59 protein-coding genes and 1 riboswitch (2 of these 60 running past the window's edge) are annotated in these 57,671 nt (G+C 38.0%); of the genes, 53 read left to right on the top strand and 6 right to left on the bottom strand.

What is annotated here, in order from left to right:
* The 3 genes in view from AC3B6Y_RS00875 to AC3B6Y_RS00865 are tightly spaced (at most 17 nt apart) and all read right to left on the bottom strand, a layout consistent with a single transcriptional unit that may run on beyond the window.
* Window positions 1-1,618, bottom strand: partial view of a PTS fructose transporter subunit IIABC gene (locus AC3B6Y_RS00875; RefSeq protein ID WP_489769734.1) — the 5' portion only. 320 nt of this gene lie to the left of the window's left edge; only the first 1,618 of its 1,938 coding nucleotides appear in the window; it begins with the start codon at window positions 1,616-1,618; the stop codon falls past the left edge of the window.
* A 17-nt stretch (window positions 1,619-1,635) separates the two neighbouring features.
* On the bottom strand, window positions 1,636-2,553 hold the full coding sequence (gene pfkB / locus AC3B6Y_RS00870; RefSeq protein ID WP_489775432.1) for a 1-phosphofructokinase: 918 nt from the start codon (window positions 2,551-2,553) through the stop codon (window positions 1,636-1,638).
* A complete protein-coding gene (locus AC3B6Y_RS00865) occupies window positions 2,550-3,308 on the bottom strand; it encodes a DeoR/GlpR family DNA-binding transcription regulator (RefSeq protein WP_489757893.1) in 759 nt (252 codons plus the stop codon). The genes pfkB and AC3B6Y_RS00865 overlap by 4 nt, the downstream gene beginning before the upstream one ends.
* Before the next feature lie 175 nt (window positions 3,309-3,483).
* On the opposite strand from AC3B6Y_RS00865, the gene obgE reads away from it, so the two are divergent.
* From obgE to AC3B6Y_RS00835, 6 genes are all read left to right on the top strand, one after another.
* Window positions 3,484-4,767 (top strand): GTPase ObgE, encoded by a 1,284-nt coding sequence (gene obgE / locus AC3B6Y_RS00860; protein ID WP_489791157.1) that lies wholly within the window; start codon window positions 3,484-3,486, stop codon window positions 4,765-4,767.
* Window positions 4,768-4,819: 52 nt separating this feature from the next.
* Entirely contained in the window at window positions 4,820-6,700 is a 1,881-nt protein-coding gene (locus AC3B6Y_RS00855; protein ID WP_489775430.1) for an acyltransferase family protein, read from the top strand.
* 17 nt (window positions 6,701-6,717) lie between these two features.
* Window positions 6,718-7,665, top strand: a complete 948-nt coding sequence (gene rnz / locus AC3B6Y_RS00850) for a ribonuclease Z (protein ID WP_489769738.1) — start codon at window positions 6,718-6,720, stop codon at window positions 7,663-7,665.
* A complete protein-coding gene (locus AC3B6Y_RS00845; RefSeq protein WP_489769739.1) occupies window positions 7,662-8,468 on the top strand; it encodes an SDR family NAD(P)-dependent oxidoreductase in 807 nt (268 codons plus the stop codon). The genes rnz and AC3B6Y_RS00845 overlap by 4 nt, the downstream gene beginning before the upstream one ends.
* Window positions 8,469-8,611: 143 nt before the next feature.
* Entirely contained in the window at window positions 8,612-8,794 is a 183-nt protein-coding gene (gene rpmF / locus AC3B6Y_RS00840; RefSeq protein ID WP_489757898.1) for a 50S ribosomal protein L32, read from the top strand.
* Between the two features lie 65 nt (window positions 8,795-8,859).
* The gene (locus AC3B6Y_RS00835) at window positions 8,860-9,573 is read left to right on the top strand and encodes a hypothetical protein (RefSeq protein ID WP_489791156.1); all 714 of its coding nucleotides are present in this window, start codon (window positions 8,860-8,862) and stop codon (window positions 9,571-9,573) included.
* A gap of 72 nt (window positions 9,574-9,645) precedes the next feature.
* Here AC3B6Y_RS00835 and AC3B6Y_RS00830 read toward each other — a convergent pair whose 3' ends face one another.
* On the bottom strand, window positions 9,646-9,831 hold the full coding sequence (locus AC3B6Y_RS00830) for a YjzD family protein (RefSeq protein ID WP_489791155.1): 186 nt from the start codon (window positions 9,829-9,831) through the stop codon (window positions 9,646-9,648).
* 106 nt (window positions 9,832-9,937) lie between these two features.
* On the opposite strand from AC3B6Y_RS00830, the gene dnaE reads away from it, so the two are divergent.
* From dnaE to AC3B6Y_RS00730, 20 genes are all read left to right on the top strand, one after another.
* The gene (dnaE, locus tag AC3B6Y_RS00825) at window positions 9,938-13,240 is read left to right on the top strand and encodes a DNA polymerase III subunit alpha (protein ID WP_489791154.1); all 3,303 of its coding nucleotides are present in this window, start codon (window positions 9,938-9,940) and stop codon (window positions 13,238-13,240) included.
* An 86-nt stretch (window positions 13,241-13,326) separates the two neighbouring features.
* Complete coding sequence (gene pfkA, locus AC3B6Y_RS00820) at window positions 13,327-14,286, top strand: 6-phosphofructokinase (RefSeq protein ID WP_489757902.1); 960 nt, start codon at window positions 13,327-13,329, stop codon at window positions 14,284-14,286.
* Between the two features lie 55 nt (window positions 14,287-14,341).
* Window positions 14,342-16,111, top strand: a complete 1,770-nt coding sequence (gene pyk, locus AC3B6Y_RS00815) for a pyruvate kinase (protein WP_489757903.1) — start codon at window positions 14,342-14,344, stop codon at window positions 16,109-16,111.
* A gap of 131 nt (window positions 16,112-16,242) precedes the next feature.
* Window positions 16,243-16,704 (top strand): DUF441 domain-containing protein, encoded by a 462-nt coding sequence (locus AC3B6Y_RS00810; RefSeq protein WP_489757904.1) that lies wholly within the window; start codon window positions 16,243-16,245, stop codon window positions 16,702-16,704.
* 14 nt (window positions 16,705-16,718) lie between these two features.
* Window positions 16,719-17,579 carry a CvfB family protein gene (locus AC3B6Y_RS00805; protein WP_489757905.1) on the top strand — a complete coding sequence of 287 codons (861 nt, stop codon included), beginning with the start codon at window positions 16,719-16,721 and terminating at the stop codon, window positions 17,577-17,579.
* A gap of 6 nt (window positions 17,580-17,585) precedes the next feature.
* Window positions 17,586-17,942 carry an N-acetyltransferase gene (locus AC3B6Y_RS00800; protein ID WP_489791153.1) on the top strand — a complete coding sequence of 119 codons (357 nt, stop codon included), beginning with the start codon at window positions 17,586-17,588 and terminating at the stop codon, window positions 17,940-17,942.
* 105 nt (window positions 17,943-18,047) lie between these two features.
* Entirely contained in the window at window positions 18,048-18,773 is a 726-nt protein-coding gene (locus tag AC3B6Y_RS00795) for a segregation and condensation protein A (RefSeq protein WP_489757907.1), read from the top strand.
* A gap of 6 nt (window positions 18,774-18,779) precedes the next feature.
* Entirely contained in the window at window positions 18,780-19,349 is a 570-nt protein-coding gene (scpB, locus tag AC3B6Y_RS00790) for an SMC-Scp complex subunit ScpB (protein ID WP_489775428.1), read from the top strand.
* Window positions 19,346-20,068, top strand: coding sequence for a pseudouridine synthase (locus AC3B6Y_RS00785; protein WP_489757909.1), 723 nt, complete (start codon window positions 19,346-19,348; stop codon window positions 20,066-20,068). The genes scpB and AC3B6Y_RS00785 overlap by 4 nt, the downstream gene beginning before the upstream one ends.
* 4 nt (window positions 20,069-20,072) lie before the next feature.
* Window positions 20,073-20,190: riboswitch (FMN riboswitch) on the top strand.
* Between the two features lie 56 nt (window positions 20,191-20,246).
* A complete protein-coding gene (locus AC3B6Y_RS00780; RefSeq protein WP_489757910.1) occupies window positions 20,247-20,786 on the top strand; it encodes an ECF transporter S component in 540 nt (179 codons plus the stop codon).
* 82 nt (window positions 20,787-20,868) lie between these two features.
* Window positions 20,869-21,549: a LysM peptidoglycan-binding domain-containing protein gene (locus AC3B6Y_RS00775; protein WP_489791152.1), complete on the top strand. Its 681-nt coding sequence runs from the start codon at window positions 20,869-20,871 to the stop codon at window positions 21,547-21,549.
* 195 nt (window positions 21,550-21,744) lie between these two features.
* The gene (gene cmk / locus AC3B6Y_RS00770) at window positions 21,745-22,410 is read left to right on the top strand and encodes a (d)CMP kinase (RefSeq protein ID WP_489757912.1); all 666 of its coding nucleotides are present in this window, start codon (window positions 21,745-21,747) and stop codon (window positions 22,408-22,410) included.
* 71 nt (window positions 22,411-22,481) lie between these two features.
* Window positions 22,482-23,681 carry a 30S ribosomal protein S1 gene (rpsA, locus tag AC3B6Y_RS00765; RefSeq protein ID WP_489791151.1) on the top strand — a complete coding sequence of 400 codons (1,200 nt, stop codon included), beginning with the start codon at window positions 22,482-22,484 and terminating at the stop codon, window positions 23,679-23,681.
* A 73-nt stretch (window positions 23,682-23,754) separates the two neighbouring features.
* Complete coding sequence (der, locus tag AC3B6Y_RS00760) at window positions 23,755-25,068, top strand: ribosome biogenesis GTPase Der (RefSeq protein WP_489775426.1); 1,314 nt, start codon at window positions 23,755-23,757, stop codon at window positions 25,066-25,068.
* Between the two features lie 179 nt (window positions 25,069-25,247).
* Entirely contained in the window at window positions 25,248-25,523 is a 276-nt protein-coding gene (locus tag AC3B6Y_RS00755; RefSeq protein ID WP_489757915.1) for an HU family DNA-binding protein, read from the top strand.
* Between the two features lie 626 nt (window positions 25,524-26,149).
* Entirely contained in the window at window positions 26,150-27,421 is a 1,272-nt protein-coding gene (locus tag AC3B6Y_RS00750) for a tetratricopeptide repeat protein (protein WP_489790323.1), read from the top strand.
* On the top strand, window positions 27,411-28,622 hold the full coding sequence (locus tag AC3B6Y_RS00745) for a CCA tRNA nucleotidyltransferase (protein ID WP_489790324.1): 1,212 nt from the start codon (window positions 27,411-27,413) through the stop codon (window positions 28,620-28,622). The genes AC3B6Y_RS00750 and AC3B6Y_RS00745 overlap by 11 nt, the downstream gene beginning before the upstream one ends.
* Before the next feature lie 3 nt (window positions 28,623-28,625).
* Window positions 28,626-30,506 carry an ABC-F family ATP-binding cassette domain-containing protein gene (locus AC3B6Y_RS00740; protein ID WP_489757918.1) on the top strand — a complete coding sequence of 627 codons (1,881 nt, stop codon included), beginning with the start codon at window positions 28,626-28,628 and terminating at the stop codon, window positions 30,504-30,506.
* The gene (locus AC3B6Y_RS00735; RefSeq protein ID WP_489757919.1) at window positions 30,506-31,465 is read left to right on the top strand and encodes a thymidylate synthase; all 960 of its coding nucleotides are present in this window, start codon (window positions 30,506-30,508) and stop codon (window positions 31,463-31,465) included. The genes AC3B6Y_RS00740 and AC3B6Y_RS00735 overlap by 1 nt, the downstream gene beginning before the upstream one ends.
* Before the next feature lie 10 nt (window positions 31,466-31,475).
* Window positions 31,476-31,988: a dihydrofolate reductase gene (locus tag AC3B6Y_RS00730; RefSeq protein WP_489757920.1), complete on the top strand. Its 513-nt coding sequence runs from the start codon at window positions 31,476-31,478 to the stop codon at window positions 31,986-31,988.
* Here the strand turns inward: AC3B6Y_RS00730 and trhA are convergent.
* Complete coding sequence (trhA, locus tag AC3B6Y_RS00725) at window positions 31,973-32,635, bottom strand: PAQR family membrane homeostasis protein TrhA (protein WP_489757921.1); 663 nt, start codon at window positions 32,633-32,635, stop codon at window positions 31,973-31,975. The two genes, AC3B6Y_RS00730 and trhA, sit on opposite strands and share 16 nt — an antisense overlap.
* Before the next feature lie 126 nt (window positions 32,636-32,761).
* Here trhA and AC3B6Y_RS00720 point away from each other — a divergent pair, with 126 nt between their 5' ends.
* The 26 genes from AC3B6Y_RS00720 to AC3B6Y_RS00595 all read left to right on the top strand — a co-directional run bounded on the left by AC3B6Y_RS00720 (window position 32,762) and on the right by AC3B6Y_RS00595 (window position 56,441).
* Window positions 32,762-33,607 carry a DegV family protein gene (locus AC3B6Y_RS00720; protein ID WP_489757922.1) on the top strand — a complete coding sequence of 282 codons (846 nt, stop codon included), beginning with the start codon at window positions 32,762-32,764 and terminating at the stop codon, window positions 33,605-33,607.
* 38 nt (window positions 33,608-33,645) lie between these two features.
* Window positions 33,646-34,431 (top strand): GDSL-type esterase/lipase family protein, encoded by a 786-nt coding sequence (locus AC3B6Y_RS00715; protein WP_489775420.1) that lies wholly within the window; start codon window positions 33,646-33,648, stop codon window positions 34,429-34,431.
* Window positions 34,428-35,030, top strand: a complete 603-nt coding sequence (locus AC3B6Y_RS00710; protein ID WP_489757924.1) for a YpmS family protein — start codon at window positions 34,428-34,430, stop codon at window positions 35,028-35,030. The genes AC3B6Y_RS00715 and AC3B6Y_RS00710 overlap by 4 nt, the downstream gene beginning before the upstream one ends.
* A 12-nt stretch (window positions 35,031-35,042) precedes the next feature.
* Window positions 35,043-35,276: a YozE family protein gene (locus AC3B6Y_RS00705; protein WP_489757925.1), complete on the top strand. Its 234-nt coding sequence runs from the start codon at window positions 35,043-35,045 to the stop codon at window positions 35,274-35,276.
* Between the two features lie 18 nt (window positions 35,277-35,294).
* Window positions 35,295-36,704 (top strand): S41 family peptidase, encoded by a 1,410-nt coding sequence (locus AC3B6Y_RS00700; RefSeq protein ID WP_489769745.1) that lies wholly within the window; start codon window positions 35,295-35,297, stop codon window positions 36,702-36,704.
* A gap of 4 nt (window positions 36,705-36,708) precedes the next feature.
* Window positions 36,709-37,557, top strand: coding sequence for a ribosome biogenesis GTPase YlqF (ylqF, locus tag AC3B6Y_RS00695; RefSeq protein WP_489757927.1), 849 nt, complete (start codon window positions 36,709-36,711; stop codon window positions 37,555-37,557).
* Window positions 37,550-38,332, top strand: a complete 783-nt coding sequence (gene rnhB, locus AC3B6Y_RS00690; protein WP_489791150.1) for a ribonuclease HII — start codon at window positions 37,550-37,552, stop codon at window positions 38,330-38,332. The genes ylqF and rnhB overlap by 8 nt, the downstream gene beginning before the upstream one ends.
* A gap of 31 nt (window positions 38,333-38,363) precedes the next feature.
* Window positions 38,364-39,224 (top strand): DNA-processing protein DprA, encoded by an 861-nt coding sequence (gene dprA, locus AC3B6Y_RS00685; protein ID WP_489791149.1) that lies wholly within the window; start codon window positions 38,364-38,366, stop codon window positions 39,222-39,224.
* A gap of 43 nt (window positions 39,225-39,267) precedes the next feature.
* The gene (topA, locus tag AC3B6Y_RS00680) at window positions 39,268-41,382 is read left to right on the top strand and encodes a type I DNA topoisomerase (protein WP_489769748.1); all 2,115 of its coding nucleotides are present in this window, start codon (window positions 39,268-39,270) and stop codon (window positions 41,380-41,382) included.
* A gap of 270 nt (window positions 41,383-41,652) precedes the next feature.
* Entirely contained in the window at window positions 41,653-42,177 is a 525-nt protein-coding gene (gene hslV / locus AC3B6Y_RS00675) for an ATP-dependent protease subunit HslV (RefSeq protein WP_489791148.1), read from the top strand.
* A gap of 9 nt (window positions 42,178-42,186) precedes the next feature.
* Entirely contained in the window at window positions 42,187-43,599 is a 1,413-nt protein-coding gene (gene hslU / locus AC3B6Y_RS00670) for an ATP-dependent protease ATPase subunit HslU (protein WP_489757932.1), read from the top strand.
* An 8-nt stretch (window positions 43,600-43,607) separates the two neighbouring features.
* Window positions 43,608-44,468 (top strand): aldose 1-epimerase family protein, encoded by an 861-nt coding sequence (locus AC3B6Y_RS00665; protein WP_489791147.1) that lies wholly within the window; start codon window positions 43,608-43,610, stop codon window positions 44,466-44,468.
* A 163-nt stretch (window positions 44,469-44,631) separates the two neighbouring features.
* Window positions 44,632-45,123, top strand: a complete 492-nt coding sequence (locus AC3B6Y_RS00660; RefSeq protein ID WP_489791146.1) for a hypothetical protein — start codon at window positions 44,632-44,634, stop codon at window positions 45,121-45,123.
* Window positions 45,124-45,144: 21 nt separating this feature from the next.
* On the top strand, window positions 45,145-45,588 hold the full coding sequence (locus AC3B6Y_RS00655; protein ID WP_489757935.1) for a RusA family crossover junction endodeoxyribonuclease: 444 nt from the start codon (window positions 45,145-45,147) through the stop codon (window positions 45,586-45,588).
* Complete coding sequence (locus tag AC3B6Y_RS00650; protein ID WP_489791145.1) at window positions 45,581-46,252, top strand: hypothetical protein; 672 nt, start codon at window positions 45,581-45,583, stop codon at window positions 46,250-46,252. Before AC3B6Y_RS00655 ends, AC3B6Y_RS00650 begins: the two co-directional genes overlap by 8 nt.
* A gap of 66 nt (window positions 46,253-46,318) precedes the next feature.
* Window positions 46,319-46,996, top strand: a complete 678-nt coding sequence (locus AC3B6Y_RS00645) for a type 1 glutamine amidotransferase (protein ID WP_489791144.1) — start codon at window positions 46,319-46,321, stop codon at window positions 46,994-46,996.
* 189 nt (window positions 46,997-47,185) lie between these two features.
* Window positions 47,186-47,551, top strand: coding sequence for a hypothetical protein (locus AC3B6Y_RS00640; RefSeq protein ID WP_489769755.1), 366 nt, complete (start codon window positions 47,186-47,188; stop codon window positions 47,549-47,551).
* A 138-nt stretch (window positions 47,552-47,689) separates the two neighbouring features.
* Window positions 47,690-48,520 (top strand): exodeoxyribonuclease III, encoded by an 831-nt coding sequence (locus AC3B6Y_RS00635; protein ID WP_489757939.1) that lies wholly within the window; start codon window positions 47,690-47,692, stop codon window positions 48,518-48,520.
* A gap of 190 nt (window positions 48,521-48,710) precedes the next feature.
* Complete coding sequence (locus AC3B6Y_RS00630; protein ID WP_489791143.1) at window positions 48,711-49,730, top strand: choloylglycine hydrolase family protein; 1,020 nt, start codon at window positions 48,711-48,713, stop codon at window positions 49,728-49,730.
* Between the two features lie 239 nt (window positions 49,731-49,969).
* Window positions 49,970-50,539 carry a TetR/AcrR family transcriptional regulator gene (locus AC3B6Y_RS00625; RefSeq protein ID WP_489791142.1) on the top strand — a complete coding sequence of 190 codons (570 nt, stop codon included), beginning with the start codon at window positions 49,970-49,972 and terminating at the stop codon, window positions 50,537-50,539.
* Window positions 50,540-50,637: 98 nt separating this feature from the next.
* Window positions 50,638-51,546, top strand: coding sequence for an alpha/beta hydrolase (locus AC3B6Y_RS00620; protein ID WP_489791141.1), 909 nt, complete (start codon window positions 50,638-50,640; stop codon window positions 51,544-51,546).
* A gap of 29 nt (window positions 51,547-51,575) precedes the next feature.
* Window positions 51,576-52,031, top strand: a complete 456-nt coding sequence (locus AC3B6Y_RS00615; RefSeq protein WP_489791140.1) for a flavodoxin family protein — start codon at window positions 51,576-51,578, stop codon at window positions 52,029-52,031.
* Between the two features lie 467 nt (window positions 52,032-52,498).
* Window positions 52,499-53,326, top strand: coding sequence for a MetQ/NlpA family ABC transporter substrate-binding protein (locus tag AC3B6Y_RS00610; RefSeq protein WP_489757944.1), 828 nt, complete (start codon window positions 52,499-52,501; stop codon window positions 53,324-53,326).
* Between the two features lie 28 nt (window positions 53,327-53,354).
* Entirely contained in the window at window positions 53,355-54,683 is a 1,329-nt protein-coding gene (locus tag AC3B6Y_RS00605) for a M20/M25/M40 family metallo-hydrolase (protein ID WP_489757945.1), read from the top strand.
* Between the two features lie 7 nt (window positions 54,684-54,690).
* Complete coding sequence (locus AC3B6Y_RS00600) at window positions 54,691-55,752, top strand: methionine ABC transporter ATP-binding protein (protein ID WP_489791139.1); 1,062 nt, start codon at window positions 54,691-54,693, stop codon at window positions 55,750-55,752.
* The gene (locus AC3B6Y_RS00595; RefSeq protein ID WP_489757947.1) at window positions 55,752-56,441 is read left to right on the top strand and encodes a methionine ABC transporter permease; all 690 of its coding nucleotides are present in this window, start codon (window positions 55,752-55,754) and stop codon (window positions 56,439-56,441) included. The genes AC3B6Y_RS00600 and AC3B6Y_RS00595 overlap by 1 nt, the downstream gene beginning before the upstream one ends.
* A 208-nt stretch (window positions 56,442-56,649) precedes the next feature.
* On the opposite strand, the gene plsY is transcribed toward AC3B6Y_RS00595, so the two are convergent.
* Window positions 56,650-57,285: a glycerol-3-phosphate 1-O-acyltransferase PlsY gene (plsY, locus tag AC3B6Y_RS00590; RefSeq protein ID WP_489775409.1), complete on the bottom strand. Its 636-nt coding sequence runs from the start codon at window positions 57,283-57,285 to the stop codon at window positions 56,650-56,652.
* A gap of 263 nt (window positions 57,286-57,548) precedes the next feature.
* Here plsY and parE point away from each other — a divergent pair, with 263 nt between their 5' ends.
* On the top strand, window positions 57,549-57,671 hold the 5' end (the start) of the coding sequence (parE, locus tag AC3B6Y_RS00585; RefSeq protein ID WP_489791138.1) for a DNA topoisomerase IV subunit B. Its footprint extends 1,875 nt past the window's final position; 123 of the gene's 1,998 nt are visible here — the first part of the coding sequence; its start codon is at window positions 57,549-57,551; its stop codon lies off the right edge, out of view.

Below are 57,671 nucleotides of genomic sequence, written 5' to 3'. Positions count from 1 at the left end.
TTTTCCAAATGGTTGCAGCTAAGGCAATTGCCAATGGCGGAATCATTCCACCAGCCATTACGGCAGCCATTAAAGCACCATCTTTAGTATTAGTAAAAATACCAATTGCAAAGGCATAAGCAGCTTTGTTGAAAGGACCACCCATATCTAAAGACATCATTCCAGCAAGTAAGGCTCCTAATAAGACAGCATTACCAGTACCCATGTGAGTTAAGAAATCAGTAATGGCTTGGTTAACCACGGCAAAGACTGGGTCAACAGCAAAGTACATAATGGCGCCGACAATTAGTAAACCAAAGACCGGATATAACAGCATTGGTTTCATACCTTCAAGTGACTTAGGCACAAATTTGAAGACTTTCTTCATGCCAACAACTACCCAACCAGCTAAGAAACCACCGATTAAACCACCAATGAAGCCGGCAGGGCTAGATGAATGAACAAAACTAGCACTAGCTTGTGAAGCCATAAAACCAGCTACAAAACCAGGCATTAAAGCAGGTAAGTCAGCCATTGAAACGGCAATATAAGCTGCTAAAACTGGAATTAAAAAGTTAAAGGCGTAATTACCGATACTATTAAAGAATAGGAAACTTGTTGATTTGGGACCAGCCATGTTTTCCAATAGGAAAGAAATGGCCATTAAGATTCCGCCACCAACCACGAATGGTAACATGTGAGAGATACCATTCATTAAGTCAGCGTAAATGCGCGACCACATGGACTTACCTTCAACTTCGCCGTCGCTACTATCAGCTTCATCCGGATTAGCATGGTAAGTGGGAGCATTACCGGCTTCGATTTTTTGGATCAATTCTTCCGGTTTATTAATACCGTCAATGACAGGCCGGTTGATTAATTTCTTACCGTCAAACCGTGCCATCTCAACTTTTTTATCGGCAGTAATCACGACGCCATCCGCGCGTTTGATTTCAGCCGGCGTTAATTTATTCTTGACACCTTCGGAACCATTAGTTTCGACTTTAATGTCGACCCCTAATTTTTCGGCGGCTTCTTTTAAACCAGCTTCTGCCATGTAGGTGTGGGCAATTCCGTTAGGGCAAGCAGAAACTGCCACGATATAGCCCCGGTCAGTATTAGTTGTCTGATTAGCAGCTTGCTGGGCCTTTTTTTCTTGTTGCGCTTTTTCTTTTGCTTCTTTTTGTGCTTGCGCTTGGTCAAATAATTCTTGAACTTGTTCTGGAGTTGTTGCTTCTTTTAGAGCAGCGACTAACTTAGGATCAATCAATAAGGCTGACAAAGCGGCCAAAGCTTGTAAATGCAGGCTATCAGCACCATCGGGAGCAGCAATCATAAAGAACAAGTATACTGGTTGACCATCTAAAGCATCGTAATCAACACCATGAGCACTTTTGGCAAACATAACTGTGGCCCGTTTGACAGCTTTATCGCGCGCATGTGGCATGGCAATGCCATCACCGATACCAGTACTGGTTTCGGCTTCACGCTTTAAAATATCCGCCTTAAATAATTTTTCATCATCAACGACGCCTTTTTGGACGTAGTTGGCGACCATTTCATCAATAGCGGCTTCTTTGGTAGTCGCCTTTAAATCCATGATCATGACGTCTTTACGTAATAATTCTTTTAAATCCATTTTAAACGCCTCACTTATTATTGAATTTGAGTAACCTGAATTTGTTGATAGACGGCTTTGATTTTAGTAATTTGCGCTAAATCTTCACTAAATGCAGTAGCAGAACCACAAGCAGCACCGACATGAAAACTTTCCAAAACATCGTGGGTCTTCATATAAGTACCAACAAAACCAGCAATCATTGAATCACCTGCACCAACCGAATTTTTCACGATGTCCTTAGGTGCGTTACATTGATAGGCAGCATCTGGTGTCACTAATAAAGCTCCATCACCAGCCATCGAAACCAAGGCATGTTGAGCACCTTGAGTTAACAGCTTACGAGCTGCCTGAATGATATCGTTTAAATCATGGAAACTAGTTTGAAACAATTCAGCCAATTCGTGATGATTTGGTTTAATCACTAACGGATGAAAAGCTAAGGTATCCAGTAAGGCTTGACCAGTAGTGTCGATGACAAATTCTGCACCATTAGCAGTAACTTGCTGAGCAATGTCTAAATAAAATTGCTGGTCTAAACCTGGTGGGGTGCTACCGGCCATAATAACCACATCGCCTTGTTTTATTTGGGCGATTTTTTGTAATAAACTAGCTTTTTCTCCAGGGGTGATTTGTGGACCGCGGCCATTGATTTCGGTTTCTTCTTGATCGGCCTTGATCTTGACATTAATGCGGGTATCGCCATGAACTGGGGTAAAATCAGTCACGACAGCAGCTTTTTTGAGCAGTTGCGTAAGCAAATCTCCCGTTGCGCCACCAATAAAGCCTAAAGCCGTTGATGACAGTTGTAACTCTTGCAAAATCCGTGAAACGTTGATCCCCTTGCCGCCAGGCAATTTAACGTCATTTTCTACTCGATTGACTTCACCTAAAGTCATTTTTGATAACTGCAAAACATAATCAATCGATGGATTTGCAGTAAGGGTATAGATCATTGCAGGACCTCCATTATTTTAGTATATGAGGTAAGGTGCTGACTAATATCAGCAGCTAGATGATCAGTAATTAAAATAGCGTCATCTAATTTAGCAAATTTACTAAAACGCGTTTGCTGATATTTGGAATTATCTGCTAAGACGTAAGTCTGATCAGATTGTCGAACAGCTGCCTGCTTGACTAATGATTCTTCAGGATCAGGCGTCGTAAAACCATGTTGGACATCAAAGCCATTAGTGCCTAAAAAAGCTTGATCTAAATGGCAATCACTCAAATATTGTGTTACATGTTGACCGACAGTGGCTTTAGTAGAGCTTCTTAAAAAGCCCCCCAGCATGATAGTGTGCAATTGTTGATCCGCTAATAAAGCAGCGTTGTCGACACTATTAGTTAAGACCAATAAATCTTTTTTATGTGCTAAAAAAGGGATCATGGCATTAGTTGTAGTTCCAGAATCTAAAAAAATAACTTCATGATCGTGAACTAAATTAGCAGCAGCTTTTGCAATTGCTCGTTTTTCAGGCAAAGCCATGGTAGCTCTTAAAGCTACTTTGGGTTCTGCGAGCAATGAGGAATTGATTTTTTTGGCACCACCATGAATCCGTGATAATAGTTTCTGATCTTCTAGCTCATACAAATCACGACGAATGGTTGATTCTGAGGCGCCAGTTAGGTTAACTAGGTCATGCACTGTGACAATATTTTTTTGTTGTAATTGGTTTAAAATAATTTGCCGTCGACGTTCTGTAATCACTTACATCTTACCTCCATACAAATATCATACTCTGTTTTTTGTCAAAATCAATCATAACCATTCAAAAACAATCAAAATCGTCAAAAAAACGTCATTATTATTCTCAAGGAACAACCACTTTTTCCAGTAAACTATGTTAAAATTAGTGTTTGATAAGAGTTTTGCGGAGGTTTTCATGTTTATAGATAATGTCAAAATAACAGTTAAAGCAGGAGCCGGTGGCGACGGTGCTGTTGCTTTTCGACACGAAAAATACGTCGCTAAAGGTGGCCCTTACGGCGGTGACGGTGGTGAGGGCGGCAATATTATTTTAAAAGTAGATACCGGTTTAAGAACCTTGATGGATTTTCGTTATCAACACCAATTTAAAGCCCCAGCTGGCGGAAACGGCATGACTAAGGCAATGCATGGAGCTAACGCACAGGACGTTTATGTTAGTGTTCCTCCTGGGACGACAGTTAGTGATGTTGAAACGGGAGAAATTTTGGGTGATTTGGTATCCGATCAGCAGGAATTAATTGTTGCTCACGGTGGTCACGGAGGACGAGGTAATATTCATTTTGCTACGTCTCGCTATACCGCTCCGGAAATTGCGGAAAATGGAACTCCTGGCGAACAACGCGTGATTCAATTAGAATTAAAATTATTAGCAGATGTTGGATTGGTTGGTTTTCCGTCAGTTGGTAAATCAACGCTATTATCAGTAGCGACAAAAGCTAAACCGAAAATTGCAGCCTATCAATTTACAACGCTCAAGCCCAATCTAGGAATGGTGCGTTTAGCAGATGGTCAGGATTTTGTTTTGGCAGATTTACCCGGACTGATTACTGGCGCAGCTCAGGGTGTGGGGCTGGGTTTTCAATTTTTGCGGCACATTGAACGAACGCGAGTCATTTTACACTTAATTGATATGGATCCGAATAATGGTCGTGATCCCGTATCAGATTATCAACAAATTAATGAAGAATTAAAACAATATGATCCTAAATTATTGCAGCGTCCGCAGATAATTGTGGCAACTAAGATGGATTTACCGGGAGCAAATGATCGGTTACAGAAATTTAAACAAACATTGCAAATTGAACAAGTTTTTGAAATTTCTAGTGTAACGCACACAGGAGTGCAACAATTATTGCAAAAAACTGCTCAAGTTTTAGCTACTGCGCCTGATTTTACTGCTGCAATACCAGAAAAATCGACACCGGAAAAGAAGACCTATAAGTATCAAGCTGCACCGGCCGATGACATTCAGATTGAGCAAGTTGACGAACATACTTTTGTGGTCACTAGTGCAGCGGTAAGTTCTTTATTACAACGTAGTAACTTGAACTATCAAGATGGCATAATGCGTTTTGCACGCAAACTCAAACGGATGGGTGTTGACGAGGCATTAACTAATGCAGGAACGCAAGTGGGCGATACTGTAGTAATTGATGACTTTGAATTTGAGTTTATGTAATCAACAGACTATCGCAATATAATAAGTTGGAGTGTTAGACGTAGTGGAGCAAATGGAGAAAAGCCGACGTTACATTACCGGATTTGACGGTTTGAGAACGCTAGGTGTTGTTGGAGTTATTTTGTATCATTTAAATCCTGAAGTGTTTTCAGGAGGTTACTTAGGAGTTCCGATTTTTTTAGTTTTATCAGGTTATTTAATTACAGATCAAATTTTACGTTCTTTGAGAGACCAAGGTCATTTTAACTTGGGAAAATACTACTTTAAAAGAATAAGACGATTATATCCCGGATTATTGATGATGCTATTTAGTGCAAGTGCCTATATTGCATTTTTTCAAAAAAATCTCTTAAAAAATTTACGAGCTATTTTTACCACTAATGTGTTGAATGTTTATAACTTTTGGCAAATCGCACACGGTCAATCTTATTTTGAACGTTTTGCGAATAATGAATCACCATTCACACATATGTGGACTTTATCAATTCAAGGGCAATTCTATTTGTTATGGCCGTTGATTATCTTAATTTTATTACGTTTTTTATCGGCTAAAAAAGTTTTATTGGTGACTTTGGTGTTAACACTAGTGTCTGCGGGATTAATGGCCTTGTTATATAATCCCCATGCTGATCCAAGTCGGATTTATTATGGCACTGATACTCGCTTGTTCTCGATTTTATTAGGCTGTGCGTTAGCATTTATTTGGCCCAGCAATCGACTGCGTCAAGATGTGCGGCAATTTGATCGTCAGCTGTTAAATGTTGGTGGTGCGATTTGTTTAGCATTGATGCTCTTTTTTATTTTTAAAATGAAAGCTACCGATGCTTTTACTTATCGTGGTGGCATGTTTCTCTTTTCGATCTTGACTACGATTTTAGTCGCAATTGTGGCGCATCCGGCAGCTATTTGGAATAAATTATTAACTAATCCGCTGTTTGCTTGGATTGGGAAACTCAGCTTTGGTTTGTATCTATACCAATTTCCGGTGATGATTTTTTTTGAATCTAAGTTTACTAACGTGGCAGATCATCGCTTTTTATACCCAGTTATCGAAATTGTATTAATCTTTTTAGTTAGTTTGATTTCTTATTATTTTGTTGAGCGCCCATTAAGTACCTATGGCCGCAAGTCACAGCACAAAAAGCAACGTTCTGTCAAAGTGGTCGGCACCGTATTAGTGCTAGCGGCAGTTGTGACTGGTAGTTGGGGACTGTTCCAAGATAATGGACAAGCTAGTGATGCTAATCATAGTCAGTTAGCACAAAAAATTAAGCATAATCATCAAATTAATAAGAAACACAATCAGCAAGTTTTGCATGACTTGAAGAAGAAACCAACCGTGAAACATAATCAACAACAGGTTCAAAAATGGCAAAGTTTGGCAAAGAGTCATCCAGTTAATTCTAAATACCAAAAACTGGGGATTACGCAGTTTGATTTACAAAGAGCGCAAGACCTATCAGCGTTAGCAATTGGCGATTCAGTGATGGTAGATGGTTCGGATGGACTACGAGCAATTTTTCCCAAAATGTTAATTAATGCTGACGTGAGCCGCGGCATTGATGTGGCAATTGATTTATTACAAAAATATAAAGCAGAGGCGGCTTTGCCACAAACGATCTTAATTGGAATGGGGACTAACGGGGCTATTAGCTCTCAACAAGTTCAGCAAGTGATGCAGTTAGCTGGTAAGCAGCGCCAAGTTTTTTGGATTAATGTTCATGTCCCCACTCGCTCATGGGAAAAACCAGTTAATCAAGTCCTTAAAAAGGCAGCTCACGACTATTCTAATTTGACAGTTATTAATTGGTATGCAACTAGTCAACATCATCCTAATTGGTTTTATGATGATCAGGTGCATACTAATGACCAAGGATCGGTTTATTATAGTCTGCTGATTGCGCAAGAAATTTTGAAGCATACGAAATATTAAAATATGGAAGAGTAAATATGGAATTAGAATTTTTAGGAACAGGTGCGGGAGTTCCTTCTAAGGGAAGAAACTTGTCTAGCTTGGCGTTGAAATTATTAAATGAACGCAATGAAGTATGGTTATTTGACGCTGGTGAAGGAACACAACAGCAAATTTTGGCTACAACCATTCGACCACGTAAAATTAATAAAATTTTTATTACGCATTTGCACGGCGACCATATTTTTGGTTTGCCAGGGCTATTGTCTTCACGTTCTTTTCAAGGTGGTGACCAACCATTAGATCTTTATGGTCCTGTCGGCTTGAAAGAATATGTGCAAACTAGTTTGCGCTTATCAGATAGCCACTTAGGCTATACCATTAATTATCATGAAATTAAAGATGCGGGGGTCGTTTTTGAAGATAGTACTTTTAAAGTTACCTGTCAGAAACTAGATCACCGAATTTTGTGCTATGGTTATCGCGTCGAAGAAAAGCCGCATGTTGGTGAATTATTGGTTGATCGTTTGGCGGAATATCACTTGCCTAATGGGCCTATTTGGGGGCAACTAAAGCGCGGGGAACAAGTGGAACTTGCTGATGGTACCATTTTAAATGGGGCAGATTTTATTGGTCCAAGTCAACCAGGCAGAGTAGTTGCGATTATTGGTGATACGCGTTATTGTCAAGCAAGCATTAAATTGGCCAAAAATGCTGATGTATTAGTACATGAGAGTACTTTAGCTGGCCATGAAAAAAAATTGGCACGCCAGCATTTTCATTCAACTAGTGCTCAGGCAGCACAAATTGCCCGGGCGGCTCATGTTAATCAATTGTTGTTGAATCATATTTCAGCACGTTACGTTGGTAATAAGTTTTATGAACTTTTACATGATGCTCGGCAAATTTTTCCTAATTCTTATGTAGTTAAAGATTTTGATCGCTTTGAAATTAAATTACATCACCCAGAGGAGACGTCAGCATGAACATAGCGGCCTTACAACATTTGCAAAGTCAAACAGTCATTATTACTGGAGCATCATCAGGGATTGGTCAACAGTTGGCTTGGCAATTAGCACATAAAAACGCTAATTTAATCTTAATCGCGCGCAATGAAGAAAAATTAGCGCGCATTACCCGGCAATGTCAAGCACTAACTAGTGGCTTTGTCGAAAGCTACAGCTTAGACGTGAGCATTGCCAAGCATGTGGAACGTACTTTAGAGCAGATTTTTGCGCACCATCAACAAATTGAGATTCTGATTAATGCGGCAGGGTTTGGCGATTTTTCTCAATTTAATACTACAGAATACCCACTCTGGAACAAAATGTTAAAGGTCAATGTTTTAGGCACAATGCTTTTGACCCGTTACGTAGCAGAACACATGATGCAGCAACGTCTAGGACAGATTATTAATTTGGGGTCGATGGGGGGTAAAATTCCCACACCCAAATCAGCTGTCTATGCAGCAACTAAAGCAGCGGTCATTGCTTTTTCTGACAGTTTACGCTTGGAACTTCGTCCTTTTAATATTCAGGTGACAACGGTTAATCCAGGGCCAGTGGCCACGAATTTTTTTAAGATTGCTGATCACACAGGTAATTACTTAAAGTCGGTAGGTGCTATTAAATTAGATCCACAAAAGTTGGCACAAGCTATTATTCATTGTATCGGCCGACCGGTGCGAGAATTGAATCGGCCACGCATTATGCAATTAGGTTATGTAGCTTATCAATTGGTGCCACATCTGGGTGATATGTTGACGCAAAAATTAGGCAATAAAAAGTAACTTGTGACTAAAACTCGGGAAAAATAAGTAAAAGGACTTGCCCTCTATCTGAAATGATAGTAACATGAATAAGTAATTACGAATGTTATTTGATTTTAAATATATTTGTAGAAGCAAGTTTAATCAAAGGAGAGTTATTAAATATGGCAGTTCCAGCAAGAAAAACTTCTAAACAAAAGAAGCGCCAACGTCGGGGTCATATCAAGTTGAGTCAACCTAATATTCAATTTGATCCAACGACTGGTGAATATCGTATGAACCATCATGTTTCACCAAAAGGTTATTACAAAGGCAAACAAGTAGTAACAAGTAATCAAGCAAATTAATTATAATTATTTCAAGGCAGATTAATTCGGTTAGTCTGTCTTAAATTTTATTCAGGTGATAATTCATGAAAAGATGGTTATGGCTCATTATTCTTCCCTTGTTATTAGGCTTAACTGCCTGTTCTAATCATAATTATCTCAAAACTAGTCGGGAAAGTTACTCGGTAAATGTGATGCAAGCCACGATTAAAGGTCACGTTCCTCGACAAGCTAAGATTAGTTACCGTGTAGGGACTCAAAGTTCTTGGCATGCGGTAACTAATCAACAAGGTAATTTTGTGATTAACGTCTGGGGCACTAAACACCAACAAAAAGTAACATTGCGGAGTCGCTTACAGGGACAAACAGTGACTAAACAAGTACCTGTTCAAGCAATGAAATCTTTGGGGAATTATGCGCAATTTGCTCAAAAATATAATATGATGATGCGTCAAAGAGTGTTACCACTAACAATGACCAATTCGATTACTGATCTGCTCCATACGTCACAGCAAACATTGCGGGCTAGTGTCCAAGATCAACAATTAATGGGGTTGACCTTAATTGCACCCCTGCAAAACTTGAAAAAGCCCAAAGATTTGCAATCATTGGTACAATCGTTAATGATTATCTGTACGTTATCAGGGGCTAATGGCCGTCAAGTGTTGAAACAAATGCAACATGAATTAACAAAAACGCGTAGTCAACAAACTACTTTTAAGGCCATTCATTCGCAACATCGGGTATTAAAAATGGCATTGTCTCAAAAGCAAGTCTATTTTTACCTAACGGCTGAATAGTTAACTAGCTGGCAATTTACTGGAATTAAGTTAGATAGTTAATCCATAAAAAAAGAGTAACTTAATCAAAAGTTACTCTTTTTTAGCTTTCGAAGGTGAATCTAACTCAGCCGTTAAAATCCAGAAAAGAATCGTAAATACAATAGAAATAATTAAGGCGGTCATCGGTTGGTATTGGGTGCTAGTTAAAGCTGCTCCCATATAACCTAAGATTTGTCCGTAGATTAAAATCCAAAATAAACTAGTGAAATATCTCATCTTATTCATCTCACTTTCATAATTGGATTTTACCACAAAATTCACTTTATTTGCGTGAAAACTCATGGAAATTTAAGATAAAATAGTTAAAGAGGTGAACTGGCTAATGACAACGCAGTTGCAAGTTTTAAGTAGCTATTCTTTATTACAAAGTACCATTCGCTTGCCACAATTAATTCAGCAAGCAAAACAATTGGGATATCAATCAATTGCTCTAACAGATGTTAACGTGACCTATGGTTTGGTAGACTTTTATCGGTTAGCTGAGCAAAATCATTTACGCCCGCTATTAGGGATGACGTTGTTAATTCCCGGGTTATTAGATCAAGAAAATGATTATCCACTAATTGTGCTTGCCAAAAATGTTCGTGGATATCATAATTTATTAAAATTATCTACGCAAATTCAGACACAAACGACGGCGCTAGATTTGACACAATTTTTCTCATTATTAACGGATTTAGTCTTAATTGTTCCTCAGGGGCGCAGTGAATTAGAAGTTTTATTAACGCGCCATCAACAACAAGCACCCGAATATTTACAACGGTTACAGCAAATCAAACCCCATGATTTGTATGTTGGTTTAGATTTACGTAATTTTACAACAGAGCAAATTAATTTACGGCAGCGGTTAAGTCAACTACAAAATTTGGCTTGTGTGATTTTAGATGATGTTCAATACTTGCAACCCCAAGATGCTTTTAGTCAAGAGGTATTGCAGCATGTAGCAACAGGAGATAAGTTGACGACGACAACTAATACGCAAGATCATTCGTTACGTTCAGTCCAAGCTTGTCAAAAGCAATGCCTTAATTTGAATTTACAAACAGCTTGGCAGCAAACTCTAGCATTAGCACAAGAATGTCAAGTCGAATTACAGTTTCAACGCACCCAGTTACCTCATTTTGCCACACCAAAACATTTAACTGCTGCTCAATATTTAACTGAGCTGGCGCAAGCAGGATTAAAACAGTATTTTGCGCCCCAATCCATTCCAACAAATTATCAGCAGCGGTTAGCATATGAATTACGAGTTATTAACCAAATGGGTTACGCGGATTATTTTTTGATTGTTCGAGATGTTGTGCAAAAAGCACATCAATTGCAGATTCTAACCGGACCAGGGCGGGGCTCAGCAGCTAGTTCGTTAGTCAGTTTTGCTTTACAAATTACCCAAATTGATCCTTTAAAATATGATTTATTATTTGAACGCTTTTTAAACCCAGAACGCGTTGATATGCCAGATATTGATTTGGATATTCCTGATAATCGCCGGGAAGAACTAGTGCAATATATGCAGCAAAAATATGGTCAAGAACACATGGCGCAAATCATCACGTTTGGTACTTTTGCAGCTAAACAGGCCTTAAGAGATGTAGGACATGTAATGGGATTGAGTCAGGTTGAATTAAAGCGCTGGTCTCAAGCAATTCCGCAGCAATTGGGGATTAAATTGGCTACAGCTTATCAACAATCTTCAGCGTTACGGACTTTGGTGGGACAATCTAGTCAAAATCAAACTCTATTCCAGGTAGCACAGCAAATTGAAGGCTTACCACGACATTTTTCGACCCATGCTGCAGGGATTGTCTTGAGTCAACAACCATTAACGGACACCGTCGCTTTACAAGCGGGGGGAAGTGAAGGTACTTGGTTAACTCAGCAAACGAAGGGTAATGTGGAAGCTTTAGGACTTTTAAAAATTGATTTTTTAGGTTTACGTAATCTGACAATTTTGGCGCAAGCTTTAGAATTAGTTCAGCAATCTCAACAAGTCACAATTGCCCCCATGCAAATTCCATTGAATGATCCAGACACTTTGCAACTTTTTAAAACGGCCCAAACAGACGGTATCTTTCAATTTGAATCGCGCGGCATTCGTTCGGTTTTACGCCAATTAAAACCTGATGATTTTGCTGATATTGTGGCAGTTAATGCTTTGTATCGTCCTGGTCCCATGCAAAATATTGCCCATTTTATAGCGCGCAAACATCATCAAGAACCTATTACTTATCCTGATGATTCCTTGAAAGAAATTTTACGACCCACTTATGGTATTTTGATTTATCAAGAACAGGTTATGCAAGTGGTAGCGCAAATGGCCGGTTTTAGCTTGGCCCAAGCGGATTTATTACGCCGTGCTATTGCCAAAAAAGATAGCCAAATTATGCAACAACAGCGGCAACAATTTATCCAACAAGCCGTGAGTCGCGGTCATCAATTAAAAAATGCACAGCAAGTTTTTGAATATATAGAAAAGTTTGCTAATTACGGTTTTAATAAAGCTCATTCGGTAGCGTATAGTCAATTAGCTTATACGTTGGCTTATTTAAAGGTTCATTATCCGCAGGCTTTTTTTGCAGCTTTATTAAACGCTAATTTGAATAGTGATAAAACTATCATTTATTTACAAGATTTACGACAACAAAAGATTAAACTGCTCAGCCCCGATATTAATTTAAGTACCCTCAATTTTACGATTGAACAGCAGAGTTTACGTTTTGGGTTATTGTTTATTAAACACGTTCGTCGTGATTTTTTGCAAAATATTTTGCAAGTTCGACAACAAGGTCAATTTACAAGTCTGTTAGATTTTGTCAAACGAATTGATGAACGTTTTCGCAATGTAGAACTGATTACGCCGTTGATTAAAAGTGGTTGTTTTGATCGCTTACATGAAAATCGCAGACAAATTGTTGACCAGTTACCGGATCTCTTGGAAAGCTTACATTTGGCGCATAATAGTATTTCTTTGTTTGATGTTTTAAAACCCAAAGCTAAAAAAATTCCAGATTATAGTCATTTGGAAAAATTGGATCAGGAACAACAATATTTAGGTAGTTACATTTCGGGACATCCGGTTGATAAATACCAGACTTTAAAGTGGCTGTATCCCATTGTTTCTAGCCAACAATTGGTTGTTGGTCAAACGGCCAATATTTTGTTATTTATTCAGAATATTAAAGTGATTCGAACTAAAAAAGGGCAACAAATGGCTTTTGTAACCGGAAGCGATCAGTTAGGAACTCTTAAAGTGACGGTCTTTCCCCGCACTTTTCAAACGATAGATTTAATTAAAAATCAGGTGTATCTAATACGGGTGAAAGTTACCACCGATCAGCAGCAACGCCCAGAATTAATCGCTGATAAAATATTCAAAGCAGCTCCGTTATTAAAAAAGGTGCCGCCACATCGCGTTTTTGTTAAATTTCAGAAAAAAGATCCAAAACATATTAAAAAATTAATGACTTTAACCCAAAAATATCCCGGAGAGACGCCAGTAATTGCTTGTTTTTCTGAAAATAGTGAAAATTTTTTATTGAATCGAAAATATTGGATTAAATACGATGAACAAAGCCGCAATTCGTTAATTCAGGCCTTCGGTAAAACTAATTGTAGTTATCAATAAAGCAACTTTTCTGGAAAGTAGTACTGTTTTTTTTCGAAAATAATGGTATATTTTGTATGTAGTTTCATTAACTGTGAGGTGTGATGATGAAAAAAATTGGTGTCATGACTAGTGGTGGCGATGCGCCCGGAATGAATGCTGCTATTCGTGCGGTAGCGCGGCGAGCAATGTCACTAGGCTTTGAAGTGTACGGGATTAATTATGGTTATGCTGGATTAGTCGCTGGCGACATTTTTAAAATGGAACGTTCTGACGTTGGTGATATTATTACGCGGGGCGGTACTATGCTGTATTCTGCTCGTTATCCAGAGTTTGCTCAAGTTGAAGGGCAACTTAAAGGAATTGAGCAATTGAAGAAGTTTGGTATTGATGCGCTAGTGGTTATCGGCGGTGATGGTTCTTATCACGGTGCTTTGCGTTTAACCGAGCATGGCTATAATGCGGTGGGGTTACCAGGAACCATTGATAACGATATTCCGTATACTGATTTTACAATTGGGTTTGATACTGCGGTTAATACTGTAGTGGAATCCATTGATAAAATTCGTGATACTGCGGCTAGTCATGAACGAACTTTTGTGATTGAAGTGATGGGCCGTGGTGCTGGTGATATTGCCTTGTGGGCTGGTGTCGCTGGTGGTGCTGATGAGATTATTATTCCTGAAAAAGAATTCGATATTGCCCAAATTGCGCAAAATATTCAGGCTTTACGGGCGCGTGGCAAAAAGCACACAATTATTGTGTTGGCTGAAGGAGTCATGCATGCCGATGAATTTATGGAGCAATTAAAACAATATGGTGATTTTGATGCTCGAAGTACAGTCTTAGGTCATGTCCAACGTGGTGGTTCTCCGACAGCTCGTGATCGCGTACTTGCTAGCAAAATGGGAGCTTATGCGGTTGATTTGTTGGCTGAAGGTAAAGGCGGAATTGCTATTGGTACAGAAAATAATCAATTAACCTATCATCCAATGACCGATTTATTTGACGAAAAACATCAACCAGATTTAAGCTTATACGGTATAAACAAGTCTTTAGCTAAGTAATATTTTCTGGTATGCTAATTAAGTTGTGTGATTAATTTATTTGAGGAGAAAATTAATGAAAAGAACTAAAATTGTTAGTACTTTAGGACCTGCAAGTAACGATGTTGAAACAATTTCTAAATTGATTGAAGCAGGTGCTAATGTCTTTCGCTTTAACTTTTCTCATGGTGACCATGAAGAACATTTGTCACGGATGAAAATGGTTAAAGAAGCTGAAAAGTTAACTGGTAAAATCGTTGGTATTATGTTAGATACTAAAGGTGCAGAAATTCGGACGACTGTTCAAGAAGGCGGTAAGTTTGAAGCTCATACTGGTGATGTAATTCGCGTTTCGATGGATCCTGATTTTACAGGTAATCCTGAAAAAATTGCAGTGACTTATCCTGGTTTATATGATGACACTCATGTTGGTGGTCACGTCTTAATCGATGATGGTTTGGTTGATTTAAAGATTACTGAAAAAGACGAAGCTCATAAAGAATTAGTTACTGTTGTACAAAATGATGGTGTTATTGGTTCTAAGAAGGGTGTTAATGCGCCTGGCGTGGAAATTCGCTTACCAGGTATTACCGAAAAAGATACTGATGATATCAACTTCGGTTTAGATCACAACATTAACTACATCTCTGCTAGTTTTGTACGGAAAGCTCAAGATGTGTTAGACATTCGTGAATTATTAGAAGCTAAGCATCAAGAACAAGTTCAAATTTTCCCTAAAATTGAATCACAAGAAGGTATTGATAACATTGATGAAATCTTAAAGGTTTCTGATGGTTTGATGGTTGCTCGTGGTGATATGGGTGTGGAAATTCCATTTGAAAACGTCCCATTTGTTCAAAAAGATTTAATCAAAAAGTGCAATGCTTTAGGTAAGCCGGTTATTACTGCTACACAAATGTTAGACTCGATGCAAGAAAATCCACGTCCTACACGAGCTGAAGTTACTGATGTTGCCAATGCTGTGTTAGATGGTACTGATGCCACAATGTTATCTGGTGAAAGTGCTAATGGTGATTATCCTGTGCAAGCTGTTGATGCTATGAGCCGCATTGATGTACGGACACAAGAACAACTTGATGGTGCCAATACTTTAGCTTTACAACGTTTTGAAGAATATAAGGGTTCTAACGCAACAGAATCCATTGGTGAATCTGTAGTGCGGACAGCCCAAGAATTAGGTATCAAGACGATTGTTACAGCTACTAATTCTGGTTATACAGCACGGATGATTTCTAAATATCGTCCAAGTGCGGATATTTTAGCCGTTACTTTTGATGAAAAAGTTCAACGTGGTTTGACAGTTAACTGGGGTGTTTATCCAGTTGTTGCAGATCGTCCAGAAAACACAGATGAAATGTTTGACTTAGCAGCGCAAAAAGCTCAAGAATTAGGCTTTGCTAAGGAAGGCGATTTGATTTTAATTGTTGCCGGTGTGCCAGTTGGCGAAAGTGGTACAACTAATTTGATGAAAGTTCAATTAATTGGTTCTAACTTAGTCAAAGGCCAAGGCGTTGGTGATGAAACAGTAATTGGTAAAGTAACTGTTGCCCATAGTGCTCAAGAAGCTATTGATAAAATGAGTGATCAAGATATCTTGGTTGTCGAAAATACTGATAAAGACTATTTCCCAGCTATTGAAAAAGCTAGTGCCTTAGTGGTAGAAAATGGTGGTTTAACATCTAATGCTGCAGTCGTGGGAATTGCTTTAAGTATTCCAGTTATTGTTGGTGCTCAAGATGCTACTAAGTTAATTAAAGATGATGAAGTTATTACTGTTGATTCACGTCGTGGTAATGTTTACCGTGGTGCTTCGAACTCACTTTAAAGTTCAATTAATTAATTAGTAAAAAAGTAGGATTAATTTCCTGCTTTTTATTTTGCCTTCAAATTGTCACTAAGAGTCGCCAAGCAAGAAAGACGATTATATGGTAAGATGTTGAATATTGAGGAGATTTTATGGAGAGTTGGTTATTTTTAGCTATTATCTTAGTAGTAGCTTTTTTAAGCAAAAATAATTCATTATTAATTGCTACATTAGTGGTATTAATTTTAAAAGCTTTACCGCAAACAGGTCATTTACTGGGTGTGATTCGTTCACAAGGAATTAATTGGGGGGTCACTGTCATTTCGGTTGCCATTTTGGTTCCGATAGCCACTGGAGAAGTGGGTTTTCGTGATTTGATTAATGCTTTTAAGTCACCTGCAGGTTATGTAGCTGTGCTTTGTGGAATTCTCGTTGCTATTTTGTCCGCTAAGGGTGTTCACTTACTGTCGGCGTCTCCAGAAATGACGGTGGCGTTAGTTTTCGGTACGATTGTGGGAGTGGTCGTTTTTAAAGGTATTGCTGCTGGCCCAGTTATTGCTTCAGGCATTGCATACTGTATTTTAACGGTGTTAGCGAATATTGGAATTAAATAAAATGAGGTGCTAACTTGGAATTACAAGATTTATTAGGAACTATTCAAACTGGTCAAGTCATTGACCAAAATCAAAATGCTTATTTTGTCTCAATTGCAGGACAAACGTTTCAAACACCTAAAGAACAGGTTGAAAAACCAGTTGATAATTTACAAGGTTATCTGTATGAAAATAAGGCCCACAAATTAATTTTAACGCCACAAATTCCCACTGTTGGTGTAGGGAGTTTTGGTTGGGGCGAAGTAGTTGATGTGCGGACTGACTTAGGAGTATTTGTGAATATTGGCTTGCCCGACAAAGACTTAGTCGTGTCATTAGATGATTTACCAGAACTCAAAAAATTGTGGCCGCAAAAAGGTGATCGCTTATTATTAAGTGTAAAAGTTGATCGCAAAAATCGCATGTGGGGCAAGTTGGCTGATGCTAATATTTTTCAACAAATTAGTCGCCGCGCTAATCAAAATTTACAAAATAAAAATGTTCAAGCTACTGTTTATCGTCTTAAGATGAGTGGCACCTTTGTTTTGACTAATGATTATCATTTGGGCTTTATTCATCCTAGTCAACGAGAAGTAGAACCTCGTTTAGGTCAGGTAGTTAAAGCGCGCGTCATTGGTAGTAGTTTTGATCATTTAAATTTATCACTGAAACCGCGGGCTTATGAAGAGATTGGTGATGATGCGGCTATGGTTTTGGCTGTGTTAAAGCATCAACCTAATTTTGATTTGCCATATAACGATAAGAGTGATCCCCAAGAGATTAAACGCTATTTTGGTATTAGCAAGAGCAGTTTTAAGCGGGCTTTGGGGCATTTGTTAAAACAACAGTTAATTGAACAAACTGCTACAGGAATTGTTCTTAAAAATAAAGAGTAGACACTTATGTTAGTTAAGTATAGTCATAATTATCAAAAAATTGCGATGGGCTTTTTATCGTATATGCCAGAGTTGAAAGATTTAGATCATGTGCGTATGGAATTGCAATTATATAATGACAATCAACAGCATCAATTGTTTTTGTATAAACCTCAACAAAATACGGATTTTATTGGGGCGGTAGCATTAGAAGTGCAGTCACAAATTATTTTGGTGCGTTATATTTCGTTGAGTCCCGCCGAGCGTTCACAACAGATAATGTTTCAGATTTTGGATGAAGTTCAGGAATATTATCCAGATGATAAAATTATGGGCAGTATAGAACTGACACCGTTAATCATACGCTGGCAAAAAAATAGCTGAATGCTGCGGGATTGCTAATGCTAAAGTCATTTCACGGCGTACGACTTGAGCTTTTAGGTCATTAATTGCTTTGCTCCGGTATCAAAAAATATTAGGTGGTCAGTAGTGGAACAACTAGAGTTAATTTTAACTGATTTTCAGGGTCCCCTGGATTTGTTATTACATTTAATTAAAAAATCACAAATTAATATTTACGATATTCCGATTGCCGCAGTGACGCAACAATATTTAGATTATCTGCATCGAATGCAATCTTTGCAGTTGGATATTGCGGGTGATTATTTGGTTATGGCGGCGACCTTGATGCGGATTAAAAGTCAATTATTATTGCCGCAAACTCCGGTATTTGATGATGATTTGGCAGAGGATGTAGTTGACCCTAGAACAGATTTGGTCGCTCAATTATTGACTTATCAAGCTTATCAGGCGACTGCTCAAGATTTACAGGAATTAGAACATCAACGTCGGCAGTTGTATAGTCGCCCTCCAAGCACAGTTGCGGCTCCGCATCAGCGGAGTTTGCGACCAGGAACTTATTTTGGTAATGACTTAGCATTATGTTTGGTTAAATTATTAGATCGGTTGCAGCAACAAACTGATTTGGCGCAATTGCCGTTTTTAGAAACTATTTCGGTGACGCAAGCGCAAGAGCAAATTATGCAACAATTGCAGCAGAAACACCAATTAACTTTTCAGCAATTGTTGCAACAGAGTGCTCAAGTTGAAGAAGTAGTTACCAAATTTATGGGCTTATTGGAATTAGTTAAAGATCAAACAGTTTTAGTCACACAAATTGATTATCAAAGTGATATTTTGGTAAAGTTGAGGTAAAAATAAGTGCAGCAAGAATTAATCGTCTTGTTATTTGTCGCGGGTGAGCAGGGGTTGTCCTTGCAGGATTTAGCCACTTTATTAAACAAAGACTTAGCCAGTGTGCGGCAACAGTTGGTCAACTTAACTGAAGTCTTAGAGACTACTGACCAGTATCCTTTGATAATTAAGCAATTTGGTGAGCAGTATCAGCTATTAACCAAAGCTAAATATCATGATTTGTTAGATCAATATTGGCAAACTGAGCAAGCTAATAAGTTGAGTTCTGCCGCACTAGAAGTTGTAGCAATCATTGCTTATCAGCAACCGGTCACACGCATTGAAATCGATGAGATCCGTGGTGTGAAAAATAGTAGTGCGACTTTACAAACATTGCTTGTCCGGCAACTAATCAAAGTAACAGGCCATAAAGATGCCCCCGGACGTCCCATGATGTATGGTACTACGAAGGAATTTTTAAATTACTTTGGATTAACATCATTGGCAGATTTACCACCCTTAGCGGCATTTCAAGAACAAAATTTGGATCAGCAAGGAAATGTTGATTTATTTTCAAAAAAGGATAGAGACGAATGAAACAGACAGAACGATTACAAAAATTGATTGCCAATGCGGGAGTTACTTCGCGCCGGAAAGCAGAAGATTTAATTACGGCGGGGAGAGTGCAAGTTAATGGCAAAGTAATTCGCGAGTTAGGGAGTAAATTTTCCACACACGACTTGATTGAAGTCGATGGCGTAGCGATTGAAAAACGGCCCAAAGTCTATTTGTTATTTTATAAGCCACGCGGGGTGATTTCATCGGTTCATGATGAAAAGGGACGCAAAGTAGTAACGGATTATTTTAAAGATATTATTGATACGAGAATTTATCCAGTAGGACGTTTGGATTATGATACTTCCGGTTTATTACTAATGACGAATGATGGCGATCTAACCAACCATTTATTACATCCAAGTAATCAAGTTAATAAGGTTTATATTGCTAAATTATCTGGGATTGTAACTTCTCAAGCGTTAGAACAATTACGACATGGAGTTAAGATCAAGGGCCGTAAGACTGCTCCAGCTAAATCGGAAATTATGAGTATTGATCGTCAACGGCAAACTTCACTAGTAAAACTAGTGATCCACGAAGGCATGAATCATCAAGTTAAGGAAATGTTTAAACAAGTCGGCTTTAATGTGGTAAAATTAAGACGAGAGCAAGTTGGATTCTTAACGTTAGATGGTCTAGTATCTGGCGACTGGCGCTTTTTGACGCAAGATGAAGTCAAAGCTCTTAAAAAATTATAATAAATATCGTTTTCAAGGCAAGGTGAAATTCCTGACCGGCGGTGATAGCCCGCAACCCAGCAATGGTGGATTTGGTGTAATTCCAAAAGCCGATGGTATAGTCCAGATGATAGAAAACGCAAGATCATTATTTAATGGTCTCATTTGCCTTGCAACGATTTGTTGGAGGTCTTTTTTTATGGAAAGAAGTAAGTTAGCGCACAATAAAGTCATTGGTGGTGCTTTATTAACCGCTTTGGCAACTTTAGTAATGTATATTGAAATTCCATTGATTCCAGGCTTTTCTTTTTTGAAAATGGATGTTAGTGATGTTGTGGTGTTATTGGCCTTTGGTCTTTATGGAATGTCGACCGGAACGTTAGTAGCTTTTTGTAAAGTATTATTACATTGGGTGTTAATGGGAATGAATGTAGCTAGTTTAATTGGTGATTTTTCATCACTCTTGTCTAGCTTGGCATTTATTATTCCGATTGTTTTGTTACTGCGTAACGATCATGCTAATTGGTTAGCTTACGGTTGTGGAACTTTGAGTTTAACTATTGTGCTGTCTTTGGCTAACTACTTTATTTTAATGCCCTTATATATGACCGTTCTGAATTTTCATATCGGAATGCCGGTGGCAAAATACGTATTATTTGGGGTTGTGCCATTTAATTTAGTTAAAGGTGTTATTAATTCGATTTTGAGCATTTTATTAACTAGACGTTTAAAATTTTGATAAAAAAATCTTCAGTTTTTTCTTTTTTAATGAAATTTATCCATTTAACTGGTAAACTTAATAGTTATTAGAGGTGAGATTAATGAGCGATAAAAAACCTAAACTTTGGGAAGCAACATTTGGAGATTCTGCTGATCAAAAAGATACATCATCTGTGACAGACTCTACAACGCCAGAAACTTCTGCAGAGTATTCACGGGTTCAACGTAAAGAAACTCAAAAAAGTAATAAGGTTTTGGTTTGGTCATTAGTGATCGTGCTACTGGCAATTATGTGTTTGCCAATTGTTTGGTCGGCTGTTTCAGCCGGTCATCAAAAGACGGCAGTTGATAGTACTAGTCAAGTGGCAGTTAGTTCGAAGCCTAAAAGTACTGCAACTCATAAAAAAGCAAAAAAGCAAAAAGCTAAAAAAGTAGCATCACATTTGAATCAGTCGACCAATAAAAAATCTGAATCTCCATCTGATAAGACTGCTAAGGAAACTACAACTAATCAGCCGGAAACTACTAATACACAACAAAGTCCAACGAATAATACCGCTGCAGCTGATAATAATACTGCTGAGCAGGCTAATACTAATCAGCAAGCAACTACGGCAGCAAGTTCTTCGGCAACTAATTCTTCTTATTATGTTGTACAAGCTCATGATAATGCTTATCGAATTGCACTTAATCATGGGCTGACAACTCAGCAGTTATACCAATTAAATGGAATGTCTAGTAACACCGTTTTACGACCAGGGATGCGCTTGCGTGTTCACTAAATTTTGAGAGGCTGGGAGCAAAAGTCATCAAGTAGTTGAATGAAATTTTTAAGTCTAAAACTGAATGAAAGACTTTAAAATCATTAGACTTAAATTGCTGACTTTTGAAACACAATAATGACTGAATGTTCATTTTGTTAGATGAGTATGAGTCTTATTGGCCCAACCTCTTTTACTGTTATTAGGAGTGCTTAAATGCAAATAGCTATTGATGGACCAGCTTCTGCTGGTAAAAGTACAATTGCAAAAGCAGTTGCACAAAAATTAAATTTTTTATATGTTGATACGGGAGCTATGTATCGCGCAGCCACTTGGTTAGCGACGCAATTGCAGCTTGATTACGGTGCTGAAGCTGCAATTGTTCAAGCGTTGCAAGCCAATCCAGTTACTTTTCGATTAGAAAATCAACAACAGTTAGTTTACGCCGGTCAAGAAGATGTCACGGCGGCAATTCGGACACCAATCATTGCGCAAAATGTTTCACAAGTTTCGGCGTTACAAGGGGTACGGACATTGTTAGTGCAACAACAACGAGCATTGGCACAAAACAACGATGTAGTCATGGATGGCCGAGATATTGGGACTGTGGTCTTACCCCACGCACAAGTTAAAATTTTTATGACAGCGAGTGTTCAAGAACGTGCACAGCGGCGTTATCAAGAAAATTTAACTCGTAAAATTACCACACCTTTAGCCCAAATTGAAGAAGAGATTACGCAACGTGATTATAAAGACTCTCATCGAAGTATTTCACCATTAATTCAGGCGAAAGATGCGCAAATTCTTGATACGACTGGCTTGAACATTGATCAAGTTATTGACAAAGCACTGCAAATTATTCAAATAAAATTAAAGAATTAATTAATAGCACTGGTAATTGAAGTGATTTTACATTAAGATAGATTTCGAACGATGGCGAGGAGGATGTAAAAATGGCTGAAGAGAATAACAGCATAAATCCCATGGAGCAAGCGCTTGATAGTTTTGATCAAGTACAAATTGGCGATGTGGTTACCGCGGAGGTATTATCAGTTGAAGACAATCAACTGGTTGTAGGTATTGATAATTCTGGAGTTGAAGGAGTTGTCCCACTGCGTGAACTAACTGCAGATCGGAAGGCTGATATTCATAAGCTGGCACAAGTTGGCGATAAATTAGAATTATTAGTCGTGCGGCATTCTGCGAGTGACAAAGAAGACGGTAGTTTTATTTTATCTCAACGCCGTATTGAAAATCAAAAAGCCTACGCTAAAATGGCTGATTTGATGAATCAAGATACTACAGTTCAAGGAAAAGTTACCGGAACTGTCAAAAGTGGTTTGTTAGTTGAAGTGGACGGTTTGCGTGGTTTCATTCCGGCTTCGATGATTTCAGATCATTTTGTTCGTGATTTAAAGCCTTACGTTGGCCAAACTTTAGATTTGAAAATTATTGAAGTGCAACCAGCTAAGAATCGCTTTGTTTTATCACATAAAGAAATTGCAGCTCAAGAAAAGAAGCAACGTGAAGCTGAAGTTATGGAACGCATCTTACCAGGTGATATTATCGAAGCTAAGGTTTCTCGTTTAACTAATTTTGGCGCCTTTATTGATTTAGGCGGTATGGACGGCTTAGTTCATGTTTCACAAATTTCTTATGAACGAGTTAATCAGCCAGCTGATGTTTTAGAAGTTGGGCAAAAGGTTAAAGTTAAAGTTTTAGATGTTGATAAAGAACGTGGACGAATTTCTTTGTCTATTAAAGCTGCACAACCAGGACCTTGGGAAAGTGTTTCCGAAAAGATTGCCGTTGGTGATGAAATCGACGGTGTCGTCAAACGCTTGACTGATTTTGGCGCCTTTGTTGAAGTCTTACCAGGGGTTGAAGGATTAGTTCATGTTTCCCAAATTTCTTGGAATCATGTCGATAAGCCAGCTGATGTTTTACAAGTTGGTCAACAAGTTCACATGAAAGTCTTAAATGTCGATCCAGAGCAAAAGCGTTTAGGTCTGTCAATTAAAGAATTAACGGAAAATCCGCATGCTAAAAAAGAAGCTGAATCTCAAGAAGAAGAGATTGATTACACTTTGCCTGATGAAGAACGTGGTTTTGCTTTAGGTGATATTGTGGATGATGAAAATTCTCAAAATTAATCAAACTTATTGTGCAAAAGCTGACTCTTTGGAGCCAGTTTTTTTGATTAAATAATTTTAAGAAGGTGAAAATATGGCAATGCCAGTAGTAGCATTAGTTGGACGCCCTAACGTTGGAAAATCTACCTTGTTTAATCGAATTGCAAGTGAACGAATCGCTATTGTTGAAGATACTCCTGGAGTAACTCGCGATCGGATTTATACGCATGCTGAATGGCTAAATAAACAATTTACGGTGATTGATACAGGCGGAATTACTTTAGAAGATACAACGCTCAATCAAGAAATTAAAAGCCAAGCAGAAATTGCCATCGACGAAGCTGATGTCATTGTGATGGTTGTTGATGGTCGGGTGGGCGTCGTTAAAGAAGATGAAACGGTAGCTCATATCTTGTTTCAAGCTAAGAAGCCCGTCGTTTTAGCAGTTAATAAGGCCGATAATTTAGAGCAGCGTCAAGATATTTATGAATTTTATACGTTAGGTTTAGGTGAACCATTCCCCGTTTCCGGAGTTCATGGTACAGGTTTGGGAGATTTATTAGATCAAGTGGTTCAAAGTTTTCCTGATGACCAATTAGTTGATGAAGATCCTGCTATTAAATTTAGCTTTATTGGACGACCGAATGTCGGTAAGTCGTCATTAGTTAATGCCATTTTAGGCGAACGGCGTGTAATTGTTTCCAATATGGAAGGGACGACACGTGATTCGATTGATACCAGTTTTGTGGATGATGAAGGCCAATTGTATACGATGATTGATACTGCGGGCATTCGTAAACGTGGTAAAGTATATGAAAACACGGAAAAGTATTCAGTGATGCGGGCTATGCGCGCGATTGATCGTAGTGATGTAGTCGTTATGGTGATTGATGGCGAGCAAGGGATTCGTGAGCAAGATAAACGAGTTGCTGGTTTAGCGCACGAAGCTGGTCGTGGGGTCATTATTGCGGTTAATAAGTGGGATGCTGTCCAACATAAAGATCAAAAAACGATGCAAGAATTTACAGATTATTTGCGCCAAGAATTTCGATATTTAAATTATGCACCAATTGTTTTTGTGTCAGCACTGAAAAACCAACGCTTAGATCAAATTGTTGAACTAGTAACGGCAGTTTATGAAAACCAAAATCGGCGGATTCAATCGTCATTGCTGAATGATTTATTGTTAAAAGCTACTGCAATTGCGCCAGCACCAACTGTGAAAAATAAACGTTTGCGGCTATATTATTTGACGCAAGTTGCGGTTAATCCACCAACCTTTGTCGCTTTTGTGAATGATCCAGAGCTCTTTCATTTTTCGTATGAGCGCTTTATTGTAAATCAGTTACGGGAAATGTTTGATTTTACTGGTACGCCGATTAAGATCATTGCGCGAATGCGGAAATAGACTGTTTTGGTGGATTTAAATAAAATTTTTATTAAGAATTACAAAAGTTCGTAAAAAAATGTGATTATTCCTTGCTAGCTTGGGAATCTTATGATAATTTGTTAAAGAATGATGGTGTGGTAGTCGTCATTTTGATTAAGTAATGATCACTTCATTGCTTCACGGAGGTGAAAAAAATTATGGCAAATAAAGCAGAATTAATTCAAAATGTAGCTGAAAAAACTGGTTTAACTAAGAAGGATTCTACTGCTGCAGTTGATGCAGTTTTCAGTTCTATCCAAGAAAGTTTAGTTAAGGGCGAAAAAGTTCAATTAATTGGTTTTGGTAATTTTGAAGTTCGTCATCGTGCTGCTCGTAAGGGTCGCAACCCACAAACGAATGAAGAAATCACAATTCCTGCTAGTGATGTTCCTGCCTTCAAACCAGGTAAGACATTAAAAGACGCAGTTAAATAATTTTTTAAAAGATTGTTTATCACGGGCGATTATAATATTTGTTATAATCGTCTTAGCTTACATAAGGAAATTGTTCTGGGAAAATGTGCTTAACCGCTGGTCAGCTAATTAAGTCCGCTTTTCCCAACTATTATTTATTTGCCGGTATAATTGATAAGGATGCAACTAGCCTGAAATAGAAGTTAGGACAAAAGTAGATGAGAAGTTGCGTACTAACGATATTCCAGATTAAAGTCTGAACTTTAATTTTCGAATTGTATAAAGTTGGATACGAGCTACTGACTTTGGGAATATTATCAAAAGAAAATGTTCGTCTCAATTGACGCCAAATTCTTTGGGTCCTAGTTTCTTGAAGGTTCATGCGACAATACTAAATCTAAAAGTTATTAAAAAATTAGTCATTAAAACTGACTTTTGGAAATTACTGATTAAGTAGTTTTTTCAGAGGATTTTATATAACTTGGGAGTTTTTAAATACTTTAGTGATTGTTGTGCTAGTCGTACCCTTATTTTTTTGGATCAAAAGTGTCAAATTGATTTAGAAAATATTTTATGACAGATGTAATACTGGTAAGTCTCTTAATTTGTGTTATCTTGAAATTAACGGAATTAAAGGAGTATTTTAAATGACATATAGCAAACAGGCGGTGGCGGCTTTACAACAAGGTGATTTTGACCATGGACAGTCACTGTTAAAACAAGCTTTACAGCGTGATTCTGTAGATGATTTGTATGAAGCGGCACAACAGCTACAGCAGTCAGGATTAGTGGATAGTGCAATTGTAGTTTACCGCTCCTTGTTAAAACAATTGCCTCAGGAGGATATTCTAAAAGTTAATTTGGCAGAGACGCTGATTTCTAATGATGAAGTTGATGAAGCAACCAATTTGTTGGCACAAATTCAGGCAGATTCACCGGCTTATGTCGCATCATTAATGGTTAGTGCGGATCTTTATCAAACCTTAGGTCTTTATGAGGTTAGTGAGCAAAAATTGCAACAAGCATTAAAATTAGCACCACAGGAACAAGTGATTCAATTTGCGTTAGCGGAATTATATTTTAACGAAAATCAATTTCAACAAGCAGCTGATTATTATGAGCAGTTAATTGATCAAGATGTTTTCGAATTTTCAGGAATTTCACTGTACCAACGCTTAGCTGCAGCGCAAGTGGGACTAGGTGATTATGAAGCGGCGGAGGCCAGTTATCAACAAACCACACCCGAATTTTTAAATGCGGATAATCTATATAATTATGCTAATCTGGAATTAGAATTAAAACATTATCAACAAGCACAGACTTTAATTGAACAATTATTACAACTAGCACCGGATTATACTTCAGGTTATATTTTGGAAAGTCGCTTAAATTTGGCCCAGAATCAGCCAGCTGCGGCATTTAAAGCAGCTCAGCAAGGATTGAGCTATGATCCTTATAGTGAATTGTTATATGAATTGGTAGCTACCAGTGCACAACGACTAGGTGATTTAGATCCAGCAGTGACTTTATTAAAACAAGGTTTGAAGATGTTAGATGCGCCAACTAGTTTAATTTTAGCTTTGAGTCAAATTTATTTATTAAAAAATGAACACCAAGCAAATTTGAATTTATTGGACCAATATGCAGATCAGTTGCGTGATGATGGACAAGCACAATGGAACCGGGCCCGCTCCTTGAGCGCTCTCGAACAAATTTCGGCCGCCCAAACGGCTTTTTTGAGTGTTTATGATCAATTTAAGGATAATCCTAATTATTTAAAGGACTTGATTACTTTATTACGGAAAAGTTCAGCTCCAGATTTGCTGAAAAATGCTGTTCATAATTATCTAAAATTAGTACCTAACGATTGGGAAATGAATGAGTTGGAACAGGAGTTGAATTTAAACAATGAGAATTGAACATTTTCCGACTGCGATTGCAGCAGCAATTCCTGTTTTAGAGCAAATTAATGCGGCTGGCTTTGAGGCTTACTTTGTTGGTGGTTGTGTCCGTGACATGTTATTACAACGTCCGATTCATGATGTGGACTTGGCGACTAGTGCCTATCCGGCAGAAATCAAAGCTATTTTTAACCATACTGCAGATACCGGGATTGATCATGGAACAGTGACCGTCATTACTGCTCATCAAACTTATGAAATTACCACTTTTCGGACTGAATCGGGGTATCAAGATTATCGTCGTCCTGATCATGTAGAGTTTGTGCGGTCTTTAAAACAAGATTTAAAACGCCGCGATTTTACGATCAATGCATTAGCTATGACGACTCAAGGTCAGATTATTGACTTATTTGGGGGAGTAGCTGATTTACAACACCGCCGGATTAAAGCCGTTGGCAATCCTCAAGAACGTTTTCACGAAGATGCTTTGCGCATGCTTCGCGCGGTCCGCTTTCAAGCACAGCTCGACTTTACAATCGATGCTGCGACACAAGCAGGGATTGCAGCTAATGCGAATTTATTGTCTAAAATTGCGGTTGAACGAATTCGCGATGAGTGGCTGAAATTAATGCAAGCACCGTGTTGGCAAGTCGGTTTAGAAACGATGCTACAAACACAATTGAATCGGTATTGTCCACAACTGGCTGATGCTCAAGTATCCGAATTATTAACGTTAGATGCCCAGCTAAATTTACAAAATCAAACGCAAGTTTGGACTTTATTGGGCTGGCAATGGCAGCTGGATAAAGCCCAATTGTTACAATTTTTGAAAGCTTGGAAATTGGCGAATGCTGTTATTAAAGTCACCATGAAGAGCGTGCAATTATTGCAACAATTACCACAACTAACGACTTGGGATATTTACCAGGCTCAAAAACCAGTGGTCCAAAATTGTTGCCAATTGTTGGGCTTGTTAAATCAAAAAGATCAAGCACAGCAATTGGCAGCAGTTTATCAACAATTGCCCATTAAAAGTAGTCATGATTTGGCAGTGGACGGACAATTGCTCATGCAAGAATTAAACTTGAAACCGGGGCCAAAGATTGGTCAAGATTTATTGTGGATTCAGCAACAAATTGTAAGTCGACAATTAGCTAACCAGCAACAAGAAATACTCAAAGCTTTACGACAACGTGATGCTCAGATTAAAGGTGATTAAGTTATGAAAATGTTTAGTGTCAATAATTTGCAACAATCATTTGGAGCACGAACTTTATTTAAGCAAGTTAATTTTAAAATTCAACAACCGGATCGCATTGGCTTGTTAGGATTAAACGGGGTTGGTAAAACGACGCTACTTAATTCTTTGGTTGATGAAACTTTACTCAAGCAAGGTGTGATTGACCATCCGCGCGATTATCAAATTAGCTACTTGAAGCAGAATCCGTATTTAGATCCGCAAAAAACGGTGTTAGAGGCCATTTTACAGGGGGACGAACCCTTGTATGTCAGTGTGCGGCAATACGAAGCAGCATTAAGTCAATATAGTAGAGATAGCGATAATCCCCAAGTTGCGCAGAACTTTTTTCAAGCACAAGAACAAATGGATCGCATTGATGGTTGGGAGTTTCAAGCAACTGTCGAAACGATTTTGACGAAATTAGGCATTACTGAATTTAATCAACGAATTCAAGAATTGTCGGGTGGTCAGGTGCGCCGAGTCAGTTTAGCGCAAATTTTAGTTTCTGATTCTGATTTATTAATCTTAGATGAACCGACTAATCACTTGGATGAAACAGCTATCAGCTGGCTAGCTAATTTTTTAAATAATTATGCTGGTGCTGTGATTTTCGTGACCCATGACCGCTACTTTTTAAACTTAGTTGCTAATCGTATTTTTGAATTAAGTAATCAAACATTACAAGAATATAGTGGTAATTATGAAGACTATTTACAAAAGCGGGCCCAAAATGAGGCCACTTTAGCAGCAACGAGACAACACCAGCAGAATTTATACCGCCATGAATTAAAATGGATTCGGGCTGGGGTTCAGGCCCGAGGAACCAAACAAAATGCCCGTGTGGAGCGGTTTAAAGAACTAAGTCAAACTTTAAAAAATCAATCTCAGTTTTCAGAGCAACAACTCAATATTGATATACAACACCAACGCTTGGGTAAAGATGTATTCGAATTAAAACAAGCACAATTGGCATTTGGCCAACAAGTCTTATTACAAGATTTAACATTAAGAATTAATTCTGGTGAGCATGTAGGAATTATTGGCGCTAACGGTGCCGGAAAAACCACTTTTTTGAATGTTTTGGCAGGTCGCCAGCAGTTAACAAAGGGTCAATTAAATGTTGGTCAAACAGTTAAAATTGGTTATTATACGCAACAAGTAGAACAAATGGACCCAAGCCAACGAGTAATTACTTATCTAGAATCTATTGGCCAAAATGTGGCTAACAGTGAGGGCGATAAGATGTCGGCTTCACAATTACTGGAACAATTTTTATTTTCTCCTAAACAGCAGGGGGCGTTTATTCGTGACTTATCCGGCGGTGAACAACGGCGGCTATATCTGTTAGCCATTCTCATTCAACAACCGAATGTTTTATTGTTTGATGAACCAACTAATAATTTGGATATTGAAACCATGACAATTCTGGAAGATTATTTAACCCAGTTTAGTGGTAGTGTCATTACGGTTTCGCATGATCGTTATTTTTTGGACAAAATTACTGATGATTTATTAATTTTCCACGGTCACGGTCAAGTGCAGCGTTATTGGGGTTCTTATTCACAATATTTAACAAGTAATCAAACTAAAGCGAAGAAAGCCGCGTCAAATAAAGCGGCTGCGCCGCAAGTCAAAACAGCGCCAACTAATAAATTAACTTATGCGCAACAATTGGAATTAAAAGATCTAGAGCCTAAAATCACTCGGTTAGAACAACAAAAAGCGCATTTAGAACAGTTAATGAGTACGGAAGGTAATAATTATCAAGAAATTTTGAAGCATCAAACAGAACTGACTGAGGTTAAACAGCAATTAGATATGGCGAGTGATCGGTGGTTAGAATTAGCAGAGAGGGATAACTAATGGCAACAACTAAAAATGAAGAACAGTATTTACAGTTGTTACACACGGTTTTAACGACGGGGCAATTTAAGACGGATCGCACTCAGACCGGAACTTATAGTTTGTTTGGTTACCAAATGAAGTTTGATTTACAAGATAGTTTCCCCCTGTTAACGACTAAAAAAGTCCCTTTTGGTTTGATTAAATCGGAATTATTATGGTTTTTACGGGGTGATAGTAATATTAAGTATTTATTACAACATAATAACCATATTTGGGATGAATGGGCTTTTCAAAAATATGTCCAAAGTTCTGCTTACCAAGGTCCCGATATGACAGACTTTGGGCACCGAGCATTACAAGATGCGCAGTTCAATCAGGAATATCAACGACAAAAGCAATTGTTTTGCCAACAAATTTTACAAGATGATCAGTTTGCGCAAAAATTTGGTGACTTGGGTAATGTCTATGGGAAACAGTGGCGTCATTGGCAAGCTGACGGACAAGAAATTGATCAAATTGCCCAGGTGATTGAACAAATTCAAACGAATCCTGATTCTCGCCGACTAATTGTGACAGCTTGGAATCCGGCAGAATTAAAAAACATGGCTCTTCCTCCTTGCCACACCTTGTTTCAGTTTTATGTTAACGATGGTTATTTGTCGTGCCAGTTATATCAACGGAGTGCAGATTTGTTTTTGGGTGTGCCGTTTAATATTGCCAGTTATGCGTTATTAACACAATTAATTGCCCAAGTAACTCATTTAAAACCGGGAAAATTGATTCATACCTTGGGTGACGCCCATATTTATCAAAATCATTTAGCCCAAGTTAAATTGCAACTACAACGTCAACCAACGGCGGGACCGCAACTGGTTTTAGATCCGCAAATAACGAGTATTGATCAGTTAACGTTGCAACAAATTAACGTACAAAATTATCATCCCCAGTCCAGTATTTCGGCCCCCGTGGCTGTTTAAGGAGTAAAGCATGCTAGCATATATTTGGGCCGAAGATCAAAATCACTTAATTGGCCAAAACGGGCATTTGCCGTGGCAGTTACCAGCAGATTTACATTATTTAAAACAAACAACGCTACACAGTACAATCGTGATGGGTTCTAAAACTTTGCGTAGTTTTCCTCATGCGCGACCTTTGCCAGAACGGAGAAATATCGTTTTGACACATTTTCCTGAGCAATTTTCGCAAACAGCCGACTTAACCGTGGCGACCTCGCAAAGGGAAATTGAGCAGTTAATTAGTCACGATGAGCGGGTATTTATCTTTGGAGGACCAGCTTTATTTACTATGTTTGCCCAGCAAGTTCAACGTTTATATGTAACTAAAATCGCCGCACAATTTAGCGGCGATACGTGGATGATTCCCATTGATTACCAACAATTTCAACTCATTAAGCGACAAACTGGTCAAGTTGATGACCAAAATCTTTGGGCTCATGAATTTTTAGTTTATCAACGGCGAGATCATTATAAAAATAAATAAACTGAGAAAAACATCAAAGTGGTACCCAGCATCACAAAGATGTGCCAAATAACGTGAATGTATTTAATACCCCGCATTGTATACAGTAAAGCGCCAATAGTGAAGGCAATTCCTCCAAAAAACAGGAGCAAAATTCCAGTAGTACCTAAGGAATGATGTAGGGGCTTCATGGCTAAAATGACTAACCATCCCATGATAACGTACAGGCTAGTATCAATGATAGGGTGCGCGCCCAAGTTAAAAATTTTGTAAATGATACCACCAATAGTAATGATCCAAATAGTACTTAATAAAACAATATTAAATGGTGCGGGGATTCCGAGTAGACAAAAAGGTGTGTAAGTCCCCGCAATTAATAAGAAGATAGAACTGTGGTCTAGAATCTGAAAAATGTGTTGAGCTTTAGTAAAGTAAAGACTATGAAAAAGTGTTGAACAAAGATACAAAAAAATAAGTGTACAGCTATAAATTAAGTAGGCGCTCAAAGTTTTAGCCATGGGGTGCTGATGGACAGCTTTAATAATTAATAATACAGTACCGGCGATTGCCAGTAGTAGACCGATTCCGTGAGTAATGGCACTGAAGATTTCGTTAGTAATTCGGTAAATTTTCGAAGTTTTTTGAGGTTTGGCAAAAATATTGGTCAAGACAAGCGCTCCTTTAATTAATAAAAATGTGCTAAAGTTGTGAACGTTTGATACAATCTTTAAGTAAACAACTCTTTTAGAGATTATAGCTTAAAGACCTGAAATGATAAAGGTAGGTTTCCACAAATGACAAATGTAAAAATCTTAACAGATTCTTCTGTGCAACTGACACCAAAAGAAATTACAGACTATCAAATTACAGTAGTGCCATTAACTGTTGAAATTGATAATCAACAATATGTTGATGGTCAAGACATTACTCGCCAGGAATTTTCCCAAAAAATGTTGGCTAGTACTAATTTTCCGAAAACGAGTCAACCACCCATCGGTCGCTTTGTCGAGGCCTTTAACAAATTAGGTCAAGATGGCAGTGAGGTATTGGCCATTACCTTGACTAAGGGATTAAGTGGTACGGTAGATGCTGCCAAGCAAGCAGCAGAGTTGACTTCCACCAAAGTGACCGTGGTTGATAGTGGTTCAACAGATCGAGGGATGGCTTTTCAAGTTTTAGCAGCTGCGAAAATGGCACAGCAGAAAAAAACAGTGGCCGAAATTTTACCCGCGATTAAACATATTGCTGAACAAACGCAATTATACGTTTGTATTCCCCATCCAGAAAATATTATTAAAGGCGGACGTCTAGGCAAAATGGCGGCGACATTGACGTCATTATTAAATATTGATGTGGTTGTGCAGTTACAAAATCATAAATTGACGATTGCCAAAAAGGGACGCGGAATTAAAGTGATTAAGAATTTTATTCAATCACGTATTGAAGATATTGATGCACATGGCGACCAAATTAGTGAAATTGGCATGTCTTATGTGAGTGATGATACTTTGCCGCAGCAAATTAAACAACAAGTTCAAGCTCAATTTCCGCAGATTAAGACCACAATTGAACTAACTAGTCCGATTATTATGACCCATACTGGCGAGGGTGCCTTTGCGATTATTTATTATCGGCAATAATAAGCGGTTAACAATTTGATAAATTGAAGGAGTTAACTTTGCAAAAAATAAAGATTCTCATTAGTTTTTTGTTAGCTATTAGCTTAGTCAACATTCACGTTCATCAAGTTGCTGCTAAGAGTCAAACAACTACTTTAAAAGTGGTGGCTGTGGGTGATTCTTTGACTTATGGCGTTGGTGACGGTCACCATCAAGGTGGTTATACGCATTTGATTCAAAAACCTTTAAGAATAGCCAGTCATCGCCGAGTAAAAATGCGAAATTTTGGTATTAGTGGTGAAACGAGCGGACAAATTTTAAAGCGGGTTCAACATAACGCTGCTCTCAAAAAAGCATTGCAGAAAAGTGATATTGTTATCCTGACAGCTGGTGGTAATAATATTATGCATGTTTTACAAAAACATGGGTTAAATTTGTCCAATCAACAATTTCAAGCGGCTAATGATGCTTATGTGCAACAAATGTCTCAAATGGTGATGACTATTCGGCGCTATAATGATAAAGCGCCGATTTATTTGATTGGCATTTATAATCCGTATGCTATTTATGTTAAAAAAGCTCGGAGTGTGCAGCAGGCGGTTTTGCAATGGAATCAATCCAGCAAAAATTTAGCCCATAATAATTATCGAATGCATTTTGTGGATGTGTCAGCTATTGCTCAACCTAAAAAATTGAAATATTCGAAAAAAGAACAAACAACAACAAATCCGTTGTTATATACGAAAGACTATTTTCATCCCAATCATCAAGGTTATCAGTTAATGACCAAAAAATTATGGCACCAACTGCAATTAAGCCAAAAGGAGTGGATTAATTTAAAATGAGACGCAGTGTAGATACAAAACGTAATTGGTGGAAATGGGCTTTTTTAATATTAGTGGCAATCCTGATTCTGGGAGGTGCGGGTATGTGGTATGCTGTAACGCGCCCGATTGATTCTGCGGTTATTTCTAAACAACCTGCACCAGCCAATGATTCTCAACCAGTTTTTGAAGTAACGTTAACTAAGCAGCAAGCACAGAGGCTAGCAAATCATTATATTAATGAATATTTAAACAGTAAGGATATTCAATATCATTTAAAATTTGATCAACACATTTCGTTAGTGGGGAGTGCTGATTTGTTAGGGTCAAAAATTGATTTTCAGCTACAAACGGCTTCTTTTCCCACTGCTAGTGGTGGTGTCCAATTAAAAGCCCAACATCTAAAAATTGGTCACTTGGGTATTCCGTTGGGCTTTGTTCTCGGTTATATTCAACATAATTATCATTTTCCTTCTTGGGTAAGCATTAATAGCAGTAAGCAATTAATCAATATTAATTTACAAGATTATCAAAATGACAGTGGTTATTATTTTAAAGTCAAAGATTTAGATTTGCACAAAAATAAAATTGTCGTTAGTGTTTATTCGAGCAAGTTTTAGGAGTGTTAGTTGATGGAAAAATCTTTTTATGAATATTTAATGACGCAACGAAATCCTAATAGTACTAGTCCCATTGCTCATTTTGCGGAAGCGGCTTTTTTTGACCAAACTTTTCCAAAACAAGCGCAAGACTATACAGAAATTTCGGAATATCTGGAATTGAATGGATCGTATTTACCGACAATGGACATTTATGATCAGGCTTTTGCTAAATATCAAGAGTCCCAGGCACATTTTAATTCTTAAAGAAACGAGTGATTCGGCATGAAAAAAAAGTTTTCTTGGTCAACAGTAATATTTTCCATTGTTGGTGGAATTTTAATTGGGGTTGCTGGCGCATTTATTTTTATGGCAGTGGAACTTAAGAATCAAGGTTCTATGGGTAATTTTAGCCAAGTTCAACAAGTATATGAAACAATTAATCAAAATTATTATCAGAAAGTATCTTCTAAAAAGCTAATCAATGGTGCAATTAAGGGAATGCTGGAGTCTTTGGATGATCCTTATTCGGAGTTTATGGCGGACCAAGATCAAGATTCATTCAATAGTAATATTTCTGGGAAAATTTCTGGGATCGGAGCTACGATTGAACAAGCTAATGCTGGCATTCAAATTGTTTCAGCAATGCCGAAATCACCAGCGGCTAAAGCCGGTTTAAAAACTAAAGATATTATTACCAAAATTAATCAACATTCCACGCAAAAAATGACAGTTGATCAAGCTTCGCAATTGACCCGTGGTAAAGCAGGGACCAAAGTTCATTTAGAAATTAGACGCGGCACACAAACCTTTACTAAAACTTTGGTTCGGGCACCAATTAAAGTGGCGACGGTAATGGGCAAAGTGGTTAATCATCATGGCAAAGTAGCCGAAATTACGATTACCCAATTTTCCGAACATACTGCTAGTGAGCTGAAGCGAGAAATACAAAAAGTTCAACGTCAAGGTGCCCAAAAGTTAATTATTGATGTTCGAAATAACCCTGGTGGAGTTATGGAACAAGCATTAGCGGCCTCTAGTATGTTTCTGACCAATGGTCAAAAGATAATGACTATGGTTTCACGAACGGATGGGACGAAGACGTATCATGCTAGTGCGAAATATTTAAAAAATTATAAAGTTAAATTACCGACGGTCGTTTTAGTTGATAAGGGTACCGCCAGTGCTGCTGAAATTTTTGCAGCAGCCTTAAAGCAGTCTGCACAAATACCAGTGATTGGTGAAAAGACCTTTGGTAAGGGAGTGGTGCAAACTTTAAGTCCGTTAAGTTCAGACTCAGAGATGAAAATCACTACCGCTAAGTGGTTGACCCCCAATGGTTCTTGGATTAATCACAAAGGCTTAGAACCGACACTCAAAGTTAAGTATCCAGATTATTTAAATATTAATGCTTTTACCAGTCAAAAAACGATTACTGCTCAGCAAACTAGCGGCGATGTGAAAGTTGCTCAAAAAGTGTTAAATGCTGTGGGATTAGCAGTTCCAGTTACCGGCCAGTTGGATGCGACTACGCAACAACAATTGACAGCCTTTCAAGTACAACAGCAATTACCACAACAAAGTGGTAATTTGGATGCTAAAACTAGACAAGCTTTAACCCAAGCTTTAATGCAAAAGGCTCAAGGACATGATCCAATGTTGAACCAAGCATTTAAGGTACTAGAAAGGAAATAAGGACATGACGATTCAATGGTACCCAGGTCACATGAATAAGGCTAAAAATCAAATCCAAGACCATCTGAAATTAGTAGATTTAGTCTTAGAAGTGCGGGATGCCCGGTTGCCTTTTTCTTCGTTGAATCCGGTTTTAGATCAAATGATTAATTCCAAACCTCGGTTAATTATTTTGAATAAAGCTGATTTGGCCGATGAACGAATGACTAAGGCCTGGATTAATTTTTATCAAACAAAACAGCAATCAGTTATTGCTTTGGATGCACAGCATACTAATCAGTTACAACCGCTACTGAAGGCAATTGAACAATTAATGGCGCCAAAATTAAAAAAATACCAACAAAGCGGGGTCAAAAATTATACAGTGCGCGCCATGTGCATTGGTATTCCGAATGCTGGTAAATCAACATTATTAAATAAATTAGTTGGTAAAAAAGTGGCTGTGACGGGTAATCGCCCCGGTGTGACTAAAAATCAGAATTGGTTAAAGACTAAACACCATTTGGAATTGTTGGATACCCCAGGAGTTTTATGGCCCAAAATCACGCAAGAACGAGTCGGATTTAATTTAGCTTTGACGCAAGCGATTAGTGATAAAGTTATTCCACAACAAGACTTGGCTATTTATGCATTAGAATTTTGGCAACAGCACTATGAAACAATTTTACAACAAAAGTATCAATTAACCGCCCAACAATTAACTCTGACAGGTGCCCAATTATTAGTGCAATTGACCACTCAGTGGCATTTTGAGCAGGATTTTGATCGTGCGGCTCATAAAATTATTAATGATGTGCGTCAAGGATTATTGGGTAGATATACTCTAGATTGGGTGCAAGAAATCAATGACTGAATGGTCACAATTAAAGATTCACGAGATTAAAGAGTTAATTAGCCAGCAATCATTAACGAGTGCAGATTGGCAAACGTTGGCGCAAGATTCCCGCGCTGGCGTGCAAAAATTAGCTCAGTCGCATCAACGCCAGTTAACTAAAACGACGGCGTTAAAAGCGGCTTTTTTACGACGGCAAAAATTTGAACAACCTTTTTGGCAACAACAACAACTAGTAGCCGGAATTGATGAAGTTGGTCGGGGACCGTTAGCGGGACCAGTAGTTGTCGCCGCCGTTATTTTACCTGCGGATGTTAATTTAATTGAAATTAATGATTCCAAACAATTAAGTGATCACAAGCGCCATGAATTATATGGGCAAATTCTAGATCAAGCCATTGATGTTAGTGTAGCCGTAGGTAGTCCGCAATTAATCGATCAAGAAAATATTTATCATGCGACGGAGTTAACAATGGCACAAGCTGTTAGTCAATTATTGGTCCAACCTGATCATCTATTAGTTGATGCCATGCGGATTCCAATTCCCATTGCGCAAACTAAATTGATTAAAGGTGATGCGCGGAGTGTTTCGATTGGTGCTGCTAGTATTGTGGCTAAAGTTTATAGAGACGAATTAATGGTTAAGTATGATCAGGTTTATCCCGGTTACGGTTTTGCCCAAAATGCTGGCTACGGTACTAAAATTCATTTAGCAGGTTTACAGAAGCAAGGAATCTGTCCAATTCATCGACGTTCATTTGCGCCTGTCAAAAAATATTTGGCAGTAAATTCGTAATTTAAAAAAAATTACGGAGCTGGTGTTTGTTATGCAATTACGTCAATTATTATATCAATTATCCCAAACCCGTTGTGTGAGCAACAAAATAATGCTGCAAGTTTGTCAATTAAGCTTGCAGCATTATTCCGTTAGTCAATTAATTCAATTTGTGAAACAGCAACTAACGGTGACTAAACGCTCGTTATTTCAGCAACGCTTGCAACAAGATTATCCCATGATGCCACCATGTTTAACATTCTTGGACGCTGTTTATCCACAAAAGTTACGCGAAATCTATAATCCACCGGCTTTGCTATATTACCAAGGAAATTTACAGTTATTGAATCGCCCAACGGTTGCAATTGTTGGGGCGCGGCAAAGTAGTTTTTATACGCAAACAGTCGTACACAGTTTAGTTCCTGCTTTAGTGCAAGCTCAAGTAGTGACAGTGAGCGGGCTAGCTAAGGGAGCAGATGGTTGGTGTCACCAGATAACTTTAGACAATCAGGGGCAAACGATTGGGGTTGTGGGTAATAGTTTAGATTATTATTATCCGGCGGTTAATCGGCAATTACAAATGACTATTGCCCAACAAGGGTTATTGCTGTCTGAATATCCCCCTACAACGCACCCACAAAAATATTTTTTTCCACAGCGTAATCGCATTATTGCCGGTTTATGTCAGACATTAGTTGTCACACAAGCTAAAAAGCGCAGTGGCAGTTTAATTACGGCCCAATTGGCACTGCAAGAAAATCGGAACGTTTGGGCCGCTCCAGGACCGCTAGATAGTTCGTTATCCCAAGGTTGTAATGAACTAATTGCGGCGGGAGCGCGACCATATTTTGCTGCTGGTGATTTATTGGCTGAGTTAGGGCTTGAACAAAAAAATTTGACAAATAGGAAATGACTGGCATATGATTTGAAGCGACTTGATTAAGGAAAGGAGCTTCATGTTGGTTAGCTCAAAAACTACCAAACGCCGTCCGGCTAAAAAGAATTTGGTAATTGTCGAATCTCCGGCCAAGGCTAAAACAATTGAAAAGTATTTAGGACGTAATTACAAAGTTTTAGCCAGCAAAGGCCATGTTCGTGATTTACCTAAAAGTCGCATGGGTGTTGATATTGAACACGATTATGAACCCACTTATATCTCTATTCGAGGTAAAGGGGATACTATTAAAGAATTAAAAAAAGAAGCCAAAAAAGCTAAAAAAGTTTATTTAGCAGCCGATCCTGATCGCGAAGGTGAAGCGATTGCTTGGCATGTGGCCCATTTATTAAATTTAGATTTAGCAGATGATAACCGAGTAGTATTTAATGAAATTACGAAAGACGCGGTTAAAGATGCTTTTAAGCATCCGCGAAATGTTAATATGGATTTGGTTGATGCGCAGCAAGCCCGGCGCATTTTAGACCGATTAGTGGGCTATTCGATTAGTCCGATTTTATGGCAAAAAATTAAGAAGGGGCTCAGCGCGGGTCGTGTACAATCAGTAGCCTTAAAACTGGTGATTGATCGTGAAAAGTCAATTCGTAATTTCCAACCAGTAGAATATTGGACGATTCCTAGTCGTTTTCAGGCTGGTAGATTAAAGAAAAATCAATTTAATGCCAATTTTTATGGCGTGCATCATAAGAAGACTGAATTGCATTCGCAAGCAGAAGTTCAAACTGTTTTAGGACAATTAGATCGCAAACAACCGTTTGATGTGACAAAGGTGTTAAAAAAGGAACGTAAACGTTATCCAGCACCACCATTTACGACGAGTTCTTTACAACAAGAAGCTAACCGTAAGTTGAATTTTAAAACGCGGAAAACAATGATGTTAGCACAACAACTATATGAAGGAATTAATCTGGGGTCGCGACAAGGCAATGTTGGTTTAATTACTTATATGCGAACGGATTCAACGCGAATTGCAAGTGTTGCTAAGCACGAAGCATCTCAGTTTTTGCAAAAGGAATACGGCGAAGAGTATGCGGCCACTAAGGTTCATGCCACGAAAAATCCCGAAGGCGCTCAAGATGCCCATGAGGCTATTCGCCCTACTGCAGTGCAAAGAACGCCGCAATCTTTAGCTAAAATCTTAACGCGTGATCAATTACGACTATACACTTTAATCTGGAATCGTTTTATGGCGAGTGAGATGACGCCCGCTGTGTTAGATACGATGACAGTGACCGTTGAGCAAAATGATGTTCAGTTTCGGGCAAATGGTTCTAAAATTAAATTTGACGGTTTTTTGAAGCTTTATAAAGATGATCAAAAGACAAAAGATAATTTATTGCCAGATTTAGTAGAAGGGCAACAAGTTAAATTAATTGAAACCAATCCAGAACAGCATTTTACGCAACCCCCAGCACGTTTTAGTGAAGCTTCGTTAGTTAAAACTTTGGAGGAAAACGGTGTTGGTCGTCCCTCGACTTATGCACCAACTATTGATACGATTCAAAGACGCTATTATGTCAAATTAAATGGTCGTAGTTTTGAACCGACGGAATTAGGAGAAATTGTTGATGATTTAATTGAACAATATTTTCCAGACATTGTTAATGTCGACTTTACGGCTAATTTGGAAACTGAATTGGATGGCATTGAAGCGGGCAAAGAAAATTGGCGCCAAGTAGTTGATGAGTATTATCAACCTTTCTCTAAGGAATTAACAGCTGCCGATGAACAAATTGAAAAGCTACAAATTAAAGATGAACCGGCTGGGATGAATTGTGACATTTGTGGTGCACCGATGGTTATTAAATTAGGGCGTTACGGCAAATTTATTGCATGTAGTCGTTTTCCAGATTGTCGTAATACTAAAGCCATTATTAAAGAAATTGGTGTGACTTGTCCTAAATGTCAGGAAGGTCAAGTAGTGGAACGGAAATCGAAGAAAAATCGCTTATTTTACGGTTGTTCGCGCTATCCGGACTGTGATTTTGTGGACTGGAATAAACCTGTTGGTCGTAACTGTCCTAAAGACGACCATTATCTAGTTGAAAAGAAGGTCAAGGGTGGTCGCCAAGTAATCTGTCCTAATGGCGATTATCAAGAAGAAGTTCAAAAGTAGCACTTGTCTACAAATTGCTGAAAGTTTCTTCGGATAGATTAGAACGATCATTGACTAAAAGTGTTACCATAGAATTGTAGTGGTTTTTAAGCTTAAAATTCGAAAACTAAAATTTTGAGACTACTGAGATATATGGTCTGAAAGCAAGATAAACCGCTACTAAGTTGGCAAATCAGCTTAGCAAGTTAAATTTATTTTCAAAGGTTTAGAACCAATACAATTCACAAAATCTAAAATATTAAGAATAATGAAATATAATTGAGGTAAATTATGACAACAATTTGTGCAGTCAGACATCACAACCAAATTGCAATTGCTGGAGATGGGCAAGTTACTGCTGGCGAAAAAACCGTTATGAAAGCTTCCGCACATAAAGTGCGGCGGATTTTTAATGATCAAGTAATTATTGGTTTTGCCGGCGGTGTGGCTGACGCTTTTACTCTAGAAGATTGGTTTGAAAAGAAGTTACAAAGCTATGCCGGAAATTTAAAGCGTTCCGCAGTGGAATTAGCTCAAGATTGGCGTAAAGATCCGACTTTACAAAAGTTAGAGGCAATGATGATTGCTTTTAATCAAGAGGATTTATTACTAATTTCGGGTAATGGTGAAGTGATTGAACCTGATGAGGATGTAATTGCTATTGGCTCAGGTGGTAATTTTGCCCAAGCTGCCGCTATTGCTATGATTCGCCACAGTCCAGACATGACCGCTCAAGAAATTGCTTATGAAGCTATTAATATTGCCTCGGATATTGATATTTTCACTAATAAGAGTATTTTAACGGATCAAATTTAGGAGAGAACAATGCCAGAACAAATGACACCCAAACAGATTGTTAAAGCTTTAGACAAATATATTGTTGGTCAAGATCAAGCTAAAAAATCCGTCGCCATTGCTTTATATAATCGTTATCGGCGGATGCAATTATCGCAAAGTATGCAAAAAGATATTACACCCAAGAATCTCTTAATGATTGGACCAACGGGAGTTGGTAAAACTGAAATTGCCCGTCGCTTGGCGGATGTGGTGCAAGCACCTTTTGTCAAAGTAGAGGCTACTAAGTTTACCGAAGTGGGCTATGTTGGTCGCGATGTTGAGTCGATGATTCGTGATTTGGTCGATGTTGCGGTCAAAATGGAAGAAAAACAAAAATATCGTGAGGTTCGTTCACAAGCTAGTCGACAAGCTGATAAGATTTTAGTTAAATTATTAGTGCCAGGTAAAAAAACACAGGCAGCTCAACCCAATATGAATAATTTACAAGATCTCATGTCGGCGTTTAATGCGATGACACGTGGAGAGACACCACAAGCCGCTAATAGTAATGAGGAAATCACGGATGAAGTTCGAGATCAACGTTTAAGCGTGAAAGAACAATTAGATCGTGGTTTACTTGAAGATCAAGAAGTAACGATTGAAGTATCGGAAAGTAAAAAAATCAATCCGATGAATGATATGATGGGACAAATGGGGATTGATTTAAACGGCGCAATGGACTCGTTAATTCCTAAGAAAACCATTAAGCGAACCTTACCAGTTAGTCAAGCACGGGAGATTTTGATTGAACAAGAATCAGCTAAGCTGGTAGATTCCGATGTGATTTATCAAGCTGCCATTCAGCGTGCTGAAAATGACGGAATCGTCTTTATTGATGAAATTGATAAAATTACGGCTGGCAATAAGAAAACATCAGGTGAAGTTTCCCGCGAGGGTGTTCAACGTGATATTTTGCCAATTGTTGAAGGTTCTAGTGTCAATACTAAATATGGTAGCGTTCAAACGGATCACATTTTGTTTATTGGCTCTGGGGCTTTTGCTGAAAGTAAACCAAGTGATTTAATTGCTGAATTACAAGGACGGTTTCCAATTCGTGTCGAATTAGACGATTTGACGGAAGCAGATTTTGTTCGAATTTTGACAGCTCCAGATAATGCTTTGGTTAAACAGTATATTGCTTTGGTAGGTAGTGATGGCATTAAGTTAACCTTTACGCAAGAAGCGATTGAAACAATTGCGCGGTTAGCTTATCAGGTTAATCATGAAAATCAAAACATTGGAGCTCGTCGTTTAGCAACTATTTTGGAAAATGTCTTGGCTGATATTATGTATGAGGCACCCGATATGCAGATGGGTGAAATCATGATTACGCAGGAATATGTAGAAGATAAAGTTGGCAAGATTGCTAATAATAGTGATTTAACTAAGTATATCTTATAGGAGGACTAATGGCTGTTGTCACGTTACAAAACACAAAGTTAACTGTTCAAGTTGATAGTTTGGGAGCCCAAGTGGTCAGCGTCCAGGATCCAACGCAGACGCAACGGATGTGGAATGGTGATCCAACAATTTGGGGACGACATGCGCCGATCTTGTTCCCTATTGTTGGCCGACTAAAAAATGATACTTATCGTTATCAGGGTCAAACTTATTCAATGAAACAACACGGTTTTGCTCGTGACCAAGAATTTACCGTAATGACGCAAGAACCGACTTTATTGGAGTTAGGATTAACTAAAAAAGTTGGTCAAGAAGGGTCCAATTACCCCTTTAGTTTTTCGCTGTATGTGGGGTATCAACTAGTGGGTGATCAAATTCAAGTTTGTTATAGTTTGAAAAATTTGAGTTCGCACCCGATGTACTTTTCAATTGGTGGTCATCCGGGCTTTATGTTTAATTATCGGGCTCCGGGAGCCAAGTTGGTTTTGCAACATCCAGAGCGACTACGTAGAATTGATTTTACAGAAGACCATTTGCTTGATACTAATCATACCTGGGTGCCCAAGGCGATGATGCCACTTAATGAAGATAGTTTTGCTCACGACGCTTATGTTTATCATAATCGAGGGCGCAATGCTTTTGAGCTATGGGCTAATGATAATTGGCAAATTAGTTTGACGACTGATGCACCTTATATTGGGGTTTGGTCTGCTTATCCTAAGACAGCTGATTTTGTTTGCCTGGAACCTTGGTGGGGCGTGGCAGATACTGTTAATAGTGATGGTCAATTAGAACATAAATTTGGCATTAATCTGTTACAACCACAACAAATCTTTAATGCTAGTTGGAGTATGCGGTTTTATTATTAAATAAGATAACTAGTTAAAGCACCTGGTAAAAAGATAGGTATTGACCGTTTTTTACCAAGTGCTTTTTTATGATTCAGAAAAGTGGTCTTTGGGTTGCATTTAAGTGCAAGATGCTCATAATAAAAAGAGATATTAATCATCAAAGAAAGGATTATTAATTCTGATGTATAAGCCTCAGAAAATTGCGCAGATCAAGGTCAGTGCAACTACGCAAAAAAAATTACGCTCTTGGCTTATTGAGGGCGCTAATCGGGCACAAATTGTTAGGCAAACTGATCTCAGCAAAAGTACGCTGTTACGTTATATTAAAAAAATCAAAGCTCAAGATGCAACCATTGAAGAACTATTTACTTTAAGTGAGATGCAAATCTTGATTCAGATTGCTAATGAAGATTATGCAACTTATCAAGCAAAAAAACGTGAGGGACCAAAAAAGGCGCAAACAGTTGATTTGTCGCAACAAGAAAAATCATTAAATCATGCTTTACGCAAAGAAGGCTGGGGCTTATCTACGGAACAATTAGACTTTGCCAAAATCCTACGCTTGAGTTCTGGCGACTTGCAGGAGCAACAAGCTGCTCAGCAACAGTTGGCTACTTGGTCAAAGGCTAAACAACAACGTTATTTAGATTATCGACAATCAGTGACAAATTAAGTATGAGGTTAGAAAAGAGAAATGAGTGAATGGCAAGCAATTATCCCTTATCCACCCATGGCAACGCCGAGGCCACGTTTTAAACAAATTACTAGTAATGGTCAACATCATACAATTACTTATTATCCGAGTCGCTATTTTGATTATATGCAGACTGTGCAGCAATATCTGCAAGATCACGATTTGTATAATAAGGACTTTGAACAGGTTGTCAATGCTCCATATGGTATTTTGGTAGAAGTGATGTTTTACCTAGCTATTCCGAAAAATCAAAAGCAAGTACGGAGTTTAATGCGGAAGACGGCGCCGGATATTGATAATTTACAAAAAGCAATTTTTGATAGCATTTTTAAGGGGTTGAAGGTGCGAGATAGCCGAATCGTTGGCGTTAAGGCGTTAAAGTTAAATGAAAAGTTTTATCCGCGCACGGAAATTAAATTAATAGGAATTGAACAGGATGATTAATAATAACGATAAAATTTTGCATTTGTTGACAGGTTACCGCCAGTTAAAACCTTTATTTGTTCCCTTTTTAAAACAACTGCAACAGCGCCAAGAACAGCAATTACTAGAACAGCAATTAGTGCGGCAGGTTCAAAAAAACTTAAGACAATGCCAGTCCAAGTTATCTAAACAATTGGCGCCAGCCGAGTTTAAAGTTATTGATTCTAAGATTAAGCGTTGGCAAAAGCGGGGGTTTAATCATTATCGTGATTATCAAAATCTGACTGTGGCAGCTCAAAAGCGCTTATTAAAACAAGTTATGCAGGAATCGTTTGTTCATTCTCAACCTAATTTAGTAATATTAATTCAGCGCTTACAACAATTAGTTATTCCAAAATATCCTGATGGCACAGCAATCATTAAACAAATTCATCAGATTAGACAACGTAATTTGTATATTAAACGAGGCTACCAGGTTTTAGTATATGTCAAACCGGTTTACCAGGCGCTCACACGTTTGCGGCGAGTTTTGGTTAATCAAGCTCAGTATACAGGGTGTCAACACGCGTGGACTAATTATTCGCAGCAAATTACGGCTTTGAAGAATTATTATCAACAGCATTATGTTCAGGCTGGTGGTCATCCGCGTAATTATCATGGACATCGGGCCGGTGAACATCAGTAATTGTCCATTGTCACTAGTGTGATATATTGAGAATTAAGCAGTATTAAATTATGGAGAGTGATTATTATGCGGGCTAATATTTTGCAGCATACACCTAATGAAGGGCCGGGCATGATTGCCGATTGGTTAGCGGAGCAGCACTATGAAGTCTATATTTATCATCCCTATCAATTTGGTCATTTGCCGTCAGCTGAGACGACGGATTTATTGATTATTTTAGGTGGGCCTATGAGTCCTAATGATCAATTACCTTGGATTTTACAAGAGCGGCAATTGATTGCGGATTTAATTACTAAGCGCGTTCCGATGTTAGGCATTTGTTTTGGTGCGCAGCAAATTGCTAAAGTATTAGGTGGTTCTGTCTTAACAGCACCTGTCAAAGAAGTGGGGTGGGGGAATGTTTGGCGTCAAAGTACCGCCATCACTAACTTACCCGCACAATTATCCGTATTACATTGGCATGAAGAGATGTTTACCTTACCACCGCAAGCGCAATTGTTATTTTCCAATCATCATTTAACGAATCAAGGCTTTTTATGGCAAGATTTTGTGGCGGGTTTTCAGTTTCATTTAGAGCCTACGACTAGTAATGTCCATGAAATAGTAGTTAATGATTATCCTTACTTAACAGACTCTGTGTTAAAACAGTCAGCAGCTGAGATTATGGCTCAGCCCGTTCCCGCGGCTAATCGACAAGCGTTATATCGCATTTTAAATTATTTGACGCAGTCACCGACAAGCTAGAATTCGTCTTGCTTATCGAATTATTAAGTTTTATACTAAAAAGCGATTAATAATTTTAAGTTACAGACAAATCCATCAGTACTTTCAGAAAAACCGGTTCATTGACTAATTGTTGAACTAAATGTGCTTGTTGGATGAAAAATTATCTTAATGTTATTAATGAATTTTATTTGTGGGGAGATCTAACTTATGGAAATTGGACCAATATCAGAGTGGTTAGCTGCTATTTCTGAATTTTTAGCTGTCTGTGTGGCATTATTGTTGCCATATTATACTGATCGGAAAAATACCAAAAGAAAACGGCGCAATATTTGTTTGGGGATTAGACGTTTAGCTGATCAGGCACTGGCTCATGAAGAAGATGCTACCAAAAATTTAGAATTGTTTTTGACAATTTCTTTTATCAGTAATGATGATGCTACCACGGAAAAGGTTTTGTTGTCAGGACAAGAAATTCTACGAGCCATTAAGAATTTACCAGCGGAACAAGACACTGATTATCAAACAAAATTAACGGACGTCAAACAATTAATTGCCAAAATACCTAGTAAGTAATAAACACTGAGAAGATCATAATGATGCTCAAGCAATCGCCAAAGATTGCTGAGCATTTTTTAGTTAACTTCACAATAAATTGTCTATTCAATCTTCAATGGTCTACAATTAAATCAAAGATGACCAAAGGAGTGTCCTATGAAATTTATTTCTTGGAATATTGATAGTATTAATGCAGCTGTCACGCATCAATCCAAACGTGGCTTAATGACTTGGGAGGTGTTACAACATTTAGCAGCAATCCAACCAACTGTGTTGGCCATTCAAGAAACTAAATTGAAGCCGACGGGTTTGACGCCTAAGCAAAAGCGAGCTTTGCAAGAATTATTTCCGGATTATCAAATTTATACGCGTTCGAGCACGGGGCGGGTGAGTTATGCTGGTACCATGATGTTGAGTAAAGAGCAACCCATAGCAGTTGATTATCCCCAAATTGGGGCTCCAGGGGAAATGGATCAAGAAGGACGAATTATTACCTTAGAGTTTGAACATAGTTTTGTTTCGACCGTTTATACGCCAAATTCAGGCAGTCAATTGGCTCGTTTAGCTGACCGTCAAAGTTGGGATGATGATTATCGTCAATATCTGCAACAATTGGCGCGCCAAAAGCCAGTCATTACTTCTGGTGATTACAATGTAGCCCATCAGGCAATTGATTTAAAAAATCCTCAAGCTAATCATCATCATGCGGGTTTTACTGATGAGGAGCGTGCTAAATTTGACGAATTACTAGCTGCGGGTTTTACTGATACTTTTCGCTATTTAAATCCCCAAGTGCATGATGTTTATACATGGTGGGCACAAATGTCCAAAACTTCGAAGATTAATAATTCCGGCTGGCGCATTGATTATTATTTGACCTCACAACAATTAGATGATCAATTGGCTGATTTTCAAGTGATTGATACCAAACAGCGTCAAGACCATGCCCCCATTGAATTGACTATGAAAACGGATTTTTGTCTGTAATCAGGTGCTGGGTCAGCAACTATTGGTTCAACTTTATCCAGATTCATTTATAGTCGGAGCTATTGCAAGGTTTAATTTTGTTTGGTCCAATGATTATAAATTTTAAAAATTGAGTTACAATGTATCTTATATGTAAAGGCAAGTTAGGTTCAATTTACTACCTAACGACAAAATAGAAGGGAATGATCATATGTGTACCAATATTAGTATTCAAGCAACTAACGGTGACGTTTTTTGGGGCCGAACGATGGATTTTACTTTTGATCCGTTTAAAGCGAGTGTTAATTCACAAATCACCGCTTATCCAAAAGGTAGCCAATTAACAGGGTTAACGGAAACTTGGGCTAGTAACTATGCTTTTATGGGTATTAGCATGAATAACTCATTATTCTTCTATGATGGCATGAATAGTGCAGGGGTAGTCGGTGATGCCCAATATTTAGAAGAGTGTAGTTGGGCGAGTGCTGCCAGTTTGCAACAACGAGGTCTTAAACCGTTAATTGGTGAAGAAATTGTGGCGTACGTGTTAAGTCACTTTGGTAGTGTGGCGGAAATTAAAACCGCTTTTCAAACCGTGGGCTTATTACAAAGTCAATATCCAGCTTGGGAACAGGCTCAAACTGGAATTACTGGTCCCGTGCCGATGCACTACACGTTCAGTGACCCCAGTGGCGCCAGTGTAATTTTGGAACCCGTGAAGAACGGGGCTTTTAAGATTTATGATGGGATTGGTGTGATGACCAATAGTCCGGAATATCCGTGGCATGTAGATAATTTACGAAATTATTTACAATTGACTAATCATAATTTAGGCCAAAACAAATTGTCAGATAAATTGCAAGTTAATCAAATTGAAAGTGGCTCAGGGTTATTAGGCTTGCCTGGTGATTATACGGCACCTTCTAGATTTGTTCGGGGCACTTACTTGGCCAACTTTTTAGATCCATTTACTTCGGAGCAAGGAATTACGCAGTTATACAATTTATTTAAAACCGTCATGATTCCCAAGGGGATTGAACACGTTCATGAAGGTAGTACGAACAGTGATTATACCGGTTATTGGATTGGTTATGATGTCAAACGGCAAACGTTATATTTACAACCTGAAGACACACCAACGTTAACGCAATTTACTTTACCAACTAATTTAACAGACAAGATTACTTTACCAATTAATCATGAATTTAAAGCTGTACGTGCTGAACAATAATAAATAAATTATTTCAGCAAGCATATACAATAATAAGACGAAGATATTTAGTTATGATTGAGGATTGAACACACGATTAACCGCTACTAAGCTGTAAGACAAATTGTTTCCAGAGGCTTGGACTTTAGTGCCGGTGTAGTTCAATTAAATTATTTTCCATAGATTCAGGTTATTTGTGAATTTAAATTTATTAGATTAAATCTATTGATGTAAAATGAATGAACGTTTATTATAGACTTATGCGATATAAAGATGACAACAAAAAAGAAGCTATTTATCAAGCGACTATTGTACTTTTAAACAAAGAAGGATTTTCCTCAACTTCTATTTCTAAGATTGCAAAGCATGCTGGCTTGTCTCCGTCAACAATTTATATTTATTTTGAAAATAAAAATGATATGTTCAAGAAGCTATATTTGGATACTAAGCAGAAAATGAGTGCGAAGATGTTTGCTAATATTGAAGGAAAAAGTTGTAGGGATAGCCTTAGTATTTTAATTCATAACTACATTGACTATATATTAGAAAATAAAGAATCGTTTCTGTTTCTTCAACAGTTTGTTAATTCTCCTATTATTAGAGAAATCGGCCTTGATGAAGAGGATGACTATTTTTTTCCAATGTATCAATTAGTAAAAAAGGGACGTGAAGAAGGAACTTTTAAGGATATTGATGATAAACTTTTGTTTTCACATGTTGAAACGCCCATCACAGAATTAGCAAAACGTTATTTTAGAGGAGAATTTAGTTTTTCAGAGGAAAATATTGAATTACTTGTGGATATGGCATGGGATGCTATTAAGCAATAGCATCTTTTCTTCTTCGTTAAAAGCGAACGATTATTCGTTTATTTTAGTTTTTTTATAGGTTGTCAAAACTTTAGATCAAAAAATGGGGAGATAATATTATGCAAAAAGCAATTAGTTTTAAAAATAACCAAATTAATATGGCAGGTATCTTATATTTTCCAAACGACTTTGACGATAATAAAGCATATCCCGCAATAAGTGTTGCTTCGCCAGCTGGTGCTGTTAAGGAGCAAATTGCAGCAAACTATGCTTCTCGATTTGCAAAATTCGGTTATATTGTTTTAACGTTTGATACATCACATCAAGGAGAAAGTGGAGGGAAACCACGACAGTTTGAAAGTCCTTACGAGAGGGTGGAAGATATTAAGTCTTCAATTGATTATTTAACAACATTACCTTTTGTAGATAATGATAGAATTGGACAGTTTGGTGTTTGTGCTGGGGGTGGATATTCAATACATGCTGCGCTAACCGATAGAAGAATTAAAGCAATTGCTACTGCTAGTATGAGTGATCCTGCTTCATTGATTCGTGATGGTTTTGATGGGACAGCGACTATTGAATCTCAGTTAGACCTTTTAAATGAAGTATCAAAGCAGCGTACGCGTGAAGCTTCAGGAGCTGATCCAATCTATGGTAATTTTGTACCTGAGGAAACGACTGATGATATGCCTGATACTTTGACTGAAGCTAATGAATACTATCGTACTTCTCGTGGACAGCATCCGCGTTCAACAAATCAAGTTTCTATGATGTCTATTGACAAGATGATCGATTTTGATACGTTCGCATTTGTTGATAGATATTTAACTCAACCGATTTTGCTGATTGCGGGTAGTAAGGCGGATACTTTAAGGTTTTCTAAAGAACTTTTAGAAAAAGTTGTTTCAGAGAACAAAGAACTATTTATCATAGATGGCGCTACTCATGTTGACTTATATGACAAGCCCCAGTTTGTTGACGCGGCAGTGAAAAAAGCACAAATGTTCTTTAACGATAACTTATAGATTATAAGCTTCTGAAGATGGAGAGAAATATGGCTAAAATATTTTATTTTTCTTATACTGGTAAAAATAAAAAAATAGCACAAGAAATTTCTTTTGCAACGGGCATTTCAAGGTTTGAGATTGTTCCAACAAATCAATATTCATCAGATTATTCAAAGATAACTCAACGGGCAAAAAAAGAAATATTTGGATTAAAATTACCATCCATAGAGCCTTTAGAAGAGGTTGGTGATTTGAACTTACTTATATTAATTAGTCCGCTATGGTATGCTGATTTACCAATACCTGTGGTAACTTTTCTTTCAAAAATTGCTGGTTCGGTTGAAAACTTGCTATTAATTAGTAACAAATTTATGACAGGTTTTGGAACAACAAATAGAACTATAAATAAGTATTTTAAGCCAGAAACAAACTTTAAAAAGATTTCAGTGAAAGAAGATATTAGTGTGGCTGTTAGTTCAATTGATGACTTAATTCAAAACTAAGTTCAGTAAATTAGATGATCTATAAAACATTCATTAGTATTATTATTACTACTACTAATTTGAATGGTATTAACAGTGGTTAATCTTTTTTAATTTTTTAGTTGACATTTAATTAAAATAATTATATGATTCTATCAATGAATATAAAAACAAGTTGATCGGGGGAAGTAATTAGTTCTAACGCGTACAGAAACTTCCAGTAGTTGAGAAGGAAGCCCGTTAGCTAATGAAAATGACCCGTGATTGGTGCACTGAGTTCTTTTGGAATAAGGTGGCAATGGTTGGTACTCTTTATTGTACACGCATATAGATGTTTTGTATGTTGTTGAGTTGAGTATCTTTGCATACCCAAAATAGAATGGTACCGTGGCGAAAGTCGCTTCTAATAAATCTTCGTAAGGAGATTTGAGAAGCGACTTTTTTTATTTGTTTTTATAATTCAAATTAAAATTAATGGGGTGTTGATGATGAAAAAATGGCAAAAAATTATTAAGTATTTATTAGTGAGCGGTGTGGCAGCGTTATTCTTCTTGGTAGCTGGTTGTGGCCAACAAAGCAAGGAACAAACTGTCAAAGTTGGAATTAATAACGCCGATACACCAATTTGGAAGATTGTTCAGAAAAAAGTAAAAAAGGATAATATTAATTTAAAAATTGTGGAATTTTCGGATTATAATCAGCCCAATACGGCCTTATTACAAAATGAATTAAATATTAATGCATTTCAACATCAATATTTTTTAAAGAATTGGAATAAAGCGCATCATAGTGATTTAGTAGCAATTGGTAAAACGATGATTCAGCCAATGGCTATTTACTCAAATAAGTTAACCAAATTGAGTCAATTAAGTGACGGTGCCAAAGTCGCTATTCCCAATGATAGTTCTAATGAAGCTCGGGCTTTGCAATTACTAGAGGCTGCTGGATTGATTAAATTAAAAACGACCGGTTCACAGTTGCCATCGACCAAAAATGTAGTAAGCAATGCGCATCATTTGAAGTTTCAAATTTTAGATGCTGCTCAGACGGCGCATTCATTAAGTGATGTTGATATTGCGGTAGTCAATGGTAATGTGGCTAGTGCCGCCAAATTGAGTCAAAAGAAATTGATTTATCGGGAAAAAGTTTCGAAACAGTCACGGCCATGGATTAACGTGATTGTTGCTAATAAGAAAGATCGGCATAATGCTACGTATCAAAAAATTGTGAAAGCTTATCAAAGTGAAGCAGTCTTAAAAGAAGTTCATAAGGTTTATGGTCCGAATGCTGTTGCTGCTTGGAAAGTTAAATTTTAAAATCATCAGATGAGAAAGGACGATTTTTATGGTGCAATTACAAGACCAATTGATTCAAGATTCATTGCAACAGTTAGCTGATTATATAGCGTTACCGTCAGTTTCTGCGAAAAAACAGGCTCAAGTGCAAACAGCCAATTTTTTAAAAAACTTATTTGAAGAACAATTATCGGCTCAAGTGCAAGTGTTGACTGATTATCCAGCACCATTAGTTTTTGCCCAGATTACGCCTCAAAAACCGAGTTCTACGACTATCTTAATTTACAATCACTACGATGTTCAACCGGAGGAACCGCTAGAATTATGGCAATCTGATCCTTTTGAATTAAAAATTACTGATCAACAACTATTTGGCCGTGGTGTAGCCGATTGTAAAGGTGATTTGATCAGCCGCATTACTGCATTAAAGTTGTATCGCCAAGAAAATGGTGATTGGCCGTGCAATGTTAAGTTTTTAGTGGAAGGTGAAGAGGAAGTTGCCAGTGAACATTTAGCTGCTTATTTAGACAAGTATCATGATTTATTAGCGGCGGATCTGGTTTTATGGGAATCCGGTAGTAAGAATGATCATGAGCAGTTTAGTATTGAGGGTGGTAACAAAGGAGTTTTGTGTTTTGAATTAACGGCTAACTCCGCGGCTAGTGATTTACATTCATCATTAGCTGCTGTGGCTGATAGTGCCACGTGGCGCTTGGTGGCTGCTTTAAATGCTTTACGGGCAGCTGATGGGACAATCAAAGTGCCAGGCTTTTATGATGATGTTGTGGCTCCCAGTGCAGTGGAACAAGAATTAGTGGCTCAAGCACCAACTCCTGATCTTGCTCAGAAATGGGATTTAAAATTACCCTTGTTAAAAAATCCGAGCGTTAATTATAATTTAACTTTTGCACCGACCATTAATATTGAAGGTTTCAAAAGTGGGTGGCAAGGCCAAGGTGTTAAAACGGTAACGCCCTGCACGGCCCAAGCTAAGTTAGAATTTCGCTTGGTGCCGAACCAAGATCCTCAACGAATCTTTCAGCAATTGAGCGCTTATCTGAAAGAACAAGGCTTTGCAGATATTGCAGTCACTTATCTTTTGGGAGAACGCGGTTATCGTTGGGATTTACAAAATCCATTAGTGGAACAGTTGCTTGCCACCGCCAAAGCGGTTTATGGTGAAAATCAAGTGGTGGCCTTACCTTCTAGTGCCGGTACTGGGCCCATGTATCTAATTAATCATTACACGAAGGCGCCGATTATTGATTGTGGAGTCGGTTATAGTCATTCGGGACCTCATGCTCCTAATGAGAATATTCGGATTGCCGATTATTTACAGTTTATTGAATTTTTTAATCAATTTTTAGACAAGTTGTAGGACAATTATGGACGAGCAAACCCCAATTATTAAATTAAAAGATATTTCTGTGACATTTCAGAACAAAGAACAAACCATTCAAGCTGTGAAACACGTTTCTTTAGAAGTTGAACGTGGTGATGTGTTTGGCATTATGGGCTACTCCGGTGCAGGTAAAAGTACGTTAGTCCGTGTGATTAATTTATTGCAGCGACCGACTGGCGGTGAAGTTTTTGTGAATGGACATGATCTTTTGAGTTATAAACCGAAAGCTTTACGCCTAGCACGTCAAAAAATTGGCATGATTTTTCAACATTTTAACTTGATGGCTTCCAGAACGGTGTTTGGCAATGTGGAGTTTCCATTACTGAACACTAAGGCGACCAAACAAGAACGACAAGCTAAAGTGAATCAGTTGTTAGAATTAGTTGGATTAGCAGACAAAGCGAGCGCTTATCCCGCGCAATTGTCTGGTGGTCAAAAGCAGCGAGTAGCGATTGCCCGCGCTTTAGCGAACGATCCCCAAATTTTAATTTCGGATGAAGCAACGAGTGCTTTAGATCCAGAAACTACGACTGAAATTTTAAATTTATTAAAATCGTTAAATCAAAAACTCAAGATTACGATTGTGGTGATTACGCACGAAATGGAAGCTATCAAACAAATTTGTAATCATGTCGCTGTCATGGATCAAGGAGAATTGATTGAGCAGGGAAGCGTGTTACAGATTTTTGGGCGGCCACAACAGCCTTTAACACAAAAGTTTGTCGATTCAGCAACGCAATTAGGCCCCGTACTCCAGGAAATTCAAAGTCAACGGCTACTTAAAGCTTCAACCAATTCCTTGATTGAATTAGATTATTTTGGTGAAGTAACGAATGATCCGATTGTCGTTGAGCTTTATAAGCGCTTTGGTGTGGAAGCTAATATCTTGTTTAGCAATATTGAACAATTGCAGGGAACCACTGTGGGAATTATGCTCTTAGAGTTGAATGGTTCAGCAGCCGATATTGCTGCCGCTTTAGCGTATTTAAAACAATTGCAGGTCACGGTTAAAACCATTACCTTGCCCAAGGAGGAGGAACAATAATGCATGCATTTTTACAAACCTGGTTACCCAATGTGGTCGCTAACTGGTCAGGCGATAATGGCTTTGTTGTTGCAATCTATCAAACTTTATATATGACTTTTATTAGTGCCGTGTTTTCCGGCGTCTTTGGTTTAATATTAGGCTTAACGTTAGTTGTGACTGCTGACAACGGAATTTTACCGCATAAGAAATTTTATTACTGTTTAGATAAGTTGGTTAATTTGTTTCGTTCGATTCCTTTTGTAGTTCTACTAGCAGTGATTGGACCATTCACAAAATTAATCGTCGGGCAAACCATTGGCCCAACAGGTGCTTTAGTGCCCTTAATTGTCGGTACGTCGCCTTTTTTTGCTCGTCAAGTTCAATTAGCGTTGGTTGATGTTGATCCGGGAGTTATTGAAGCGGCACAAGCGATGGGCAGTTCACCTTGGGAAATTATTTACCGGGTTTATTTAAAAGAAGGTTTACCCGAGTTGATTCGTTCGGCCACCTTAACCATGATTAGTTTAATTGGCTTAACAGCGATGGCGGGTGCTATTGGCGGTGGTGGTTTAGGTAATATGGCCATTGCTGTTGGCTATCAACGTTTTCAAAATGATGTGACGTTAGTTTCTTTAGTTTTGATTTTAATTTTAGTATTTATCGTCCAAGCGATTGGTGATTACTTTACCCGAAAACTCCAACATTAATGTTGAGGATCCCCAGTAATTTTATATTTTTAATAATAATTAGTGTAATTAAAAAAGAAGGACTTAAGGTTGAATTAACTTTAAGTTCTTCTTTTAGAGTGTAGCCAAAATCTAAAATATGATATAATATCCTTGCACGAACATGTGTTCGAACAAAAATAAAGATTGAATTAACGCAAATTTTGGTTAAAATATATTTTGCTGAATTTTATCTGGTCTTTTTTTGCTGGTGCTTTTGTAAATAATAAACTAAGCCGATGTGGACGAGATTTTCATCATGATGCATGAGCCGTTTAATATTCGGCCAGTGCCGCACGTAGACGACGATGGTCACTAAAACAGCTGCAAATAAGAAATAAGGGTCATGGGTGCGCCAAATTAAAATGGTTAAGACGGGTAGAGAAATCAAACTGGCTAAACTGACAGTACTACTTATTAAGACGATAATGGCGAATAAACTAAAAGCTACGCCGAATAAGGGTGGGTTATAAGCTAGTAAAATGCCTGAAGCTGTAGCGACTGCTTTACCGCCAGTAAAATGCATAAAAATAGAATAGCAGTGTCCGATAACTGCAGCTAAGCCCACGACAATCATCCATTGTTTACCAGGAACCTGAAAGAAGACAGGTAAACTGGCTCCCAGTGTGCCTTTGAAAATGTCTAATACTAGAACGGTAATTCCTGGCAAGACGCCAAAGACCCGAAACGTATTGGTAGTACCGATATTACCACTACCGCTGTCTCTAATATCTTGATGAAAAAAAACTTTTCCTAGCACATAAGCTGACGGAAATGAGCCCACTAAATATGCTAAAATAAAACAGATTATGACCTTTAAGAACAAGTGTAAAACCTCCGTTGGATAATGAATAATAATGCCGAAATAAAAGCTGTTGATTAATTGAGTAACCTAGTACTAGCGGTTACTGAATAGCACAAAGTCTGCATGCATTATGCCTATCCCCGGTTGTCCTGAAGAATTTAGCGTAGTTACAAACACACTCTATGAAATAATATTAGGTTTAATCGTACAAGATTTTATCTCGGTCTTGTCTATTTTAATACAAACTAATAAAATATTCTGTTCTTTTTTGAAAGTAGGATTTTATGACGAATAATTATGATGATTCATCGATTCAAATTTTACATGGTTTACAAGCTGTCCGCAAAAGACCGGGCATGTATATTGGTTCGACTGATGCTCGAGGATTACATCATTTGGTGTATGAA

Source organism: Bombilactobacillus sp. ESL1092, from assembly GCF_058107465.1.
Note: the sequence above shows the minus strand (reverse complement) of the source record. Positions and strands in the feature narration are given on the sequence as shown.

Coding starts and splice junctions, on each gene's coding strand:
- AC3B6Y_RS00780 (WP_489757910.1), top strand. CDS start 20,247: ATGGAAAGAAGTAAGTTAGCGCACAATAAAGTCATTGGTGGTGCTTTA.
- AC3B6Y_RS00745 (WP_489790324.1), top strand. CDS start 27,411: ATGAGAATTGAACATTTTCCGACTGCGATTGCAGCAGCAATTCCTGTT.
- AC3B6Y_RS00730 (WP_489757920.1), top strand. CDS start 31,476: ATGCTAGCATATATTTGGGCCGAAGATCAAAATCACTTAATTGGCCAA.
- rpmF (WP_489757898.1), top strand. CDS start 8,612: ATGGCAGTTCCAGCAAGAAAAACTTCTAAACAAAAGAAGCGCCAACGT.
- dnaE (WP_489791154.1), top strand. CDS start 9,938: ATGACAACGCAGTTGCAAGTTTTAAGTAGCTATTCTTTATTACAAAGT.
- AC3B6Y_RS00645 (WP_489791144.1), top strand. CDS start 46,319: ATGCGGGCTAATATTTTGCAGCATACACCTAATGAAGGGCCGGGCATG.
- rpsA (WP_489791151.1), top strand. CDS start 22,482: ATGGCTGAAGAGAATAACAGCATAAATCCCATGGAGCAAGCGCTTGAT.
- dprA (WP_489791149.1), top strand. CDS start 38,364: ATGCAATTACGTCAATTATTATATCAATTATCCCAAACCCGTTGTGTG.
- hslV (WP_489791148.1), top strand. CDS start 41,653: ATGACAACAATTTGTGCAGTCAGACATCACAACCAAATTGCAATTGCT.
- AC3B6Y_RS00800 (WP_489791153.1), top strand. CDS start 17,586: ATGTTAGTTAAGTATAGTCATAATTATCAAAAAATTGCGATGGGCTTT.
- pfkB (WP_489775432.1), bottom strand. CDS start 2,553: ATGATCTATACCCTTACTGCAAATCCATCGATTGATTATGTTTTGCAG.
- AC3B6Y_RS00595 (WP_489757947.1), top strand. CDS start 55,752: ATGCATGCATTTTTACAAACCTGGTTACCCAATGTGGTCGCTAACTGG.
- AC3B6Y_RS00665 (WP_489791147.1), top strand. CDS start 43,608: ATGGCTGTTGTCACGTTACAAAACACAAAGTTAACTGTTCAAGTTGAT.
- AC3B6Y_RS00605 (WP_489757945.1), top strand. CDS start 53,355: ATGGTGCAATTACAAGACCAATTGATTCAAGATTCATTGCAACAGTTA.
- ylqF (WP_489757927.1), top strand. CDS start 36,709: ATGACGATTCAATGGTACCCAGGTCACATGAATAAGGCTAAAAATCAA.
- AC3B6Y_RS00660 (WP_489791146.1), top strand. CDS start 44,632: ATGTATAAGCCTCAGAAAATTGCGCAGATCAAGGTCAGTGCAACTACG.
- AC3B6Y_RS00755 (WP_489757915.1), top strand. CDS start 25,248: ATGGCAAATAAAGCAGAATTAATTCAAAATGTAGCTGAAAAAACTGGT.
- AC3B6Y_RS00775 (WP_489791152.1), top strand. CDS start 20,869: ATGAGCGATAAAAAACCTAAACTTTGGGAAGCAACATTTGGAGATTCT.
- pyk (WP_489757903.1), top strand. CDS start 14,342: ATGAAAAGAACTAAAATTGTTAGTACTTTAGGACCTGCAAGTAACGAT.
- AC3B6Y_RS00835 (WP_489791156.1), top strand. CDS start 8,860: ATGAAAAGATGGTTATGGCTCATTATTCTTCCCTTGTTATTAGGCTTA.
- AC3B6Y_RS00830 (WP_489791155.1), bottom strand. CDS start 9,831: ATGAGATATTTCACTAGTTTATTTTGGATTTTAATCTACGGACAAATC.
- rnz (WP_489769738.1), top strand. CDS start 6,718: ATGGAATTAGAATTTTTAGGAACAGGTGCGGGAGTTCCTTCTAAGGGA.
- topA (WP_489769748.1), top strand. CDS start 39,268: ATGTTGGTTAGCTCAAAAACTACCAAACGCCGTCCGGCTAAAAAGAAT.
- AC3B6Y_RS00600 (WP_489791139.1), top strand. CDS start 54,691: ATGGACGAGCAAACCCCAATTATTAAATTAAAAGATATTTCTGTGACA.
- AC3B6Y_RS00720 (WP_489757922.1), top strand. CDS start 32,762: ATGACAAATGTAAAAATCTTAACAGATTCTTCTGTGCAACTGACACCA.
- obgE (WP_489791157.1), top strand. CDS start 3,484: ATGTTTATAGATAATGTCAAAATAACAGTTAAAGCAGGAGCCGGTGGC.
- pfkA (WP_489757902.1), top strand. CDS start 13,327: ATGAAAAAAATTGGTGTCATGACTAGTGGTGGCGATGCGCCCGGAATG.
- hslU (WP_489757932.1), top strand. CDS start 42,187: ATGCCAGAACAAATGACACCCAAACAGATTGTTAAAGCTTTAGACAAA.
- AC3B6Y_RS00700 (WP_489769745.1), top strand. CDS start 35,295: ATGAAAAAAAAGTTTTCTTGGTCAACAGTAATATTTTCCATTGTTGGT.
- AC3B6Y_RS00655 (WP_489757935.1), top strand. CDS start 45,145: ATGAGTGAATGGCAAGCAATTATCCCTTATCCACCCATGGCAACGCCG.
- AC3B6Y_RS00810 (WP_489757904.1), top strand. CDS start 16,243: ATGGAGAGTTGGTTATTTTTAGCTATTATCTTAGTAGTAGCTTTTTTA.
- AC3B6Y_RS00615 (WP_489791140.1), top strand. CDS start 51,576: ATGGCTAAAATATTTTATTTTTCTTATACTGGTAAAAATAAAAAAATA.
- AC3B6Y_RS00610 (WP_489757944.1), top strand. CDS start 52,499: ATGAAAAAATGGCAAAAAATTATTAAGTATTTATTAGTGAGCGGTGTG.
- AC3B6Y_RS00750 (WP_489790323.1), top strand. CDS start 26,150: ATGACATATAGCAAACAGGCGGTGGCGGCTTTACAACAAGGTGATTTT.
- der (WP_489775426.1), top strand. CDS start 23,755: ATGGCAATGCCAGTAGTAGCATTAGTTGGACGCCCTAACGTTGGAAAA.
- AC3B6Y_RS00845 (WP_489769739.1), top strand. CDS start 7,662: ATGAACATAGCGGCCTTACAACATTTGCAAAGTCAAACAGTCATTATT.
- AC3B6Y_RS00635 (WP_489757939.1), top strand. CDS start 47,690: ATGAAATTTATTTCTTGGAATATTGATAGTATTAATGCAGCTGTCACG.
- AC3B6Y_RS00710 (WP_489757924.1), top strand. CDS start 34,428: ATGAGACGCAGTGTAGATACAAAACGTAATTGGTGGAAATGGGCTTTT.
- AC3B6Y_RS00735 (WP_489757919.1), top strand. CDS start 30,506: ATGGCAACAACTAAAAATGAAGAACAGTATTTACAGTTGTTACACACG.
- AC3B6Y_RS00640 (WP_489769755.1), top strand. CDS start 47,186: ATGGAAATTGGACCAATATCAGAGTGGTTAGCTGCTATTTCTGAATTT.
- AC3B6Y_RS00620 (WP_489791141.1), top strand. CDS start 50,638: ATGCAAAAAGCAATTAGTTTTAAAAATAACCAAATTAATATGGCAGGT.
- AC3B6Y_RS00740 (WP_489757918.1), top strand. CDS start 28,626: ATGAAAATGTTTAGTGTCAATAATTTGCAACAATCATTTGGAGCACGA.
- AC3B6Y_RS00705 (WP_489757925.1), top strand. CDS start 35,043: ATGGAAAAATCTTTTTATGAATATTTAATGACGCAACGAAATCCTAAT.
- AC3B6Y_RS00630 (WP_489791143.1), top strand. CDS start 48,711: ATGTGTACCAATATTAGTATTCAAGCAACTAACGGTGACGTTTTTTGG.
- rnhB (WP_489791150.1), top strand. CDS start 37,550: ATGACTGAATGGTCACAATTAAAGATTCACGAGATTAAAGAGTTAATT.
- AC3B6Y_RS00785 (WP_489757909.1), top strand. CDS start 19,346: ATGAAACAGACAGAACGATTACAAAAATTGATTGCCAATGCGGGAGTT.
- AC3B6Y_RS00855 (WP_489775430.1), top strand. CDS start 4,820: ATGGAGAAAAGCCGACGTTACATTACCGGATTTGACGGTTTGAGAACG.
- AC3B6Y_RS00650 (WP_489791145.1), top strand. CDS start 45,581: ATGATTAATAATAACGATAAAATTTTGCATTTGTTGACAGGTTACCGC.
- cmk (WP_489757912.1), top strand. CDS start 21,745: ATGCAAATAGCTATTGATGGACCAGCTTCTGCTGGTAAAAGTACAATT.
- AC3B6Y_RS00625 (WP_489791142.1), top strand. CDS start 49,970: ATGCGATATAAAGATGACAACAAAAAAGAAGCTATTTATCAAGCGACT.